54 protein-coding genes, 2 tRNA genes, 2 rRNA genes and 1 riboswitch (1 of these 59 running past the window's edge) are annotated in these 57,671 nt (G+C 46.7%); of the genes, 17 read left to right on the top strand and 41 right to left on the bottom strand.

All coding sequences use genetic code 11. The features are described from left to right. Positions 1-556, bottom strand: partial view of a DNA helicase Rep gene (rep, locus tag VIC_RS02530; RefSeq protein WP_006957602.1) — the beginning only. It extends 1,463 nt beyond the left edge of the window; only the first 556 of its 2,019 coding nucleotides appear in the window; its start codon is at positions 554-556; its stop codon lies off the left edge, out of view. Between the two features lie 200 nt (positions 557-756). Here rep and VIC_RS02525 point away from each other — a divergent pair, with 200 nt between their 5' ends. From VIC_RS02525 to ubiK, 4 genes are all read left to right on the top strand, one after another. Beyond that, positions 757-1,338, top strand: a complete 582-nt coding sequence (locus tag VIC_RS02525; protein ID WP_029236302.1) for a TetR/AcrR family transcriptional regulator — start codon at positions 757-759, stop codon at positions 1,336-1,338. 18 nt (positions 1,339-1,356) lie between these two features. Next, the gene (locus VIC_RS02520) at positions 1,357-2,463 is read left to right on the top strand and encodes an efflux RND transporter periplasmic adaptor subunit (protein WP_006957597.1); all 1,107 of its coding nucleotides are present in this window, start codon (positions 1,357-1,359) and stop codon (positions 2,461-2,463) included. A gap of 11 nt (positions 2,464-2,474) precedes the next feature. After that, complete coding sequence (locus VIC_RS02515; RefSeq protein WP_006957595.1) at positions 2,475-5,597, top strand: multidrug efflux RND transporter permease subunit; 3,123 nt, start codon at positions 2,475-2,477, stop codon at positions 5,595-5,597. 148 nt (positions 5,598-5,745) lie between these two features. Then, positions 5,746-5,997, top strand: a complete 252-nt coding sequence (gene ubiK, locus VIC_RS02510; protein WP_006957593.1) for a ubiquinone biosynthesis accessory factor UbiK — start codon at positions 5,746-5,748, stop codon at positions 5,995-5,997. A gap of 329 nt (positions 5,998-6,326) precedes the next feature. Here ubiK and ilvC read toward each other — a convergent pair whose 3' ends face one another. Beyond that, positions 6,327-7,811: a ketol-acid reductoisomerase gene (ilvC, locus tag VIC_RS02505; RefSeq protein WP_006957592.1), complete on the bottom strand. Its 1,485-nt coding sequence runs from the start codon at positions 7,809-7,811 to the stop codon at positions 6,327-6,329. Positions 7,812-7,956: 145 nt separating this feature from the next. On the opposite strand from ilvC, the gene ilvY reads away from it, so the two are divergent. Further along, positions 7,957-8,847, top strand: coding sequence for an HTH-type transcriptional activator IlvY (ilvY, locus tag VIC_RS02500; protein WP_006957590.1), 891 nt, complete (start codon positions 7,957-7,959; stop codon positions 8,845-8,847). A gap of 66 nt (positions 8,848-8,913) precedes the next feature. On the opposite strand, the gene hemN is transcribed toward ilvY, so the two are convergent. The 5 genes from hemN to VIC_RS02475 form a co-directional block, all read right to left on the bottom strand. After that, a complete protein-coding gene (hemN, locus tag VIC_RS02495) occupies positions 8,914-10,302 on the bottom strand; it encodes an oxygen-independent coproporphyrinogen III oxidase (RefSeq protein WP_006957588.1) in 1,389 nt (462 codons plus the stop codon). 185 nt (positions 10,303-10,487) lie between these two features. Continuing rightward, positions 10,488-10,976 carry a DUF2489 domain-containing protein gene (locus VIC_RS02490; RefSeq protein ID WP_006957586.1) on the bottom strand — a complete coding sequence of 163 codons (489 nt, stop codon included), beginning with the start codon at positions 10,974-10,976 and terminating at the stop codon, positions 10,488-10,490. An 8-nt stretch (positions 10,977-10,984) separates the two neighbouring features. Next, positions 10,985-11,542, bottom strand: coding sequence for a Der GTPase-activating protein YihI (gene yihI / locus VIC_RS02485; protein WP_006957584.1), 558 nt, complete (start codon positions 11,540-11,542; stop codon positions 10,985-10,987). Continuing rightward, entirely contained in the window at positions 11,542-12,180 is a 639-nt protein-coding gene (locus VIC_RS02480) for a class I SAM-dependent methyltransferase (protein ID WP_006957582.1), read from the bottom strand. The genes yihI and VIC_RS02480 overlap by 1 nt, the downstream gene beginning before the upstream one ends. A 787-nt stretch (positions 12,181-12,967) precedes the next feature. Beyond that, the gene (locus VIC_RS02475; RefSeq protein WP_006957580.1) at positions 12,968-13,585 is read right to left on the bottom strand and encodes a c-type cytochrome; all 618 of its coding nucleotides are present in this window, start codon (positions 13,583-13,585) and stop codon (positions 12,968-12,970) included. Between the two features lie 148 nt (positions 13,586-13,733). Here VIC_RS02475 and yihA point away from each other — a divergent pair, with 148 nt between their 5' ends. Then, a complete protein-coding gene (yihA, locus tag VIC_RS02470; RefSeq protein WP_006957578.1) occupies positions 13,734-14,396 on the top strand; it encodes a ribosome biogenesis GTP-binding protein YihA/YsxC in 663 nt (220 codons plus the stop codon). Between the two features lie 521 nt (positions 14,397-14,917). Here yihA and VIC_RS27305 read toward each other — a convergent pair. The 5 genes from VIC_RS27305 to hemB all read right to left on the bottom strand — a co-directional run bounded on the left by VIC_RS27305 (position 14,918) and on the right by hemB (position 20,740). Next, a complete protein-coding gene (locus VIC_RS27305; protein ID WP_438356636.1) occupies positions 14,918-14,965 on the bottom strand; it encodes a small protein SpfP in 48 nt (15 codons plus the stop codon). A gap of 193 nt (positions 14,966-15,158) precedes the next feature. Then, positions 15,159-17,954, bottom strand: a complete 2,796-nt coding sequence (polA, locus tag VIC_RS02465; protein ID WP_006957576.1) for a DNA polymerase I — start codon at positions 17,952-17,954, stop codon at positions 15,159-15,161. 619 nt (positions 17,955-18,573) lie between these two features. Continuing rightward, a complete protein-coding gene (locus VIC_RS02460; protein WP_006957574.1) occupies positions 18,574-19,008 on the bottom strand; it encodes a GNAT family N-acetyltransferase in 435 nt (144 codons plus the stop codon). Positions 19,009-19,080: 72 nt separating this feature from the next. Further along, positions 19,081-19,527, bottom strand: coding sequence for an IS200/IS605 family transposase (gene tnpA / locus VIC_RS02455; RefSeq protein ID WP_039951144.1), 447 nt, complete (start codon positions 19,525-19,527; stop codon positions 19,081-19,083). Between the two features lie 166 nt (positions 19,528-19,693). Further along, positions 19,694-20,740, bottom strand: a complete 1,047-nt coding sequence (gene hemB / locus VIC_RS02450; protein ID WP_006957572.1) for a porphobilinogen synthase — start codon at positions 20,738-20,740, stop codon at positions 19,694-19,696. Between the two features lie 148 nt (positions 20,741-20,888). On the opposite strand from hemB, the gene VIC_RS02445 reads away from it, so the two are divergent. Continuing rightward, positions 20,889-21,650, top strand: a complete 762-nt coding sequence (locus VIC_RS02445; protein WP_029236301.1) for a TatD family hydrolase — start codon at positions 20,889-20,891, stop codon at positions 21,648-21,650. A gap of 53 nt (positions 21,651-21,703) precedes the next feature. Here the strand turns inward: VIC_RS02445 and tatC are convergent, their stop codons facing one another. The 7 genes from tatC to rmuC all read right to left on the bottom strand — a co-directional run bounded on the left by tatC (position 21,704) and on the right by rmuC (position 27,877). Continuing rightward, positions 21,704-22,456: a twin-arginine translocase subunit TatC gene (tatC, locus tag VIC_RS02440; protein WP_006957567.1), complete on the bottom strand. Its 753-nt coding sequence runs from the start codon at positions 22,454-22,456 to the stop codon at positions 21,704-21,706. A 61-nt stretch (positions 22,457-22,517) separates the two neighbouring features. Beyond that, complete coding sequence (gene tatB, locus VIC_RS02435) at positions 22,518-22,946, bottom strand: Sec-independent protein translocase protein TatB (RefSeq protein WP_006957565.1); 429 nt, start codon at positions 22,944-22,946, stop codon at positions 22,518-22,520. Positions 22,947-22,949: 3 nt separating this feature from the next. Continuing rightward, positions 22,950-23,186, bottom strand: a complete 237-nt coding sequence (gene tatA, locus VIC_RS02430) for a Sec-independent protein translocase subunit TatA (protein ID WP_006957564.1) — start codon at positions 23,184-23,186, stop codon at positions 22,950-22,952. A 49-nt stretch (positions 23,187-23,235) separates the two neighbouring features. Continuing rightward, positions 23,236-24,870, bottom strand: a complete 1,635-nt coding sequence (gene ubiB / locus VIC_RS02425) for a ubiquinone biosynthesis regulatory protein kinase UbiB (RefSeq protein WP_006957562.1) — start codon at positions 24,868-24,870, stop codon at positions 23,236-23,238. Continuing rightward, the gene (locus tag VIC_RS02420) at positions 24,867-25,472 is read right to left on the bottom strand and encodes a ubiquinone biosynthesis accessory factor UbiJ (RefSeq protein WP_006957560.1); all 606 of its coding nucleotides are present in this window, start codon (positions 25,470-25,472) and stop codon (positions 24,867-24,869) included. The genes ubiB and VIC_RS02420 overlap by 4 nt, the downstream gene beginning before the upstream one ends. Positions 25,473-25,487: 15 nt before the next feature. Further along, a complete protein-coding gene (ubiE, locus tag VIC_RS02415) occupies positions 25,488-26,270 on the bottom strand; it encodes a bifunctional demethylmenaquinone methyltransferase/2-methoxy-6-polyprenyl-1,4-benzoquinol methylase UbiE (protein WP_006957559.1) in 783 nt (260 codons plus the stop codon). A gap of 56 nt (positions 26,271-26,326) precedes the next feature. Continuing rightward, on the bottom strand, positions 26,327-27,877 hold the full coding sequence (gene rmuC, locus VIC_RS02410; RefSeq protein ID WP_006957558.1) for a DNA recombination protein RmuC: 1,551 nt from the start codon (positions 27,875-27,877) through the stop codon (positions 26,327-26,329). Positions 27,878-28,044: 167 nt separating this feature from the next. Between rmuC and VIC_RS02405 the strand changes: the two genes are divergently transcribed. Then, positions 28,045-28,950 carry a DMT family transporter gene (locus VIC_RS02405; RefSeq protein WP_006957557.1) on the top strand — a complete coding sequence of 302 codons (906 nt, stop codon included), beginning with the start codon at positions 28,045-28,047 and terminating at the stop codon, positions 28,948-28,950. Between the two features lie 5 nt (positions 28,951-28,955). Here VIC_RS02405 and VIC_RS02400 read toward each other — a convergent pair whose 3' ends face one another. Then, positions 28,956-29,780, bottom strand: a complete 825-nt coding sequence (locus VIC_RS02400) for an HDOD domain-containing protein (protein ID WP_006957556.1) — start codon at positions 29,778-29,780, stop codon at positions 28,956-28,958. Positions 29,781-29,867: 87 nt separating this feature from the next. Continuing rightward, on the bottom strand, positions 29,868-30,692 hold the full coding sequence (locus VIC_RS02395) for an AraC family transcriptional regulator (RefSeq protein ID WP_006957555.1): 825 nt from the start codon (positions 30,690-30,692) through the stop codon (positions 29,868-29,870). A 110-nt stretch (positions 30,693-30,802) separates the two neighbouring features. Between VIC_RS02395 and VIC_RS02390 the strand changes: the two genes are divergently transcribed. From VIC_RS02390 to VIC_RS02375, 4 genes are all read left to right on the top strand, one after another. Continuing rightward, the gene (locus VIC_RS02390; protein ID WP_006957554.1) at positions 30,803-31,279 is read left to right on the top strand and encodes a YHS domain-containing (seleno)protein; all 477 of its coding nucleotides are present in this window, start codon (positions 30,803-30,805) and stop codon (positions 31,277-31,279) included. A gap of 225 nt (positions 31,280-31,504) precedes the next feature. After that, positions 31,505-32,272 (top strand): winged helix-turn-helix domain-containing protein, encoded by a 768-nt coding sequence (locus VIC_RS02385; RefSeq protein WP_006957553.1) that lies wholly within the window; start codon positions 31,505-31,507, stop codon positions 32,270-32,272. Further along, positions 32,269-32,730 carry a hypothetical protein gene (locus tag VIC_RS02380; RefSeq protein WP_006957552.1) on the top strand — a complete coding sequence of 154 codons (462 nt, stop codon included), beginning with the start codon at positions 32,269-32,271 and terminating at the stop codon, positions 32,728-32,730. Before VIC_RS02385 ends, VIC_RS02380 begins: the two co-directional genes overlap by 4 nt. 335 nt (positions 32,731-33,065) lie before the next feature. After that, positions 33,066-34,547: an aerolysin family beta-barrel pore-forming toxin gene (locus tag VIC_RS02375; RefSeq protein ID WP_006957551.1), complete on the top strand. Its 1,482-nt coding sequence runs from the start codon at positions 33,066-33,068 to the stop codon at positions 34,545-34,547. 67 nt (positions 34,548-34,614) lie between these two features. Here the strand turns inward: VIC_RS02375 and VIC_RS02370 are convergent, their stop codons facing one another. The 3 genes from VIC_RS02370 to ftnA all read right to left on the bottom strand — a co-directional run bounded on the left by VIC_RS02370 (position 34,615) and on the right by ftnA (position 36,841). Further along, positions 34,615-35,808 (bottom strand): BaiN/RdsA family NAD(P)/FAD-dependent oxidoreductase, encoded by a 1,194-nt coding sequence (locus VIC_RS02370; RefSeq protein ID WP_006957550.1) that lies wholly within the window; start codon positions 35,806-35,808, stop codon positions 34,615-34,617. A 107-nt stretch (positions 35,809-35,915) separates the two neighbouring features. Next, the gene (gene uspB / locus VIC_RS02365) at positions 35,916-36,239 is read right to left on the bottom strand and encodes a universal stress protein UspB (protein ID WP_006957549.1); all 324 of its coding nucleotides are present in this window, start codon (positions 36,237-36,239) and stop codon (positions 35,916-35,918) included. 74 nt (positions 36,240-36,313) lie between these two features. Next, complete coding sequence (gene ftnA / locus VIC_RS02360) at positions 36,314-36,841, bottom strand: non-heme ferritin (RefSeq protein WP_006957548.1); 528 nt, start codon at positions 36,839-36,841, stop codon at positions 36,314-36,316. 154 nt (positions 36,842-36,995) lie between these two features. Between ftnA and uspA the strand changes: the two genes are divergently transcribed. Beyond that, a complete protein-coding gene (gene uspA / locus VIC_RS02355) occupies positions 36,996-37,421 on the top strand; it encodes a universal stress protein UspA (protein ID WP_006957547.1) in 426 nt (141 codons plus the stop codon). Between the two features lie 56 nt (positions 37,422-37,477). After that, positions 37,478-38,359, top strand: coding sequence for a carboxylate/amino acid/amine transporter (locus VIC_RS02350; protein ID WP_006957546.1), 882 nt, complete (start codon positions 37,478-37,480; stop codon positions 38,357-38,359). Between the two features lie 36 nt (positions 38,360-38,395). Here the strand turns inward: VIC_RS02350 and VIC_RS02345 are convergent, their stop codons facing one another. The 3 genes from VIC_RS02345 to VIC_RS02335 form a co-directional block, all read right to left on the bottom strand. Continuing rightward, positions 38,396-38,959 carry a hypothetical protein gene (locus VIC_RS02345; RefSeq protein ID WP_006957545.1) on the bottom strand — a complete coding sequence of 188 codons (564 nt, stop codon included), beginning with the start codon at positions 38,957-38,959 and terminating at the stop codon, positions 38,396-38,398. A 101-nt stretch (positions 38,960-39,060) separates the two neighbouring features. Beyond that, positions 39,061-39,840 (bottom strand): class I SAM-dependent methyltransferase, encoded by a 780-nt coding sequence (locus VIC_RS02340; RefSeq protein WP_006957544.1) that lies wholly within the window; start codon positions 39,838-39,840, stop codon positions 39,061-39,063. A 54-nt stretch (positions 39,841-39,894) separates the two neighbouring features. Continuing rightward, complete coding sequence (locus VIC_RS02335) at positions 39,895-43,041, bottom strand: EAL domain-containing protein (RefSeq protein WP_006957543.1); 3,147 nt, start codon at positions 43,039-43,041, stop codon at positions 39,895-39,897. Positions 43,042-43,135: 94 nt separating this feature from the next. Between VIC_RS02335 and asnC the strand changes: the two genes are divergently transcribed. Next, complete coding sequence (asnC, locus tag VIC_RS02330; protein ID WP_006957542.1) at positions 43,136-43,600, top strand: transcriptional regulator AsnC; 465 nt, start codon at positions 43,136-43,138, stop codon at positions 43,598-43,600. Positions 43,601-43,643: 43 nt separating this feature from the next. Here asnC and tsrA read toward each other — a convergent pair whose 3' ends face one another. Together tsrA and VIC_RS02320 are read right to left on the bottom strand one after the other, a co-directional pair. Beyond that, positions 43,644-43,928, bottom strand: a complete 285-nt coding sequence (gene tsrA / locus VIC_RS02325; RefSeq protein ID WP_006957541.1) for an H-NS-like global regulator TsrA — start codon at positions 43,926-43,928, stop codon at positions 43,644-43,646. 85 nt (positions 43,929-44,013) lie between these two features. Beyond that, the gene (locus VIC_RS02320; protein WP_006957540.1) at positions 44,014-45,207 is read right to left on the bottom strand and encodes a multidrug effflux MFS transporter; all 1,194 of its coding nucleotides are present in this window, start codon (positions 45,205-45,207) and stop codon (positions 44,014-44,016) included. A gap of 109 nt (positions 45,208-45,316) precedes the next feature. Between VIC_RS02320 and VIC_RS02315 the strand changes: the two genes are divergently transcribed. Together VIC_RS02315 and VIC_RS02310 are read left to right on the top strand one after the other, a co-directional pair. Next, entirely contained in the window at positions 45,317-46,258 is a 942-nt protein-coding gene (locus VIC_RS02315; RefSeq protein ID WP_006957539.1) for a LysR family transcriptional regulator, read from the top strand. 89 nt (positions 46,259-46,347) lie between these two features. Then, complete coding sequence (locus VIC_RS02310; protein ID WP_006957538.1) at positions 46,348-48,138, top strand: aminopeptidase P family protein; 1,791 nt, start codon at positions 46,348-46,350, stop codon at positions 48,136-48,138. 69 nt (positions 48,139-48,207) lie between these two features. Here the strand turns inward: VIC_RS02310 and thiH are convergent, their stop codons facing one another. The 12 genes from thiH to VIC_RS02250 all read right to left on the bottom strand — a co-directional run. Further along, positions 48,208-49,320 carry a 2-iminoacetate synthase ThiH gene (gene thiH, locus VIC_RS02305; protein ID WP_006957537.1) on the bottom strand — a complete coding sequence of 371 codons (1,113 nt, stop codon included), beginning with the start codon at positions 49,318-49,320 and terminating at the stop codon, positions 48,208-48,210. An 18-nt stretch (positions 49,321-49,338) separates the two neighbouring features. After that, positions 49,339-50,106: a thiazole synthase gene (locus VIC_RS02300; protein WP_006957536.1), complete on the bottom strand. Its 768-nt coding sequence runs from the start codon at positions 50,104-50,106 to the stop codon at positions 49,339-49,341. A gap of 5 nt (positions 50,107-50,111) precedes the next feature. Further along, entirely contained in the window at positions 50,112-50,321 is a 210-nt protein-coding gene (gene thiS, locus VIC_RS02295; RefSeq protein WP_006957535.1) for a sulfur carrier protein ThiS, read from the bottom strand. A gap of 31 nt (positions 50,322-50,352) precedes the next feature. Next, complete coding sequence (locus VIC_RS02290) at positions 50,353-51,108, bottom strand: HesA/MoeB/ThiF family protein (protein WP_006957534.1); 756 nt, start codon at positions 51,106-51,108, stop codon at positions 50,353-50,355. Continuing rightward, on the bottom strand, positions 51,102-52,373 hold the full coding sequence (locus VIC_RS02285) for a thiamine phosphate synthase (RefSeq protein ID WP_006957533.1): 1,272 nt from the start codon (positions 52,371-52,373) through the stop codon (positions 51,102-51,104). The genes VIC_RS02290 and VIC_RS02285 overlap by 7 nt, the downstream gene beginning before the upstream one ends. Beyond that, positions 52,373-54,313 carry a phosphomethylpyrimidine synthase ThiC gene (gene thiC / locus VIC_RS02280; RefSeq protein WP_006957532.1) on the bottom strand — a complete coding sequence of 647 codons (1,941 nt, stop codon included), beginning with the start codon at positions 54,311-54,313 and terminating at the stop codon, positions 52,373-52,375. Before thiC ends, VIC_RS02285 begins: the two co-directional genes overlap by 1 nt. Positions 54,314-54,484: 171 nt before the next feature. Beyond that, positions 54,485-54,583: riboswitch (TPP riboswitch) on the bottom strand. A 68-nt stretch (positions 54,584-54,651) separates the two neighbouring features. Beyond that, a complete protein-coding gene (gene crcB / locus VIC_RS02275; RefSeq protein ID WP_006957531.1) occupies positions 54,652-55,035 on the bottom strand; it encodes a fluoride efflux transporter CrcB in 384 nt (127 codons plus the stop codon). 110 nt (positions 55,036-55,145) lie between these two features. Next, positions 55,146-56,528, bottom strand: a complete 1,383-nt coding sequence (locus VIC_RS02270) for a multicopper oxidase family protein (RefSeq protein ID WP_006957530.1) — start codon at positions 56,526-56,528, stop codon at positions 55,146-55,148. Positions 56,529-56,890: 362 nt separating this feature from the next. Continuing rightward, a tRNA-Trp gene (locus VIC_RS02265) sits at positions 56,891-56,967 on the bottom strand. Positions 56,968-57,027: 60 nt separating this feature from the next. Then, positions 57,028-57,104, bottom strand: a tRNA-Asp gene (locus VIC_RS02260). Between the two features lie 31 nt (positions 57,105-57,135). Next, positions 57,136-57,251 (bottom strand): 5S ribosomal RNA (rrf, locus tag VIC_RS02255). A gap of 92 nt (positions 57,252-57,343) precedes the next feature. Beyond that, positions 57,344-57,671: ribosomal RNA gene (locus tag VIC_RS02250) — 23S ribosomal RNA — on the bottom strand; the annotation flags it as partial.

The following is a 57,671-nucleotide window of genomic DNA, read 5'->3' as shown; positions in this document are numbered from 1 at the left end:
AGTCATCAAAGTCGAGCGCATTGTAGGCTTTCATCTGTTTCTGATACATATCGAAACAGAAGGCAAACAGTTGCTGCTGTTCCCCTTGAGCATATGCTTTCGCCTGCTCCGGAGTCAGCATGTCATTTTTCCAGTTGGAAATGGTACTGAGTAGCTGGCGTAGTAAATCCTTATCGCCATCGAGCTGTTTCTCAGTCAGCTCTTTCAATAGTGCAAGCTGGTCTTGGTCGTCAAACAGAGAAAAACCTGACTTTAACCCCAACGCCTTGTATTCACGTTTAATAATGTTGAGACCTAAGGTGTGGAACGTCGATACCATCAAGCCTTTCGATTCGTTCTTACCTAACGTCTGGCCGACACGCTCTTTCATTTCACGTGCTGCTTTGTTGGTGAATGTTACCGCAGCAATATTGCGAGCTTTGTAACCGCACTGCTGAACCAAATACGCAATCTTATTGGTAATAACACGTGTTTTACCCGATCCCGCCCCCGCCAAGACCAGACATGGTCCCGATACGTACTTTACGGCTTCATCTTGATTGGGGTTCAGCTTCATAGGAGTCTCTGAGGTCAAAATCTTTGGCGCCTATAATAATGGTGCAATAGTTCGATTGCTATGTTTAATCGTAGTGCACCAATTCCAGCTAAAATGATCTCATTGACTGTAAATTTACATAATTAACGAAATGTTTTATTGCACTAGTGTGCAGTTATTGGGCTATAATGAATGAACGTTCATTCATTGATAGTGAGACTATGTCTAGTAACACGGCAATAGATAAACACGAGCAGATCCTCACAGCTGCCGAAAAGCTGATTGCAGAGTCGGGTTTTCAAGGCCTGTCGATGCAAAAGCTAGCTAAAGAAGCTGGGGTGGCTGCAGGTACTATCTATCGTTATTTCTCAGATAAAGAGCATCTCCTGGATGAAGTGCGTTTAAATGTCGCCGAACGGATTGCAACTGCAGTCCAAGCTGGCGTCAATGACGATATGCCCTTGAAAACACGCTATCGCACTATGTGGTTAAACATCTGGAACCTTGCAGGTTCCAATATGGAAACCCTGAGTAATCGCGTTCAATATGAATCTCTTCCCTGTGCAAATAAGCGAAAAACTCGGGAACTTGAGCGACAAATGTTTGCCCAAGTGGATCGGTTGTTTAATCAAGGAAAAGAGCAAGGGATTTTTAAACCTCTCGACAATGAGATTCTTTCAGGGCTGAGCTTTGAAGCCAGTGTTGCACTGGCCCGAAAACATGCTTTGGGATACTACCAGCTGGATGAAGCAGCCTTAGAAGCCGCAATCGAAGCTAGCTGGGATGCAATAATTCAACACTAACTTGGAGTTCTGATCAGAATGAAAAAGTGGACTTTCTTTATGTTGCTTATCGCAATACTGCTATTTGGTAGCGTGATAGGCTTCAATCTATTCAAGCAACAGAAGATAGCCGAATATTTGGCTAATCGCCCAGAGCCTGAGTTTCCGGTGACCGTAACGGAAGTGAAGCCTGTTGATTGGGTACCTGTGATCGAAGCGATCGGTTTCATCGAACCGAACCAAGGTGTCACAGTTGCCAATGAAACAGCGGGTGTGATTGATAAAATTACTTTCGACTCAGGTACTGCCGTTGAAGAAGGTCAGCCTCTTGTTCTACTTGACTCTGAAGTGGAAAAAGCAGACCTGAAGAGCTCTCAGGCGAAGCTGCCGGCAGCTCAGGCTAAATATAAGCGTTACCAAGGCCTGTACAAAAAAGGGTCTGTATCGAAAGAAGCGTTTGATGACGCCGAAGCAAGCTACTTCTCGCTTAAAGCGGATATCGAAAGCTTAAAAGCGACCATCGACCGCCGTGAAATCAAAGCTCCTTTCGCAGGCGTAGTTGGTATTCGTAATGTTTACCTAGGTCAATACTTGCAAGCAGGTACGGACATTGTTCGCCTAGAAGATACTAGTGTTATGCGCTTGCGCTTCACTGTGCCTCAGACTGACATCTCACGCATCAAGCTAGGTCAGCAAGTTGATATCTTCGTTGACGCTTACCCTGAAACACCATTTGAAGGCTCAATCACCGCGATTGAACCAGCAGTTAACATCCAAAGTGGTCTGATTCAGGTTCAAGCTGATATTCCAAACAGCGATGGCAAGCTACGTAGCGGTATGTTTGCTCGTGCCAATATCATTCTGCCAACGCTAGACAATCAGGTGACTCTGCCACAAACCGCTATAACCTTCACGCTCTACGGTGACAATGTTTACATCATCTCTGAAGAGAATGGTGAAAAGCGTGTTAAGCAGCACGTGGTTAAAGTTGGTGAACGCGTGAAAGACATTGCTCACATCCTAGATGGCGTTAAACCTGGTGATGTTGTAGTGACATCTGGTCAAGTTCGTCTGAGCAATGACGCGAAAGTTCGTGTAGTAGAAAGCGATGCAACTACTCCACCAGCTGAAACACCAATGCTGTAATTGGAGGCCTCATGCGCTTTACTGATGTTTTTATTAAACGTCCAGTTTTAGCGGTATCGATCAGCTTTTTGATCGCCCTGCTTGGTTTGCAAGCGGTGTTCAAGATGCAGGTTCGAGAATACCCTGAAATGACAAACACGGTAGTAACGGTAACCACCAGTTACTACGGCGCCAGTGCCGACCTTATCCAGGGCTTTATTACCCAACCTCTGGAACAGGCTGTGGCTCAGGCCGACAATATCGATTACATGACATCATCGTCGGTACTCGGTACATCGACCATTACCGTTAACATGAAGTTGAACACTGACCCGAATGCAGCCCTGTCTGATATTCTGGCTAAGACCAACTCAGTTCGATCTCAGCTTCCAAAAGAAGCCGAAGACCCAACCGTGACCATGTCAACGGGTTCTACAACCGCGGTTCTCTACATCGGCTTTACCAGTGATGAACTTTCATCAAGCCAGATCACAGACTACCTAGAGCGTGTAATCAACCCGCAGCTGTTCACTGTTAATGGTGTCTCTAAGGTTGACCTCTACGGTGGTATGAAATACGCACTGCGTATTTGGCTAGACCCTGCCAAAATGGCAGCACTGGGCAAAACCGCTACTGATGTCATGAACGTGCTAAATGCCAACAACTACCAGTCAGCGGCTGGTCAGGCTGTGGGCGAATTCGTTCTGTATAACGGTAGCGCTGATACTCAGGTATCTAACGTCGAAGAGCTGAAGAACCTTGTTGTAAGCTCTGATGAAGGTGATGTCACTCGTCTGAGCGATATCGCGAAAGTGACGCTTGAGAAGAGCCACGATGTTTACCGTGCAAGTGCCAATGGTAAAGAAGCGGTTGTAGTTGCGATCAACGCGGCGCCAAGTGCGAACCCAATCAACATCGCAGCCGATGTCCTTGACCTGTTACCTCAGCTAGAGCGTAACCTGCCAAGTAACATCGACATGAACGTGATGTATGACTCGACCATCGCCATCAATGAGTCGATCAACGAGGTTATTAAGACCATCGCTGAAGCGGCATTGATTGTACTGATCGTAATTACGCTGTTCCTCGGTTCTTTCCGTGCGGTTATGATTCCTATCGTTACCATTCCGCTATCTCTGATTGGTGTGGCAATGGTGATGCAGGCAATGGGCTTCTCATGGAACCTGATGACGCTACTGGCGATGGTATTGGCCATCGGTCTGGTGGTGGATGATGCGATCGTTGTTCTTGAGAACGTCGACCGACACATCAAACTGGGAGAATCACCTTTCCGTGCTGCAATTATCGGTACACGTGAAATCGCGGTTCCGGTTATCGCTATGACCCTGACACTGGGTGCGGTATACGCGCCGATTGCCTTGATGGGTGGTATCACGGGCTCGTTATTTAAAGAGTTTGCCCTCACCCTCGCAGGTTCGGTATTCGTATCCGGTATCGTCGCTCTGACACTGTCGCCTATGATGTGTTCGAAAATGCTTAAGGCAAATGAAACGCCAAGTAAGTTCGAACAGAAGGTACATAGTGTATTGGATGGCATGACCAACCGTTACGAGCGAATGCTGGGTGCGGTCATGAAACACCGCCCTGTGGTGATTGGTTTCGCTATCATAGTGTTTGCCAGCTTGCCGATGCTGTTCAAGTTCATCCCAAGTGAACTGGCGCCGTCAGAAGATAAAGGCGTGGTCATGCTGATGGGTACGGCTCCATCGAATGCCAACCTCGACTTCATGCAAAACACCATGAACGACGTGAACCGAATTCTGTCTGACCAGCCAGAAGTAGCGTACGCACAGGTGTTTACTGGTGTACCTAACTCGAACCAGGCATTTGGTATCGCATCTATGGTGCCTTGGAGTGAGCGTGAAGCGAGCCAGTCTGAAGTTGCTAACCGCGTGACAGGTTTAGTCGGTCACGTACCAGGCATGGCGGTAACGGCATTCCAGATGCCAGAACTACCAGGTGCAGGTTCAGGCCTTCCGGTTCAATTCGTGATTACCACACCAAACGCGTTCGAAAGCTTGTTCACTATCGCGACCGATATTCTTGGCGAAGTGAAGTCTAACCCGATGTTTGTTTATTCTGAGCTGGACCTGAACTACGACTCAGCGACAATGAAGATCAATATCGATAAGGACAAAGCGGGCGCGTATGGCGTAACAATGCAGGACATTGGTACCACGCTGAGCACTATGATGTCTGATGGCTACGTGAACCGAATTGACCTCAATGGTCGTTCGTACGAAGTGATCCCTCAGGTCGAGCGTAAATGGCGTCTTAACCCTGAATCGATGAACAACTACTACGTGCGTGCTGCAGACAACCGCGCGGTTCCACTAGGTAGCCTGATCACTATTGATGTTGTCGCTGAGCCACGCTCACTGCCGCACTTCAACCAGCTGAATTCAGCCACCATTGGTGCTGTAAATGCACCAGGCACAGCCATGGGTGATGCTGTAAACTGGCTCGAAAGTATTGCGACTGAGAAACTGCCAAACGGTTACAACCATGATTACATGGGTGAAGCTCGTCAGTATGTGACAGAAGGTAGCGCACTGTACGCCACATTTGGTCTGGCACTGGCGATCATCTTCTTGGTTCTGGCGATTCAGTTTGAATCTCTCAAAGATCCAATTGTTATCATGGTTTCCGTACCGCTGGCGATCTGTGGTGCTTTGATAGCTTTGGCATGGGGCGCAGCCTCAATGAACATCTACTCGCAGGTCGGTCTGATCACCTTGGTTGGTCTGATTACCAAGCACGGTATCTTGATCTGTGAAGTTGCCAAAGAAGAGCAGTTACATAACAAACTTGGTAAGACAGAAGCGGTCATGGAAGCGGCGAAAGTTCGTCTACGTCCTATCCTAATGACGACTGCGGCGATGATTGCAGGTCTGATCCCACTGATGTACGCAACGGGCGCAGGTGCCGCTCAGCGTTTCAGTATCGGTATCGTTATCGTTGCTGGTCTGGCGATTGGTACTCTGTTTACCCTGTTCGTACTGCCGGTTATCTACAGCTACCTAGCTGAGAAACACAAGCCACTACCAGTGTTTGTTGAAGACAAAGACTTGGAAAAGCTGGCCCGTGTTGACGAAGCAAAAGCGGCGCAACGTCAGTTATCTGACAACAGCTAAACTCAACGTTTGCCAAAAGGCCACTTCGGTGGCCTTTTTTATTGGTTACGATCTGCCACTAGCCACTTCGAATTTTTACTATCGAAGTAGCGACTTTCCGGTACCAATTACATAGAATACAAACAATAGAGACAGGAGTTTTCGTCACATGTTTGACCCAAAGAAACTAGAGCAAATTGCTAAACAGATACATGATTCAATGCCAGCACCAGTTAAAGAGCTTGGCGCAGACGTTGATCAGAAAGTTCGCCAAGTCATCCAAGGCCAGCTGAATAAGCTGGATGTCGTTAGCCGTGAAGAGTTTGATGTGCAGACTCAAGTACTGCTACGTACTCGCCAAAAGCTGACCGAAATGGAGCAGAAGCTGGCTGAGCTGGAAGAGAAGCTGGCAGACAAATAAACGCTTTATACAAGCGATAAGATTCAAGGGTTGGCGCACTGCGTCAGCCCTTTTCTTTTGCTGGCTCAATAACCACAGCAGACGCTAAGCTATACCTTCGGCTATTCCCAAACACAAAAAAGGCTTGGTCAACGGCGACCAAGCCTTTTCATTTAGATGTTGTGCTTTCTTTTGTATTTATTACTCCAGTCTGTCTGGAGTTTTTACTAATCTATTATATAGATTAGTGAATTACGTGAAATTAGGGCTTCATTTTTAGGAGAAGGCGCAAAATTTACGATAGCAAAATGAGCACCTTCGACACCAAAATGGAACCTTAAGACAAGTAATTAGCCGCCTACTGCGATACGCTTCATATCTGTCATGTAGCCACGTAGCTCTTCACCAATGTACTCTACTGGGTGGTTACGGATAGTTTCGTTCACAGCGATTAGCGTCGCGTTGTCAACTTGGTTAGATTCTTCACCTAGGCCTTTACCGATAACGTCAGTACCAATTGAAGGCATGAACTTCTCACGCAGTAGCGGAGTTGCTACGTTAGCGAATAGGTAGTTACCGTATTCAGCTGTATCAGAGATAACAACGTTCATTTCGTACAGACGCTTACGTGCTACTGTGTTTGCGATTAGTGGTAGCTCGTGTAGTGACTCGTAGTACGCAGACTCATCAATGATGCCTGATGCCGTCATTGCTTCAAATGCTAGCTCAACACCTGCGCGAACCATTGCAACCATTAGGATACCGTTGTCGAAGTACTCTTGCTCTGAGATCTCAACATCACCTGCTGGGTAGTTTTCAAATGCTGTTTCACCTGTCTCTGCACGCCAGCCTAGTAGGTTCGCATCGTCGTTTGCCCAGTCAGCCATCATGGTGCTAGAGAAGTGGCCTGTGATTACGTCATCCATGTGCTTGTTGTACAGTGGACGCATCAGCTCTTTCAGCTCTTCAGAAAGCTCGAACGCTTTGATTTTCGCCGGGTTTGATAGGCGATCCATCATGTGTGTGATGCCACCAAACTTCAGTGCTTCCGTGATGGTTTCCCAACCGTACTGAATCAGTTTACCTGCGTAGCTTGGGTCAATACCTTCGGCAACCATCTTCTCGTAAGAAACGATTGAACCTGCTTGTAGCATGCCACATAGGATAGTTTGCTCACCCACTAGGTCAGATTTCACTTCAGCAACGAATGAAGACTCTAGACAACCCGCGCGGTGACCACCAGTACCAGCAGCCCAAGCTTTCGCGATATCCCAACCTTCACCTTTTGGATCGTTCTCTGGGTGAACCGCGATTAGTGTAGGAACACCGAAGCCACGCTTGTACTCTTCACGTACTTCTGTACCTGGACACTTAGGTGCAACCATCACGACTGTTAGGTCTTTACGAATCTGCATACCTTCTTCAACAATGTTGAAGCCGTGTGAGTAACCTAGTGCTGCGCCTTCTTTCATTAGAGGCATTACCGTCTCAACCACGTTCGTGTGCTGCTTGTCTGGCGTTAGGTTAACCACTAGGTCTGCTTGAGGAATAAGCGTCTCGTAGCTACCTACTTCAAAACCATTTTCTTTTGCGTTTTTGAACGACTGACGCTGCTCATCAATCGCTGCCTGACGCAGTGCGTACGCCACATCAAGACCTGAATCACGCATGTTCAGACCTTGGTTAAGACCTTGTGCACCACAACCAACGATAACCACTTTCTTACCTTTTAGGTAATCCGCTTCTGTAGCGAATTCACTGCGGTCCATAAAGCGACAACGGCCAAGCTGATCTAGCTGCTCACGTAGGTTTAATGTATTGAAATAGTTAGCCATGTTAGGGCTCTCCTTTGAGAATTTATCCGTTTGGGTCGGTGTTTCATTACCGAATGCCTCGATACTAAATCAGACATCGGGTTGCTTAAAGTGATATATTCACAATTAGTTATTGCAAAAAATGCAACAAGGAAGCACTTATTTCATGAACATTAAAAGTCTGCAATTGTTCATTCACCTGTGTGATAGCAAAAGCTTCGCAAAAACAGCTTCTGCCATGCACATCAGCCCTTCTGCACTCAGCCGTCAGGTACAAAAGTTGGAAGCAGAAACCGGGCAAGAGTTGTTCGTACGGGATAACCGCAGCGTTGAGCTGACCCCAGCGGCAAAAAAACTTTTGCCAGTGGCTTTAAAGATTCTTGGAGAATGGCAGAACTTCAATGCGCAGCTTCAAGGGCACGAAGAAGAGTTAAAAGGTGAGATTCGCCTGTTTTGCTCGGTGACTGCCAGCTACAGCCACCTGCCTGAGCTGTTGTCAGAGTTTCGCCTTCAGCATCCGTTTATCGAGTTTAAGCTGTCTACTGGCGATCCGGCTCAAGCAATAAACAAAGTCCTTAATGATGAAGTGGATGTCGCAATCTCTGCTCAACCAGAAGCACTACCCGCCAAGCTCAAATTTGAAACCATTAGTGAAATTCCTCTTTCAGTAATCGCCCCTGTCGGCGTGAGCAACTTTGCAGAAGCACTGCAAAAGGACAAACCTGACTGGTCTTCCATTCCTTTCATCGTGCCCGAATCAGGTACCGCGCGAGACCGCGCCAATACTTGGTTTAAGGCGATGAGAATCAAACCAAACATCTATGCGCAAGTTTCAGGGCATGAGGCTATTGTCAGTATGGTTGCACTTGGTTGTGGTGTTGGGATTGCACCAGATGTGGTGATCAACAACAGCCCTGTCAAAGAGAAGATTCAACGGCTCAAAGTAGCGTCGATTAAACCCTTTAAGCTCGGAGTATGCTGCAAGCGTTCGCAACTGGATAATCCGCTGGTTAAAGCTTTATGGGAAGTCGCACAGGACGCTTACATCGCGCCCTAACTGGTTACCCGCAGAAACAATAAAGCCACCGTTCTCGGTGGCTTTATTGTTCATGGCCGGCTGCGATTAAATCACTCGCGAGAATTGCTGCTGACGCGCCTTCGCTCGGAGGTACTTATCAAAACACATACAGATATTGCGAATCAGTAGACGACCGCGCAATGTCACTCGGATCTCTTTGTTGTCGACTTCCACTAGCTCATCATCAATAAAGGTTTGCAGCAGCTCGAGATCTTCTTTGAAGTAGTGATTAAACTCGACATCAAACTCCGTCTCGACTGATACTTTATCAAGTTTGAAGTTACAGATTAGCTGCTTGATGACTTCACGGCGCAGAAGGTCATCACCATCTAAGGCGACCCCTTTCCACAATGCATGGCGCTGCTCATTAACCTGAGCATAGTACTTTTTCAGTTCTTTCTGATTCTGTGCGTACGCATCGCCAATCATAGAGATAGCGGAAACACCAAAGCCAACCAAGTCACATTCACCTTGTGTGGTATAGCCTTGGAAATTGCGGTGCAGGATGCCATTGCGCTGAGCCACGGCCAATTCATCATCCGGCTGAGCAAAGTGGTCCATACCGATAAACTGATAACCAGCATTGGTCAGCGTCGCGATCGTATCCTGAAGGATCGCCATTTTTTCTTCGGCTTGCGGCAGGTCTTCGTCTTTAATCTTACGCTGTGCAGCAAACAGTTGCGGCATGTGAGCATAGTTAAAGATAGATAGTCGACCCGGTTGCATCTCAAGCACCTGAGCCAGCGTTTCAGCGAAACGTGCTTGAGTTTGTTTCGGTAGCCCGTAAATCAGGTCAAGATTGGTCGAACGGAAACCAAGCTTTTTCGCACGTTCAACCATAGCAAAAATGAACTCTTCGTCCTGTTCACGATTGACTAGCTTCTGCACTTCTTTATTGAAGTCCTGAACGCCAATACTTAAACGGTTAAAACCCTCTTCTCGCAAGTGATCAAGCATATCTAGCTCAATCTCACGCGGATCGACTTCAATACTGATTTCCGATTCAGCTTCAAAGCTAAATTCAGCACGCAGAATGTTCATCAAACGGCTGATTTGGGCTTTGGTCAGAAATGTGGGTGTACCACCACCAAAATGCAACTGAGTCACCTTGCGCCCTTGCAGTAAAGACGCTCGCGTCAGGATTTCCTGCTCCAGAACATCGAGATACTCATCGGCTTTATGTGCGTGACGGGTGATGACCTTATTACAGCCACAGTAGTAGCAAAGCTTGTGGCAGAACGGAATATGGATGTAGAGCGACAGCGGACGCTCCGGGTATTCCGTACAAGCCATGTCGTAGTCGGCAATGGTAAACGCTTCGTGAAATTCCAACGCGGTAGGGTAAGACGTATAACGCGGACCAGAATAGTTGTACTTATCGAGAATGGCTTGATCCCATACTATTTGTTGGCTTGCGACGACTTGCTGAGACATGGTGTTCTTCCGTTAGTGCTATATTGCGTATCCGGTGTGATTAACCGTTATATTTTTGCGGGCTATTTTGCCACACGCTGAGGCTGGTCGCCGGGTGGCATAGCGCTTTTTGAGTAACAATAGTCAGAATTGATAACTCGATCACTCCCCATAAGTGTAAGTGATCGAGTGACTAAAGTATCAATCTAGATCATCTGAATGTTGATCTGGTTGTTTAAAGGTTGAACTTTTTTCTGCAGCAGTTTGAGCTCTTCGACAATCGCATCCTGAAGGCGCGACTCGGCTTTGTGGCGTTCCAGATTTTGCTTCATGCGCTCTTTCTTCGCCATTTGTTGGCGATCTTCACCGCGAGGCATATCTTTTACAATGTGGAAAAGCTCGGCGGTCGCCGGGAATTCCTTATCAAAATCAACACGGTCTTCACCCTGAACGTAGTCCATGATGTTGTAGACACGAATACTGATTTCCGATAAATCACACTGGCCCTGAATACCGGCCATACACAATATATGGACGTTTTCAAAGATGTTGGCGTTACGCTTTTCGATGGCAAGCTTCTTATGCTGTTCCTGCAATTCCTTTTGCTTCTTCAACTGGAGCAGAAGGTAACCTGCATAGGACGCTAAGCCGAGAACAATGACTCCACCAGCAATGGCTAACAAGGTTACGTTCATGAATCGCTTTACCCTTTAAACTGGTCCAAATCCAGATCTTCAAACTGCGACAGCAGTTCATCTTCTGATGAGGCTTTCTTACTCACCTTTTTCGCCACAGGAGCGCTTGGCTCTTCAACGACTTCTGGCTCTTCTTCCTCTTCATAGAGGCCAAGTTGCTTCATCAGAATTTCAATACGCGCTAATTTCTCATCGACGTATTTCTGTAGACCTGCGCCTAGGCTTTCACCATTATCAAGGCGATCAAGCAAGACATTCAGCTGAGCATCATTTTCCAGCATCTCTAGCTCTTGTTCTGCGTTGACTCGACGTTCTGCTTTGGTTGGCTTCTTCACCGCTTCAACCACAAGAGGAATTTTCTTCTTGCTTCCTAAACGTGGGTCGCGCTTTTGTCCCGCTGTCTGCTGTTTATTTTGCTTCGCTTCAGAGTTACGACCGCCCGTCTTTAGACCTTTGCGTTTTTTCTCTTTCTTGCGCAGACGCCCTTCAACGTCTGATTCTGTGCGATTACGAACGACGATAACGTCGCCATTACCGCCCGATCTTACTTTCTTACTACGGCTCATTACTGGGCTTTCCTCAGTAAAATTACATCATTACCAATAAATTCAAGCTTGAGCTGATCCCGCTCTGCCAAGTACCTAAACGTATTGCGGCTAAAAAAGACCACATGCGTTGGGTCATTTTTATAGTGCCATTTGGCAAACGCTTCGACATCAATGACCATCTTGGTCATCAGACCAATCCAGCCACCTGGCTTAACTAAATTCAACCATTGCTGCCATATCTGATCCGGATGATACAAGTGCTCGATCACCTCAGTGGCAGTCATAAAGTCATACGTACAATCTAGCACCTCAGTATTAGGGTGATAATAGAGGTCGTACAACGACATGTTGTGTCCCTGCTCCTGCAACATCAAAGAGAGTGTTGGCCCGGGGCCACAACCAAAATCTATTCCTGTTGAGCCTGGCTCAATACGTTCCAATATGGGGTCTGCAACCCGCGATAAAAAGGTACGATAGCCAGCATCATTTGGATCGTTCTCATGCAGATCGTAGTGGGCTTTTTCAGCCTTTGCATCCAATCTTTGCTCTGGATTAACAAACACCAGCTCACATTGCGCACATTGAAGATACTCGCGACGCTTATCTTCGAAGTAATGCAGTGATTCCGGGTTATGGCAAAGTGGACAGTGGTGCATGATGACATCCTCAAACAGGGATGCGAAACATACCAGAAAGTGGCAAGAGAGTGGAGCACTATTGTGCAAATAATCATCGATTCAGTGAAATATTCCCTCTCCGACCAATAATCTTATCGATGGAATAAAGGAACCGTGCTGGCAGAAGATGGAGGTCGGTGGATTTCAGATATAAAAAAAGCGATAGATAATTCTATCGCTTTCTAAAAATGCCTTTCGGCGAAACTGTGTTGCACGGATTATCGTGCATCAAATTTCCATTTGTTTTTGGCGCTTTCCCTGCAAAAGGTGTTGTTTTTCACCGTCCTGGTGAATTTTGGCTTTCCGTTTACATCCAGTATCTGGGCTAGTCCTTAGCCTGATCCTTTTCGCTGTCTAAACCATTAGACGAGTCGACCATCCCTATCCAGTAAGCTTCCTGCTTACCTAAATTCCTTTGAGACCTCCAAGCATCCATCGCCTGCATCCTTGGAGACCATCATGGTCTAAATTCCGTATCAGCGCCCTGCCGATGAGTACACTTTAACGATTGACCAATTTTGAACAATCCACCTGAAGAAAAAAATCGGCTTTTTTTTACCCACCAAACTTCTTTTATTACTTTTCAAATAGTTACAAAAAACACAAAGAAATGAGCACAAGCGAAGATAGCCGATCTCTTACAAAAGCTCGGGAAAGATGGAGCCACACAAGCAAAAAGGTGATGTGACCTGTGTCATACGAAAAAGCCCAGACTTTCGTCTGGGCTCATTCAATACAACATTGCTCGGGCAGTATTTAATAGGGCTTAGTGTAGGCCGCCAACATATTTAGACAAAGTATCGATGTCTTCGTCTGTCAGTTTCTTTGCGATATCTTGCATCATGCCGTTCATGTCGTTAGCACGAGAGCCATCGCGGAATTTAACTAGCTGAGCTTTAATGTAGTCAGCGTGCTGACCAGAAATTTTAGGGAAACCTGAAAGCTCAGTGCCGTTACCACGAGGACCATGACAAGCAATACATGCTGTCAGACCACGTGAAGCATCACCCGCCGTATAAAGAGTTTTGCCTTGTTCCACTACATTTTCAGGCGTAGTGTTGTGCGAAATTGGTAGTGATGCATAGTAAGCTGCAAGATCTTTCATATCCTGCTCAGACAGTGGCATTGCCATACCGCCCATTACTGGATCAACACGACCCTGCTTACCACCACTGGTCATACCCAGCTTGAGGTCTTTCAGCTGCTTCTCAATATATTTAGCATGCTGACCTGCTAGCTTAGGGTACATTGCGAGTTGACTGTTGCCATCAGCACCGTGGCAGGCAACACAAGTTTGGGATTTTGCTTTACCAGCTTCAATACTGCCTTGGGCCCATACAGAGCAGCTGGCTAAAAGACTCAAGATTAGCGCTAATTTCTTCATGACATTCCATTATAATTATCAAGCTTCCAGTACCACTCAGAGTTGCCACTCATGGTACAATAGGCGACCTTATGCCGAGCACGGTTATTTTACACAATTTCACAAAAAAGTAATCAATCGACTACACAAAGTCGAGATGGAGTTAACAGTGAGCGTAAAAATTCATTATCAAAACACCCATTTCATCACCAGTGCACCTGATATTCGTCACATGCCTGAAGATGAAGGTATCGAAGTTGCGTTCGCAGGACGCTCCAACGCGGGCAAATCGAGTTCTCTTAACCGACTGACGAATCAGAGAAGTTTAGCAAAAACCAGTAAAACACCAGGTCGAACTCAGTTAATCAACCTGTTTAAAGTGACCGATGGCTGCCACATCGTCGATTTGCCGGGATATGGCTTTGCTCAAGTACCGCTGGAAATGAAAAAGAAGTGGCAAAAATCACTCGGTGAATACCTACAAAAGCGTCAAAGTCTCAAAGGTTTAGTCGTATTGATGGACATTCGCCACCCAATGAAGGACCTCGATCAGCAGCTAATCTTCTGGGCAGTTGACAGCGGCATCCCTGTACAGGTCCTACTGACCAAAGCAGATAAACTGAAAAGTGGCGCGCGCAAAGCTCAGGTGCTTAAGATCAAGAAGGATTCTGCTGGGTTCGGTGGTGACGTGAGTGTTGCCGCGTTTTCTTCTCTGAAAGGCATTGGCGTTGACGTACTGCGTAATAAACTTGATGAGTGGTTTGCCCCTGCTATCGCAGCGCAGCTGACTGACGAGATTATCGAAGATCAGCAAAGCGACGATCAAGAATAAGCACAGAACAAAATCGAAATCAGCCTCACTCATGTGGGGCTTTTTTGTGTCTGAAGAGTAACATTGAAAAAGAAAAGGCTTAGAAATAAAAATCCCCACCATCCTGGTGGGGCAACGGGAGAGAAATAGGAGGTAGTTATTATTATGCGAATAGGATTGTTCAAAGCCGCAAACAATGCAACGTCTGATTTTTCCTCTTCCACTTCCCTCTCCAACAACCCCTTCTACCGATAAAACGCTAAAAAATATGAAAAAATTCATTATTAACACCCAACAAGGCGCGCGAGTTCGGGTTTGGTTTTCTGTTTAAAAAAATAAAAGTGTGACTGAAGTTTTCTTACAAAATTGGTCTGAGTTACCAAATGCTGTGAATAGTGAATATTAGGAACAAGTGATGTGGTAGTGAGAAGCCGTTAAAGCTGTATTATCTATGAGAATGGCAATAAAGATTTGAAATGTATTGAAATTTTCTTTAGCACAATAAAAAACGCCCCAGTCAAATACTGACTGGGGCGGCTGAATCAGCCTAATCCAATAACGTGAAACAAAAGGTCTGAAAGATAGAACATCTTACCTCTGTACCCTACGCCGTTTAATGTACAACAATTGGTCAGAAATGAAAACTCTTTTTGTAATTTTTTTTCATTAAAATTTTATTAAACTACAATACTCACTTTTGAATGGTTGCTTTTTTAGGAACAAAAAAAAGCCAGCGATTGGGCGCTGGCTCATATTATTCAATCAATTTTGGCTATTTTTTGTCTAGTGCGCCTGATCCCAGTTGTCACCATGACCCGCTTCCGCAATCAAAGGTACATCCAGCTGAGCGGCGGATTCCATCAATTCTTGTACTTTACTTTCAATTTCGGCTAATGCTGACTCCTGAACTTCGAAGACCAGTTCATCGTGCACCTGCATCAGCAATTTCACTCGACCCTGGCCTTGGCTCTCAATCCATTCATCCACCAATAGCATGGCTTTCTTGATGATGTCCGCTGCTGTGCCCTGCATTGGAGCGTTGATCGCAGCACGTTCTGCCGCTTTACGACGCATGCCGTTGCGTGATTTTATTTCTGGCAGATGCAGACGACGGCCAAAGATGGTTTCGACATAACCTTGTTCAGCTGCGGCACTACGTGTGTCTTCCATGTATTGCATCACACCTGGGTAGCGCTCAAAGTAGGTATCCATGTATTGCTGTGCTTCGCCACGTGGAATACCCAACTGTTTTGCCAGACCAAAAGCACTCATACCATAAATAAGGCCAAAGTTGACCGCTTTCGCACGACGACGCTGTTCAGCTGACACCTGCTCGATGTCCACACCAATGATTTCAGCCGCTGTCGCTGCATGAATGTCTTTTCCTTGCTGGAAGGCATCTAGTAGCGCTTTGTCTCCTGAAAGGTGCGCCATAATACGCAATTCAATCTGGGAGTAATCGACCGCCATGATCTTGTAACCATGTGGTGCAATAAACGCCTGGCGAATACGTCTACCTTCATCATTACGGATTGGGATATTCTGCAGGTTAGGATCGGTCGAAGATAGACGGCCAGTCGCGGTTACAGCCTGATGATAAGACGTATGGACACGGCCTGTTTCAGGATTAATCATTTTCGGCAGCTTATCAGTATAAGTTGATTTGAGCTTCGCTAAGCCACGATATTCGAGGATCAATTTTGGCAACGGGTAATCCAGCGCCAACTCCTGCAGAACCTCTTCATTAGTTGAAGGCGTACCCGATGGCGTTTTCTTCACAACCGGCAGACCCATTTTCTCAAACAGAATCGCTTGCAGCTGCTTTGGCGAATTCATGTTGAACTCTTGCTCCGCGATTTCAAACGCTTGCTGCTCCAACTCATCAAGGCGCAACGCAATTTCCTGCGACTGAGCGGCCAGCTTCATGTCATCAATCAACACGCCTGTGCGTTCAATACGTGATAAAACGGGAACCAGCGGCACTTCGACCTCTTCATAGATGGTCTTCAGCTTTTCATCCTGCTCAATGTTGGCGAGCAAGCGATTGTGTAAACGGAGGGTCACATCAGCATCTTCTGCGGCGTATGGTGAAGCTTGTTCCAGTTCAATCTGATTGAACGTCAGCTGCTTCTTGCCTTTACCCGCAATCTGCTCAAAAGAAATGCAGCTGTGCTGAAGGAATCGCAGTGCCAGGCTGTCCATATCATGCTTGCCACCCACGCTGTTGTAAACGTATGACGCGAGCATGGTGTCATGCTTAATGCCTTTCATCTCAATGCCGTAGCGAGCCAATACCGACGCATCGTATTTTAGATTCTGCCCCACTTTCGCCTGAGCATCATCTTCAAGAATCGGCTTCAATTGCTCTAGTACCCAATCGCGATCAAGCTGCTCTGGCGCATCAAGATAATCATGCGCCACAGGCACGTATGCAGCGACGCCTTCTTCTGTCGCAAACGACACACCAACCAGATTCGCCACCATGTAATCGAGGCTGTCGGTTTCGGTATCAAACGCGAAGACATCCGCCGCTTTGAGTTTATCTAACCAAGTATTGAATGCCTGTTGGTCAAGAATGGTTTCGTACTGGCTGCGATCAATCGTCACTGCAGAGGTATCGATCTCGCTGGCTGTGGCAGAGGCTCCAGCCCCCGACGCTGCGCCGGACTTTTCATCTGCCACGACAACACCCGTACCACCTTCCAGTAATTCATTGAGCCAAGATTTGAAGACTAGCTGGCCATACAGTTTGATCAGCTCATCGGTATTCGGTTCAGCCTTGAGCAGTGAGTCTGGCGTTTCTTCCAGCTCAACATCCAACTTAATCGTGGCAAGCTCGTAAGAAAGAAACGCTTCTTCTTTGTTATCGACCAGCTTTTTCGCCATGGTCTTCGATCCACGGAACCCAAGTGATGCAATATCATCAAGATTGTCGTACAGCTTTTCCAAACTGCCGATACCCTGCAGTAGTGCAGTTGCGGTCTTATCACCGACACCCGGTACACCTGGGATGTTATCGACTTTGTCGCCCATCAAAGCGAGATAATCGATAATCAGCTCTGGTGGGATACCAAATTTTTCAATCACGCCTTCTCGATCCATCACCACATTGGTCATGGTGTTGATCAGAGTCACGTTGTCATCCACCAACTGCGCCATATCTTTATCGCCGGTACTGATCAATACTGGCATCCCCGCTTGTGAAGCCTGATACGCGAGCGTACCAATCACATCATCCGCTTCCACACCCGGAACACAGATCAGAGGCAAACCCATTGCGCGAATCACATTGTGCAGAGGTTCAATCTGACAACGGAGATCATCAGGCATCGGAGGACGGTTGGCTTTGTATTCCGGATACATCTCATCACGGAAGGTTTTTCCCTTAGCATCAAAGACCACTGCGATACGCTCAGAGGCAAACTGACGCATCATACTGCGTAGCATGTTTACAACACCATAAACAGCGTTCGTCGGGATATCACCGTTGCTCATAGTGCCCGGATAAGCATGAAATGCGCGGTAAAGATAAGAAGAACCGTCAATCAAAATCAACGGGTTGTCAGGAATACGAGCCATAGTCTTTAAGCATCCAAAGAAAAAAGATCTGCCTAGAATGCCATGACTCTGACAGTGGATCCATTTTAACTCTGCATGCACTACTCACACATTTGGCGAATAATCTTTCACACCACAGCCTCAACTGTGGATAACTCTGTTTATATTATTTATCCACTAACGCTTTGCATCGTCACAAAACTGTAATCAAACAATTTAAGATACTGAAAAATATAACAAATGAATTAGATCGATCGTAAATAGATCGATCTTAAAACGATCCTCAACTGTGGAAAAGACTACTGGTGTCCTTTTATCCAACCACAGATTTCAGGCATAAAAAAAGCGACATCGTATCGATGTCGCCTAGCAAAAAGGGGTCAAAGCGTATTCAATTGAATCGTTAGCTTTGCCATAAAGCTATAAATTACACTGGAAGCAATGTGAGCAATGTCGTGTCAAAAAGAACTAGTGCAAGTTCAATTAAGTTCAGTGTCATCACCGTCTCCAAGTTGAATCTGGTAACTCGACGTCCTTGTGAACTTCTCTTATTCCCTAAGACGAGATAAATAATAATTATTCTCATTTATCCCGTCAACCCCTAAATGAGAAAAAATCTCATTTAATTTTTATGACAGTGCTACAACTGCTTCACGAAATGAATTCTTGATTCGACTAGGGGATCTTTTACTTCAAACTTTTCAATTAGATAACCATTCCTCAGCAAGAGTCTTAACATGGAAGGAAATTGATTACGGGATTTCACCTTAAGTTGAGAATAAGCGTGTTTTTTGACCCAGATCTCCTGATAATCGAGTAACTTCTGTGCCACCCCTTTATTTCTAGCTAGTGGTGATACCCCACCGAACCAGCTATAAAATGTGTTTTCGTCGATTTCATATCCAATTTTAAACCCAAGTAGCTGGCCATTTTCTTCAGCCACCTGAATGAGGTGTCGCTTACCGTCTAATCGTTCGGACAAGCTTTCTACGCTTTCTTTGTGTATGAACTCTTTGATAGTCGCGACGATTTCAACACACTCTTCTAGTGTTCCAAGTCGATACTCAATACTCATCGGCTCTCCTTAAGTAAAAATCCACCTGCATAGCAGGTGGCTTTGGTTGGCCCCCTATAAGGGGGCTCACTGCTATTTATCTAACCCTAGAAGCATTTGTCGCTCCTCTTCTTCTTTCCCCACACGATCTTGGTGCCTGACATATCTACGTATAATTTCCTCGTTCATCCCTACCGAATCAACAAAGTAACCTCGTTGCCAGAACTTATTACCCCAGAGCTTTTTCTTTCTCAAATACGGAAATTTGTTAAACAACCTAATCGCTGTACGACCTTTAACAAACCCCATGTAATTTGAGATACTCATGCTCGGCGGAAGCCTCACGACTAAATGGACATGATCAATTTGGACGTTAAGCTCGACAACCTTGCATTTCTTCATATTGCTGTAAACGTAGATACTTCGATACAGCTCTTTGCCTAAATTTCCTTTCAGAATCTTTAGTCGATATTTAGGTGTCCAAACAATATGATATTGGCACCGATGATAAACGTGTGAAGCGGATTCATATCTGCTCATGTTCGTTATTTCCTTCATTTGTTGGTTGCAAACGAGGACATCTTGAACATGAGCGTTCTTCGGGCAAAGCCCAAAAGAACGATCACCACCTTCTAAAGAAGGTGGTTTAGGGCCAGAAAACAACAAAGGCTGGCAAAAGCCAGCCTTTTAATATTTGTAAACTGAGTTATTCAGCGTCTTTTAGAAACTGAGCAGGCTGAGCATTTTCTTCTGCCAACCACTCAGCGACATCTTTAGCAAAGTAAGTCAGGATACCGTCTGCACCTGCACGCTTAAAGCAAAGCAGTGATTCCATCACAGTCTCACGCTCTTTAAGCCAACCGTTTTGGAATGCCGCCTTGTGCATCGCGTATTCACCCGAGACTTGATAAGCAAACGTCGGGACTTGCAGTTCCGATTTAACACGGCGCACCACGTCAAGATATGGCATACCCGGCTTGACCATCACCATGTCCGCGCCTTCGTTGACATCCATTGCGACCTCATGCACTGCTTCATCACTGTTGGCCGGATCCATCTGGTAGTTTTTCTTGTTACCACCTTTAAGGTTACCCGCTGAGCCGACTGCATCACGGAAAGGCCCATAGTAATAAGACGCGTATTTAGCAGAGTAAGCCATGATCTGAGTATTGATGTGGCCTGCTTCTTCCAGCGCTTCACGAATCGCGCCAATACGACCATCCATCATGTCTGACGGTGCAACAACATCAGCGCCCGCTTCTGCATGAGACAAAGCCTGTTTGACCAAAACTTCTGTCGTCGCGTCATTCAGGACGTAACCTTCTTCATCGATGATGCCGTCTTGGCCGTGCGTTGTGAATGGGTCAAGTGCCACATCAGTAATTACGCCAATTTCTGGCACATGCTCTTTCAAAGAACGGACCGCACGCTGAACCAAACCCTCTGGGTTGTACGCTTCAGCCGCACACAAGCTTTTTGCGTCCTGATTCACCACAGGGAACAATGCAATCGCCGGCACACCGAGTCTGGCTAAGTATTGTGCTTCTTCCAACATAAGGTCGATAGACAGGCGCTCAATCCCAGGCATAGAGTCAACGGTTTCGCGGCGGTCTTTTCCCATCAAAATAAACATTGGGTAAATCAGATCACTTGCCGTTAGTTGATTTTCAGCCATTAGGCGACGACTAAAGTCATGTTTACGTATACGACGCATGCGACGGCCAGGGAACTGACCTTGAATGGAAACTGACACTCTGTTCTCCTTGTGTGGTGAAAGTGCTTGATTTGCATGATATCACTCTTGAGTAATGACGCTAGCAGCAAGCGATAAAAATGCAAAAAATGACCAAATGCTCACACTGCCGTATACTCTGGCCAATCCAGCTTTACAGAGACAAACCATGATCGATACTCACGCCCATATTTATGCCAGCGAATTTGATAATGACCGCGACCAGGTGGTAGAGAGAGCCTTGGCTCAGGGGATAGACAAAATCCTGCTGCCAAACATCGATCTGGATTCAATTGAGCCGATGCTAAAAACTGAGGCGGCCTATCCGCAGGTATGTCGTTCTATGATGGGGCTTCACCCATGTTATGTCGATGGCAATGTTGAACAGACACTGCAGGTGATTCGCCATTGGTTTGAGAAACACAACTTCATTGCTGTGGGCGAAATCGGCATCGATCTCTACTGGGATAAAACCTATAAAGCCGAGCAGGAAATGGCGTTTGTCAGCCAGCTCAACTGGGCTAAAGAGATGAAGCTACCTGTCGTCATCCACACCCGTGACTCCATTGAAGAAACGCTGCAGCTACTTGAACAGGAACAAGATGGCTCGTTGTCTGGCGTATTCCACTGTTTTGGCGGCAGTGTTGAAGAAGCAAAAGCGATCAATGGATTAGGTTTTCACCTCGGTCTGGGAGGTGTGTCGACATTTAAAAATGGCGGGATGGACAAAGTCATTCCGTCTCTGGATATGGACTATGTCATTCTTGAAACGGACTGCCCTTACCTAGCTCCAGTACCACACCGTGGCAAACGCAATGAACCTGCATACACATCTTTGGTTGCACAGCGAGTCGCTGATTTACGTGACATCAGTGTCGACCAAGTCGATGCCATCACCACGTCCAACGCAACTAAGCTATTCCAACTGTAATACAAAAAAGGCTTGCCACTTGGCAAGCCTTTCTCTTATGTCAGGACCTAATATCAGACCTCTTCTTGTTCTTCTTCATCGTCACTCTTGCGCACATAGAAGCGCGCAAAGAACAAGCCGACCTCAAACAATAAGCACATTGGGATTGCCAGCAAGGTCTGCGAAATCATATCCGGCGGCGTCAGCATCATGCCAACGATAAACGCACCAACGATAATGTATGGGCGCTTTTCACTTAAGCTTTTCGGATCCGTCGCCCCCGTCCAGCACAGCAATATGATTGCCACCGGCACTTCAAACGCAATACCAAAGGCTAAGAACAACGCCAGCACAAAGTCGAGGTAGCTGGAAATATCCGTGGCGAACTCTACGCCGCCCAGTGATATCGCCGTAAAGAAGCCAAATACCAGTGGGAATACCACGAAATACGCGAAAGCCACGCCACAATAGAACAATAGCGAACTGGAAAACATCAATGGCATGATCAGACGTCGTTCATGCTTGTACAGACCGGGAGCAACAAACGCCCAAACCTGATAAAGAATGTACGGCACAGCCACAAAAATTGACGCGATTAACGTCAGCTTTAGCGGAGTGAAAAATGGCGATGCAACATCAGTCGCAATCATTGTCGCCCCTTCAGGCAGGCGTTCAACGAGAGGCGACGAGACAAACTCATAGATGTCATTCGCGAAATAGATCAGGCCAACAAACACCACCAGTACAGCGACAATCGCACGTAGCAGGCGATTACGTAGTTCCAGCAGATGGCTGATCAAAGGTTGTGTCTGCTCAACAGAAGACATGAAAACCTCTACTCTAAAAGATCGAAAAGGAGCTGCTCACAGCAGCTCCCCTAATGCGAGACTATTCGGCTTTTTTATCTGCCTGAGGTACCGGCTGGGCATCCAGTGACTCGACCGCATCTGCGGAGTGATTAGCTTCTGCAACGGACGGTTTGTCCACTTCAGCTTCAACGTTGGTAGACGCTGAATCGCTTTTACTCGCATATGGGCGTTGCACATCTTGCGCGGCTTGCTTGAGTTCTTCAACAGAAGACTTCAGCTCTGGCGACAGATCTTCCATCCCCATTTTCTCAGCTTTGCGCAAGTTTTCTTGCAGTTCCTGAACCTTTAGTTCATGTGAAAGCTCATCTTTCACACTATTTGCCATGTTTTTCGCCGCCCCAACAAATCGTGACACGCTGCGAATCGCATGAGGCAAACGCTCAGGACCAAGAACCACCAGCCCGACGACAGATATTAATACCAGTTCCCAGAAACCGATATCAAACACGTGTTACGCCTGCTCTTTATCTTTCTTTGTTTCAGCAGAAGCATCTGTCTTCTGCTGCTCAATGTTTTTTGGCTCAAAGTCCGCGTCTTTTTTCGCCGGCTCTTCGTCGTTCATGGCTTTCTTGAAGCCCTTCACTGCGCCACCTAGATCACCACCGATACCACGTAGTTTCTTAGTACCGAATAGAAGAATAACAATGACAGCAATAATCAGAAGTTGCCAAATACTAATACCACCCATTTTCTATACCTCGGGTTTTACTAAACAAATCATTTCAATAGCTTAACGTCTATTGACGATAAGCTCGCCAACTGAGCAGCCAAAATGTGACACCACCGATAGCGCTTGCCATGGATAGCTGCTCATACGCACTGTTGACCAATATTGCCGAGCATACGACTAATGTGGCCCCAATACCAAATAAAAATTTCCCCGTTGCCTGCTGACGTTTCGTAGTGCGGTAGCCTTGATAGAGCTGATCCATACGCTGATTCATCATCTTGCCCTGACGTAAACTGTCATACAGTAGCTCTGGCAATTCAGGCAGCTTCTCGGCCCAAAACGGCGCGCGATCCTTGACCGCATTAATCACTGCCTGCGGCCCTACTTGATTCATCATCCACTCTTCAAGGAATGGCTTTGCAGTTTCCCATAAATCAAGCTGTGGGTAGAGCTGACGCCCCAAGCCTTCCACATACAATAGGGTTTTCTGCAGCAGCACCAGCTGTGGCTGTACTTCCATATTGAAGCGGCGTGCGGTGTTAAATAGGTTCAGTAACACATGTCCGAACGAGATCTCACACAGCGGCTTAGCAAAAATCGGTTCACACACAATGCGAATGGCGAATTCAAACTCATCAACGTTCGTTTCACGTGGAACCCAACCTGATTCAACGTGTAACTCAGCCACACGGCGATAATCACGGTTAAAGAAGGCGAGGAAGTTTTCCGCCAGATAGCGTTTGTCTTCACTATTCAACGTTCCAACGATGCCACAGTCCAAACCAATCCACTGTGGATTGTCCGGATGCTCAGGGTTAACAAAAACGTTGCCCGGATGCATATCGGCATGGAAAAAGCTGTCGCGGAACACCTGAGTGAAAAAGACACTCACACCGCGCTCGGCCAATAGCTTCATATTGGTGCCATTGGCCTTCAAGCCTTCTATGTCAGAAACTTGGATGCCGTATATTCGCTCAGAAACCATTACAGTTTCATTACTAAAGTCCGTAATTACTTCAGGAACATACAATTCATCGCTGCCTTCAAAGTTTCTTCTCAGCTGAATCGCATTTGCCGCTTCTCGTCGTAAGTCCAACTCATCGAGGAGCGTTTTTTCATACTCACGCACCACTTCAACCGGTTTCAAACGACGTGCTTCAGGAAGTGCTTTGGCGACTATACGCGCCATTCGGTACATCAGTTTTAGATCTGCATCAATGACCGGACGAATATCTGGCCGGATAACCTTTAATACCACTTCTTGGTTAGTCGATTTGAGCTTGGCGGTATGGACTTGAGCGATCGATGCGGAGGCCAGTGGTTTGATATCAAAGTCGGTAAACCAATTTTCCAAAGGGCCACCTAACACCAGCTCAATCTGCTCTTTGGCTAGCTGACCATCAAAGGGAGAAACTTGGTCTTGAAGCAGCGCCAACGGATCGGCAATGTGCGCAGGGAAGAGATCACGTCGGGTCGACATCATCTGGCCAAACTTGATCCATACCGGACCAAGCTCCTGCAGAGCAAGGCGCAACCTTTCACCTAACTCTTTGTCAGCGTGTTGGTTTTTAATCCAAAATAGCGCTTTACGAGCAAGCAGAGGGGCTTTGGTTAACTGGTGATTAGGCAGTAGTTCATCGAGCCCGTATTCGAGCTGAACTTTGATTATACGATAGAGTCGTTTCAGTTCAGCCGGAGTCATGCGCGCTCCAGCAGCTGATTCAACTTAGCTTCAATGCGAGCAGCCTGACTTCTGACATCGTCAACCTGATCGCAGAAATGGGCAATTTCTAATGGCGCTGGCGCCAGTTTCCACTCTTCGGTAATGACCTGAGCAAGGTGGTTTTGATGCTTGTCCGCTTTTGCTTTAACAAACTGTCCTAAATTGGACACGCCTTGAACTAAGCTATGCGCCACCACATCCCCCGTGACGCGCGACAACCACTCTTCAATGTCAGGTTTGCAATCCGTCATGAGCTGAGAGAATTTCTGCGCCAGTTGAATATCGCCTTCCAGTATCACTTTGTCTTGCTTGATCAGCTTGGTGATATTGGATTGCTCACGCAGCTCTGGCAGCACCGATAGGTTTAATGATAGGTAGCAGTCTGGTTGACCTTCGTAATTCGCCAGAACATCAATTTGCTGGCTGAAAACAAAAGTCAGTGTCTTATTGAGCTCTTTGAGGTGAACTTGAATCACCTGGCCTTTAAGACGGGCAAGACGACGCCCCAGCTCTGGGTCGTCGTTAATAAGTGTATTGAGTGTTGATTCAATCGCAGCAGTAACAAGAGGTTCAAATGGCATAGCGATCCTTTAACCTCAGAATTTGTAGCCACGGTGCAGCGCAACGATGCCGCCGGTCAGGTTGTAGTAGCTGGCTTTCTCAAATCCAGCATTTTCCATCATCCCTTTCAAGGTTTCCTGATCCGGGTGCATACGAATAGACTCTGCCAGATAACGGTAGCTCTCAGAATCATTTGCTACCAGCTCACCCATTTTCGGCAATAGGTGGAATGAGTACGCATCGTAGATTTTTGACAAAGGCTCAAGCACAGGCTTAGAGAATTCGAGCACAAGAAGACGACCGCCAGGCTTCAAAACACGGAACATTGAGCGCAGGGCTTTGTCTTTGTCTGTCACGTTACGTAGACAGAAGCTGATGGTAATAGCATCAAAGTAATCATCTGGGAACGGCAGCTCTTCAGCGTTTGCCTGAACATAATGCACGTTGCCTACAATGCCGTTGTCACGCAGTTTGTCGCGGCCAACATTCAGCATTGAGTTGTTGATGTCAGCCAGAACCACATGGCCTTTTTCACCGACAATGCGAGAGAATTTCGCCGTCAGATCGCCCGTACCACCACCGAGGTCCAGCACACGCTGACCCGGACGCACACCACTGCAATCGATCGTGAATCGTTTCCAAAGACGATGCACACCACCCGACATAAAGTCGTTCATGATGTCGTATTTGGCCGCTACAGAGTGGAATACCTCTGCTACCTTGGCGACTTTCTCTTCTTTGGCGACTGTGGTGAAACCAAAATGCGTGGTTTCATTTGATTCTAAAGCTGTATTCGACTGCACGCTTGTATCCGTCATGATGATTCCTCTTCAAGCAACGCTATGAATAAATACGACCTGAGCGCTGCGGGCGATTAGTTTACTTTATCCTCAGCCGGATGTCTTTCAGCGATAGAATCATTTTCACTCATCGAGTTATTTTCTGTGAGCCCATCATATTGAGCCAGTTCTGTCAGGCTCGACGAGATTGGCTTTTTCACCTCAACACCAAGCTGCTTAAAGCTTTCCGCCTGACGAATCACGTTACCTCGACCAGTAGCGAGCTTGTTCATCGCGCCTTGATAATTCTGGTTCGCTTTATCCAGCGCACCGCCTAGGCTTTCCATGTCATCGACAAACAAACGCAACTTGTCGTACAGCTTACTGGCTCGCTCCGCAATGATTTGCGCATTTTGATTCTGTCGTTCGTTGCGCCACAAGTTATCGATCGTACGCAATGCCACCAGCAAGGTCGTCGGGCTGACCAGAATAATGTTTTGCTCCATCGCATCCTTGACCAGATCTGGGTCGGCCTGAATCGCAACCTGAAACGCTGGCTCAACTGGGATAAACATCAGCACGTAATCAAGGCTCTGAATGCCTTTAAGCTGATGATAGTCTTTCTGTGACAAACCTTTAATATGGCTTCTGACCGATAGTAAGTGGTCACTTAGTGCTTGTTCTTGATCTAACTCTGATTCGGCATTGAAGTAACGCTCATAGGCGACCAGCGTCATTTTAGAGTCGACCACCACCTGCTTATCTTGCGGCAAGTGGACAATCACATCCGGCTGATAGCGCTTACCTGCTTCATTCTGTAGGCTCACCTGAGTCTGGTACTCGTGCCCTTCACGCAATCCGGACTCCGCCAACACGCGCGCAAGGACGACCTCTCCCCAGTTGCCTTGCTGCTTGTTGTCACCTTTTAGTGCCTGAGTCAGGTTGACCGCTTCGCGCGTCATCTGTTCATTGAGGCGTTGCAGGTTCTTCAGCTCATGCACTAAGGTGTGTCGCTCTTTCGCTTCAACCGTAAAACTGTCATTGACCTGTTTCTTAAACCCTTCCAACTGTTCTTTCAGTGGCGATAGCAACCCTTCCAGACTTTGGCGGTTTTGTTGGTCGACTTTGGCGGTCTTAGCCTCAAATAGCTGATTGGCCAGATGTTCGAATTGCTGCTTGAGACGAGACTCCGCCTGTTCCAACAATTGCAATTTATCGTGGTTGGCTTTGTTCTCTTCTTGATGGCGAGCTTCTTGCTCTCTGAGCTGGGCTTCAAGCTGAGCTTTCTGATCGCGGCTTTGAGTCAGCTCCTCAGCGTATTGTTGTCTTTCTTGCTTAACCGCCTCGAAGTAACGCAATTTTTCTAGAACCGCCATCAATTTACCGTGGGACTGTTTGAGCTCATACGCGGCTTTATCTCGCTCGCTATCTAGCTCATCCAGTTCCTGTTGTGCTTGCTCTAGCTCTTTCTGTAACTGGCCGATTTTCGTTGTTGCCAGTTGCTGATTGGATTCAAGTTGTTGTTTTAAAAGCTGTTGATCAAAGCGTGTTTTCTGCCTGATCCACCAGCCCACTCCGACTCCGCTGATCGCCGCACTGCTAATAGCGCTGATAAGTAGGGCTTGGTTGTCCAGAATCCATTGCATAATAAAGGGTTAACTCTTATTTCAGGTACTGATTCAATGGTATTTTACCACTGGATAAATGTCCAGTTTGTCGGCTAGATATCGAACAGCTAGACTAAGCGCTCTCTAATCTGCCCTACCGCCAATCGCCAACGAATTTAACTTGTTGGTTTTAATAAAGGAACATCATGAACGAGCGTCGTGCTTTAGGTTTTGGTCTGTCTGCCGTCCTATTGTGGTCTACTGTAGCCACCGCCTTTAAATTAACTCTTGCCGAACTGACCCCGATTCAAATGCTGACCGTTGCCAGCCTGGTCTCAGCGCTGGCTCTGACCGCTGTATGTGCCATTCAGGGCAAACTGTCTTCGCTGGCTAGTACCTTCTTCGCGAATCCTTGGTATTACTTATTGCTTGGATTGATCAATCCACTGGCGTACTACGTCATCTTATTCAAAGCCTATGACTTACTTCCCGCCTCACAAGCGCAAGCGATCAACTATAGCTGGGCGATTACTTTGACTCTGATGGCTGCAGTCTTCCTCGGCCAGAAAATCCGCAAGCAGGACTGGATAGCCTGCACGCTGAGTTACTTTGGTGTAATTGTAATTGCTACTAAAGGTGATGTACTGGGCCTGAGTTTCGAGAGCCCGTTAGGGGTGGGACTGGCTCTGCTATCAACTCTGCTTTGGGCCAGCTACTGGATACTCAATACTAAAAACAAAGCCGACCCTATCGTCGGCGTGTTACTCGGTTTTTTGGTTGCAATACCATTTGCAATTGGCCTGAGCCTCTACGAAGGTGTCAGCTGGAACGGTATTTCTCTGCAAGGTTGGCTCGCGGTCAGTTACGTTGGTTTGTTCGAAATGGGCGTGACCTTTGTCCTGTGGCTTAGCGCCCTCAAACTGACGCAAAACACCGCGCGTATCAGCAACCTGATATTCGCGTCACCGTTTATTTCTCTGGCGTTGCTGGCGACCATCATTGGTGAAGAAATACATTCCACAACCTTGATCGGCTTAGTGTTGATCATTGCTGGACTGGTGATCCAGCAGATCAAATTTGGCAAAAAAGATCTCACGCAATCCGTGAGTTAACATTTTTAAAACAACTCGTAAGCCATCTCACTGCCTTGACCTCGCACCTGGTCGATTTGCTCAGCGAGATCTGGGGAGACACTTAACGCAACTGCTGCTTTATGTTGGCTGAGATAACTTTGCTTATCGTCCAGACTCAACATTGAATCCCACTGATGGTCTATATCACGAGCGAGGAACATCAGACATGCCAACTTTTTCGATTCAACCGCTTTCGCAGGATGATTGACGTTGGCAATCGCATCCACCAGCTGAGCAGGGAACTTCCACGTCTCAGCCAGTGCCGCGCCTAACTGCTGGGCATCAGTACCTAACACTTCGCGCTGTACATCGACAGGATTTTCGCCATTTTCCACCCGACGGCTGATTTCTAATGCCTGTTCTGGCTCTAAAGAGTGAATCATCAGCTCACCAATGTTGTGCAGAATACCGGCAATAAAAGCTTCATTAGGGTCAACTTTGACGTCTTTAGCAACTGTACTGGCAATGGTTGCCACTTCAAAAGTACTTGCCCAGTAATCTTTGATATTGAGGGTTTCCAGTTTAGGAAATGTTGAGGCGAGAATAGAAGAAGAAATCAAATTGCGAATCGCGCCAACACCAATTCGCACAATCGCGTCATTAATGTTGGAAACCCCTTTAACACCGCCGAATTGCGCTGAGTTTGCCATCCTTAACACACGTGCTAACAACACCTGATCCATGGCCATTTTCTTTGCCAGCTCACCAAAATCGATTTGTTCCCTGTTAACCATCTCCAGCAATTCCTGAAGTACGCTTTCGATTCTGGGTAATTCATTAATTCTTGAGATCAGCACTTGATAGCTCATATACCACTCCTTCAGCAAGTTCTGTCCATTTAATATAGGACAGAAATTGAGCAAAAGATCGATAACGCTTGTGCTAAGAGTTTGTGATCAACACTGTTTGTCCCGTAACCACTGGCGTGGCGACATTCCGGAAATATTATGAAAGGCGCGCGAAAACCCCGAATAACTACTGTAACCCACTTCATCCGCGACCCAGTTCAACGGTTTACGCTGCAACAATAACGATTGTGCGACTGAGATGCGCCATTTCTGCACATAATCTCCGGGCGTTTCTCCAACCACCGCTTTAAACGTATCGATGAACTGAGTGCGTGACATTGCCGCCACCGAGGCAAGCTCCACCAAGCTGAAGTGCCTTGCAGGTAACTGGTGCACAACAGAGGCCACAGCGGCGAGCCGAGGGTGGGCCAGCGCCGCAAATAGCCCCTGCTCTATTTTTTTCTCTTCCACCAAATGGCGAAAAATCAGAGCCATCAGAGCATCACTCAATTTGTCCATCAGAAACTGTTGCCCAGCTAAATCGCCGCCAGACTCACAAAATAAGGCATCAATGACAGGTGTCAGGCTTGGCGCAGCGCTAAATGGGATAACAATTACCTCAGGAAGTGCGGACAACAAAGGGTTCATCTGTCCAACGCGATATTCCACATTTGCGCACACCAGCTCCGCTCCGGACTCAACACCTTCAATGACGTGATTGGTCCCATGTGGCAGATAGAGAATAGATGGCTCAACAATATGGCGTGATTCACTGTGTGTTTTATCGAGTGTCAGCTCGCCAGACTGCAAAACGTGTAAATGGCCACTGTTTTGCAGATTTGCATTGAATGAAGACACACCACACAGGTGGCCGGAATAAAACACACCAGTACGTATTGAGCAGTGTTCCATGAGTTGTGAGAGTAAATCCATTTCATCTCCGGACTTTTCGCATAGTTTTTTGGCTTTTAGTCCCTCTATAGACCGGACAAGTCGACTAAATTCTTTCAGGCAAGGTAATCAAAACAGACAAGGAGCTTGCTATGTCACGCATCAAATCCACTGGTCAAAAACTCACTCTTCTGGCTGCAATGCTCGGTACCAGCTTTTCATTGATGGCAGCCGATATTGATATGAGCGTCGACCAAAACGACTTAGCGATCAAGGGATATGACCCTGTCGCTTACTTTACTGACAAAGGCGCTGTCCAAGGCAACTCACAGTTTACGGCAACGTATAAGAATGCCATTTATCACTTTGCCAACAGCGAAAATCGCGATCAGTTTCGTGCAGACCCTCAGGCATACGCGCCTCAATACGGTGGCTATTGCGCCTTTGGGGTTGCCATGGGTAAAAAGTTTGAGACTGATCCACAAGCTTGGAAGATAGAAGACGGCAAGTTGTACCTAAATTTAGATAAGACCGTGCAAAAGCGTTGGTTGGAAGACACTCAAGGCTTTATTCAGGATGCCAACGGCAATTGGCCAACAATTAAAACCGTTGCGGCAGATCAACTGTAACACGGCTGCGCCTCAATTCAGGGGCGCATCTTTTCCTTCCTGCCCAGCCAAAGGATTCCCACTTTCAATCGCTTGGCTCTCATTACATCAACATCGACTGTCGATTCAATGAGACAGAGCCAATAATTGATTAAAAAATATTCATGCGGTTGCATTGTCATAATAGTATATTGATCCTCTCAATAAGATTTGAGATGACAACAATAACTATAAAAAGCTGGCTGTATGATTATATTTCACTCTGTTCAGAATAAGCTTTCTAACACACAACGCGTCATTAAGATTGGTTACCGTGAAGCACAGGTTCTTGACCTGCTGCTCAAGCACTCCCCTGAAGTCGTCAAAAAGCATGACATCGTTCAGCACGCTTGGGGCAGTGAATATATTGGCGAAACGTCACTCGCGAAAAGCATCAGTACGCTGAGGCAGGCACTACTTAAATTGGGGGCCAAGGAGTCCCCGATAGTGACTGTACCTAAAGTCGGATATCGACTGGTCAGCCACAGTATTGAATATGCGCCCGCTGAACCGCCACCACAAATAGACAAATCCAACCCAGCGCCTAACCTCCCTACTTCGGCTGCATCATCGAGCCAGCGTGTTACATCCAACTTGTCTTTAAAGGAGTGCAAATCACCGCTGTGTTATGTCGCCGCGATTGCACTGTTATTTGCTTCCAGCATCCTGGCATTAAGTAAGGTGCATGGTTGGCGCTGGGAAGACATTCCGAGCGATCAACATCTGGCAAGACACACGGTTGGGCAACTTCAAGTCTTCACGGAATCGGAAACTCGCCTGAGTTTACCGCTACGCCAGTTGCTCTCACAGAATCAGTGCGATTGCGTGGTATACATAGAAAAAAACGAACGCTTTTCTGAGCTGTCGTGGCTAGACAGGCAGCGTCGCCAGTCGATTAATGTCTTTTATGCACCGGGACAGTTAAAACAAGTCTCGGCTCAGGTAGAACGTTTTATTCAGGAGGGACAACAATGATCCCATACCTCACCTTAGTAATCGCCACAGTTATCTTTTCTATTGTCCTCAACCTGCCTTGGTCGAATCGTATTGAGGATAACCGTTACCAGCACAGCGAAATCCATATCCAACCCGACAACCAAATTTTTCGCTCTGATGGACTGACTCGGATTGAAAACAACGAAGTCGTTCACCTTGCTTCACTTCAGGATGACAAAATGGAGCAACCGATAGTGATTCGTTTTCAGGGCCAAGCGGAATCATTCAGCCAGTTCGGCTTTTCGCTCTCTGGAATCATTAACTTACTCTCAGTACAGAAGTTAAGGCCTGTGATGAATGACGCGACCATTTCGCCATATCTACTGCTCAATGATGATCCTTACACGCTGGATATCGATATCCTCTATTCTGCCAACTGCTTTGTGATAGTCCGCGATAGACAGACCGGCCGAGCTCAACTGCTCGCCAAACGCTAAGCCTATCACTAGATTCTCACCTAACATTTGTTCTTTCCCTTCGCACGGGCTTCGCCTGTGCAAGTACCTCTGCTTTTCCGCTATCTAAACGCACCACAATTTTTCTAAATCTCATCGAAGCAAGATCACAAGCTGTAAACAGTCCATGTTTGCGTTGCATGAAATAAATAGTCAAAACAATACAAAACACTGAATTTTAAAGGAAATAAAATTCAACTATTTTCAGTACTGTAAATTATATGACTATGGAAAGGTAAACCTGTTGCTTTTGACAAGCAGCCAACAATGACAACACAACATCATAAAACTAAGAAAAATCACGAAAGGAAACGTCTATGTCTACGGTGAAAAAACATGTGTTATCAGCAGCTGTTCTTTCCGTTCTGTCTGCAGGCGCGCAAGCTAAGATTTATCCTGACCAGTTAGTGCTTGATCAACTGGGTGAAGATGTCTGCCGTTCTGGCTACCGCCCGATTGACCGCTTCGAAGCATCCGAACAGAAGGACTATATTGTTTCTCGCATGGGTCAGTGGCAAATCGCTGGCTTAAAAGACAATTGGGTGATCATGGGACCTGGCTACCATGGTCAAATTAAGCAGGATAATCCCAATGGCAGTACTTGGTGTTACCCTGACGATGCATTGTCTGAAATTCCAAACTACTCCTCAAAATCCATTCCAGAAGGTGACGAGCTGGATATTCAGTATGAACTGGTAACAAACCACTCTAATTTCGTGCGTCCGTTGAGCTACCTCGCCCATTACCTCGGTTATGCTTGGGTTGGTGGCAACCATAGCCAATATGTCGGCGAGGATATTGATGTCAGACGTGAAGGCAACGGTTGGGTGATTCAAGGCAATAATGACGGTTCATGCGATGGCTATCGCTGCGATGAGAAAACCAAAATCACTGTCGATAACTTTGCCTATACCCTTAACGATAGCGATTTCTGGCACGGTACTGTGACCGAATCGGATCGCCAGCTGGTGAAAACCGTAACGGCGGTTGCTCGCAACAACAGTGACATCCCACAGCAAGTGGTAGTGGACCTAAAAGTGGATGAATCAACCAACTGGTCAAAAACCAACAGCTATGGCTTTGCTCAGAAGGTATCGACAGAAAACACCTTTAAGTGGCCTTTGGTCGGCGACACTAAGCTGACGATTACGCTCGAAGCCAATCAGAGCTTCGCCAGCACGAATGGCGGATCCACCAGCGAGCAGGTGACGCTTCAGGCAAGGCCTACGGTGCCCGCTCACTCTGAAATCCCGATTCGTGTCGAGCTTTACCGTTCCAGCATCTCTTATCCATATCGCTTTGGCGCAGATATCAGCTACGACGTCGAATTTAATGGCTTCCTGCGCTGGGGTGGCAACGCTTGGCATTCTCACCCAGACAACCGCCCTTACAAAGCACACACCTTTACAATGGGACGCGGTAGTGAAAACTCAGCAGATATCCGTTATCAATGGGATCACCGCTATATTCCAGGTGAAGTCAAATGGTGGGATTGGAGCTGGGCGATCAATGAAAATGGTTTAGGTAACATGCAGTACGCAACAGGAGCAAGCCTACGTCCGTTTTACTCTCATGTTTCCGGCGATTTCTACGCGGAATCGCAATTTGCTGGCACGATCGAAATCGGTCAAGCCACACCAATTGGCAACGCTGCACAAAGCAGCCGCGTCAAACGCTCTGCGGAAGCTCTGGTTAGTGAACATATCGGTGATATAGAAGTCACAACCAACTTTGACGCACAAGAACTTGAGGCACTTGGCTTTGGTGATGCTCAGCTGACCATCACACCAGCCAAATAACTTTGCCTGTAGCCCGAAACGCAAAACGGAAGAGCTCCCCACTCTTCCGTTTTTTTCTTGATAAGACTTATACCCACTGGCCGGCAACAAACCCTGAGCTCCAGCACCACTGGAAGTTGTACCCTCCAAGCCAACCCGTCACGTCCATCACTTCACCAATGAAATACAGTCCTTTGACGTCCTTGCACTCCATCGTTTTTGAAGACAGGTGATCGGTATCAACGCCACCTAACGTTACTTCCGCAGTGCGGTACCCTTCCGTTCCGTTAGGCGCTATGGTCCAATTTTCTAGTTGCTGAGCAATCTGCTTCAGCTGATTCATACCAAACTGCTTGAGTGGTAGATCGGTCAACACTTTACGCTCAATCAGCACTTCTACTAAGCGCTTCGGTAAGACTTTGGCTAGGGTGTTTTTCAGGCTTTGGTTGGGGTGCTTTTCCAAAGAACGGGTCAGCAAGGTATCAATGTCAGCTTCCGGTACCAGATTCACGGTCACTGCCTCGCCGGGCTTCCAGTAGGACGAAACCTGCAGGACAGAAGGGCCAGATAACCCTCGGTGAGTAAACAACAGGGCTTCTTTGAAGGTTGTATTGTTTTGCGTGGTGATTTCGACAGGAATCGCGATACCGGACAGCTCAGCGAAATCCTCTTTATCTTCTTTGTGTAAGGTAAATGGCACCAAGCCCGCCGTCGTCGGCAACACGGGCAAACCAAATTGTTCTGCGACTTTGTAGCCAAAGGGTGTGGCACCCAGCTTTGGCATCGACAATCCACCAGTCGCCACCACCAAGGAGTGGCATTCAATCACATTGGTATTAGCGTGCAGCTCAAAGCCCGTGTCGGTTTTTTCGATATGGTGAATGTCCTGACGATAACGTTGCTCAACCGTCGGCAAATCACACTCTGCCAACAACATTTTGACGATGTCTTTCGAGTCGCAATCACCAACACAAAACAGCTGACCATGATCGCGCTCTTCAAACTGGATTTCATGTTTGTAGATCATCGAGATAAAGTCCCAGTTGGTGTACTGGGCCAGTGCCGATTTTACGAAATGCGGATTACTGCACAGGTAGTTTTTGGCTGAGACATCGTAGTTAGTGAAATTACAACGCCCACCACCCGAAATAAGAATCTTGCGGCCCGGTTTTTTAGCGTGATCCAGCACAAGCACTTTTCGCCCACGCTTACCCGCTTCTGCAGCACACATTAATCCTGCCGCACCTGCACCGATGACGACCACATCAAACTTTTCCGCCATGACCTTTTCTCAACCAAAATCCAATAAAAAAGGATGTGCATTTAGCACATCCTTAGCCAGTTTCGGCGCTATTCTAACCACAAATGGAACGCTTGCCAAATCACCTGTTATAAGATGAATGCCGCAAGTAAAGTTACCCCGAGTAGTGACGTAGATAGAATAAAGAGTTCTCTGACCCGTTCGCATTTGCCGGTAAACACTTCATCATGGTGATGGTGGTACTCTTTGCTCTTCAGATAATGAAACAGACGCACTTGTTTAGTGACATTACCATGAGTGGTAAAGAAGCCGTTTCCATCGACTTGCTGATAGAGCAGCGGGTGCGCTTCACGCATGATGTAGATGAGAGAACGCAGTGCAGTCAAGTATCTGGCCATGTTCACCAGAGTTACCAACATAAGCGTGAATAGAATGGTATCAGCATTGATCATCTTTTCCTCCCTACACCTTCTACCTGAAGCCCAGAAGAAAAAGACGATCTGCTTAGAGAGTCTTTCGCTGAAGTTTATTCAGCAGGGGCATCCATGATAGAAGATGAACCTTCTTTCGCTAGAGCCGCTAGGTCTTTGTCAATAAAGAACAGCGCCTTGCCGTCTTCACCAACCAACTCTAGCTTGTCTAAAATCCCTTTAAACAACTTCTCTTCCTCGTGCTGCTCAGCGACGTACCACTGCAAGAAGTTGAAAGTAGAGTAATCTTGGGATGTAAACGCTACGTGAGCCAGCGTGTTGATTTTCTGAGTAATCATCTGCTCATGCTCGTAGGTTTCACGGAAAACATCGCCTAGGCTGCCAAACTCATGTTTTGGTGCATCGATCGCACCCAGAATTGGCATCGCGCCAGTCTCGCTCACATAAGTGAATAGTCGCTGCATATGCTCCATTTCTTCTACGGCGTGTGTACGTAAAAACTCAGCAGCACCTTCGAAACCATTGTCTTCACACCAAGCACTCATTTGTAAGTATAGATTGGATGAGAAAAATTCGAGATTAATTTGCTCATTCAATTGATCAACCATTGCCTGTGAAAGCATTTATCACTCCTAATTAACTCGATGAACTTCAATGAACTATATCATTAGCCAACCATAACACTTTGACGAATGAATGTGGATCTGAGATCACTGCGGCAAAAATATTCTAACCTTAATGCTAACCTGTAATTAGACACCTAAAGGAGATAGCACTATGAGTTATCAGCATATTTTGGTTGCCGTTGACCTATCTGAAGACAGTAAGGTTTTGGTCGACAAAGCGGTGGCTCTCGCCAAACCTCTTCAGGCCGATGTCTCTTTCATTCACATCGATGTCAATTACGCCGAACTGTATACCGGGCTGATTGATATCAATCTGGCCGAGACTCAACACCAGGCGATTGAAGCCTCACAACAGCAACTACAGAGCTTTGCAGAGCATGCAAATTATCCGATCAAACATACGCTCGTAGGTAGCGGTGATTTGGGTAATGAGCTGTGCGATACCATCAAAGAGTTCAATATCGATATGGTGGTCTGTGGTCACCATCAGGATTTCTGGAGCAAACTGCTGTCTTCCACCCGACAGCTGATCAATTGCTCTCCGGTCGACATGTTGGTCGTGCCACTTAAAGACTGATCACGGCAGAGTTTTCGTATAGACTGCAGAACAGTTGTTGATAATGAGTATTAATTATGGGTTATCTATCTGCAGTCACCCTATTGTGGGCGTTCTCGTTTAGCCTGATTGGCGTTTACCTCGCTGGTCAGGTCGATTCTTGGTTCTCTGTGCTGATGCGCGTTGCGCTCGCCAGTTTGGTGTTTATTCCATTCCTTAAATTCAAAGGGATCGATAAATCGCTAATCATTAAGCTGATGACCGTAGGCGGTTTCCAGCTTGGTTTAATGTATTGCTTCTACTACCAGTCTTTTCTTTTACTCTCTGTACCGGAAGTTCTACTGTTCACCGTATTCACACCTATCTACGTCACCTTGATTTACGATTTACTCAAAGGTCGATTCTCACCTTGGTACCTAGTAACTGCCGCTATAGCGGTGGCGGGCGCAGCCTTTATTAAATTTGCAGGTATCAATGAGAACTTCCTGATCGGTTTCCTTGTTGTGCAAGGTGCTAACGTATGTTTTGCCATCGGTCAGGTGGGTTACAAATACCTGATGGAGAAGCAACCGGTTGATTTACCCCAGCATACAATCTTTGGTTATTTCTACTTAGGTGCTCTGTGTGTTGCCTTAGTGGCGTTTGCGTTGATGGGCAATATCGATAAGATGCCAACCACCAGCACGCAATGGGGCATTCTGATTTATCTAGGTCTGATCGCTTCAGGTTTCGGCTACTTTGCCTGGAACAAAGGGGCGACCATGGTGAACGCTGGCGCGCTAGCGGTGATGAACAACGCGCTGGTTCCTGCTGGGCTTATCGTCAACATAGTGATTTGGAATCGAGACGTTGACCTAACCCGCCTAGCGATTGGCGGTGCGATCATCATGCTGTCGTTGTGGATTAACGAAACCTGGGTCAAACGTAAAGTCGCCCAAGGTTATCAAGCCGCAAGCTAACAAAAAAACGCTCTCCAGTTGGAGAGCGTTTTTTTATCAATGCATATTGGGTGTCGATGCCGGTTCGAACATTTCTGGTGGCAGGTTCAAGGCAGGGTTTTGACTGAGACGTGCCTTAATTTTAGCCTCGTGCTTTTGCAGTTTGTGTTGCTTCTTAGCCAGCTTCAATAGCTTCTTCTGCTGCTTGTAATGTTTCTTAAGTGCTTTCTTAGCCTTCTTAATCGCTTTCTTATCGGACAAGTCCAACGTCAGCTCGTCAGCAGTGGTTTTGGCTTCTGTAGGCACCTTAGGCTGTGCTTTCTCTTTAACCCGCTCCACCACGCGGCGCACTGCTTGAGACTTCTCTTCAGAAAGACGAGGCACTTGAGTCTCTTGAGGTGGTAAAGCTTCCGCTAACAAACCACAGGCACGTTGTTGCTCTATAGGTTTGTTCTGGCACTGCTGAGGAGGAATGGCGGCAGGTTTGCACAAAGAGGTTTTCTCTGCTGAAGAGCGAGCACAAGAACGACAGACAAACTTAGGTGCGACCACCAAACGATGGATTTCATTTAATCCATCGGCAATTTGCTTGCGATTCATCTTACAAAGTCGTTTAGCCATGCTACCACTCCAGCTAAGAATACGAATAATTCTTAGTATGATATACCTGCATGGTGACGATTAAGCAAGCACTAAATAACGCTGTAAAACGCAATTGAGTGCTAAGTCATTGATGCATTCACATAAACGTCAAAACGATTTTTTTTCGTCTCAATAGCCATCGCGGGCTTTTGCCCATCCAGCCATTCGGCATAGTCAGGTCTCTTAACCACCACCCTTTTGCTCGCAAGGGCTAACGCAGGTTCTAACAGCTTATCAGCATCCAGATCAGCCCCGACCAGAGACTGAAACACTCGCATTTCTTTTTTGACTAATGCGCTCTTCTTTTTGCCTTCTGGGTGCGGGTACATAGGGTCTAAGTAAACCACATCAGGCTTAGTAAACTCCGCGTCGCTGGCGAGAGATTCTAGGGCGTTATGGCTAGAAGCATGCAGCAGAGACATCCGCTCGCTGACCCAGTCTCCGATTTCTGGGTCCTGCTTCGCACGTTCAAGGCCATCATCTAACAGCGCAGCCACAACAGGGTGACGTTCCACCATCTGCACTTTACACCCAAGTGAGGCTAGTACAAACGCATCACGCCCCAACCCCGCCGTACCGTCGAGCACAGTGGGAGTCACGCCTTTGTTCAAACCAGCGGCTTTTGCAATCGCCTGCCCTTTTCCGCCACCAAATTTGCGCCTGTGAGCCACTGCACCACCCGCTAGGTCGACGAAGATAGCGCCCAACTTAGGCTCATCGACTTTACGCAGCTCTAAGCGTTCCGCAGTCAGAACCAAAGCAAAAGCGCTTTGTTCATCGTGTGAGAGCCCCCAGCGTTGAGCCAACTGATTCAGTTGCTCATTTCGGTTCGGATCTTCACTAATGAGTTGTAGCTGCACGATAGGCTCCATAGGGGTGGTCAAATTTCTCGGGCGCCAGTGTAATGGATTTTGCTATCCGACACTACGCTTGTCAGTCAGCAGCTCATCGACCAGCTCTTCAAGTGGTTTGGGTTTGCCAATCACATAACCTTGGGCGTAATCCACACCCAGCTCCACCAGAAGATCAATGATGCGGGTATTCTCAACGAATTCGGCAACGGTTTGTTTGCCCATCTGCTTAGCTAAATCATTGATCGAACGCACCATTAGGTGGTCGACTTCATTAACGTCGATATCGCGAACAAACAAGCCATCGATTTTCACGATGTCTACTGGCAGTTTCTTCAGGTAACCAAACGAAGAGAGGCCTGAACCAAAGTCATCCAATGCAATTTTGCAGCCCAACCGCTTAAACTGAGAGAACAGCTCTATCGCTTGATTCATGTTACTCATCGCGGCTGTTTCAGTAATTTCAAGACAGATTTTTTCACACGGTACAGGGCTGTGCTGAAGCGTATCCAGTAGGAAAGCAATAAACTCCTTATTACCCATCGAGTGGCCGGAGAGGTTAATCGAACACATACCAAGATTCGCCAACGCCTCAGGATTGGCAGCCAGCCAATCTAGGGTTTGAGTCACCACCTGCTTATCCAGCAACTGTGCGATATTGTAGCGTTCTGACGCTGGCATAAAGATACCCGGAGAAATGTATTCCCCTTCGGCATTGCGAATACGGATGAGGATCTCGAAATGCATCGGCGCATCGTCTTGGCTCAAAGCCAGAATCTGCTGGGCAAACAATTCAATCCGATCATTCGCCAACGCATTGTGCACTAAGCTGACACATTCCATTTCCTGCTCACGTCGTTGCAGATCAGCATCATCCTGACAGTAAAGGTTGTAGCGGTTACGCCCTTCCTCTTTGGCGGCATGACAAGCCGTATCCGCCTGAGCATGAACCATTTGTGGAGAGTCAGCGGTATGGTCAATCAAACGGATACCAATCGAGCACGTCATATTGAGACGGATGTCATCCCAGACAAAAGGTTGCTCACTGAGTGTCATGACAATCGTATTGGCAACGTTTTTAGCATCACGCTCAGTGCAGTCTTTGAGTAGTACTGCAAACTCATCACCACCCATACGCGCCAAAATAGCGTTATAAGGCAGCACCTCTTCCAGCATGCTGGCACAGAACTGGATAGCGGTATCTCCTGCCTCATGGCCCGCAGTATCATTGAGCACTTTAAGCTGGTCGAGGTCCAAGTACAGCATAGCGTGAGTCCGGGTGTAGCTTTCTACTTCCAGTAACGATTTTGCCAGCTCCATTTCAAAATGATTTCGGTTAAACGTTCCTGTCAGCAAATCGTGACGAGCCTGATATTCCAACTGCTCTGCCAGCTTCTTAGTCTCGGTAATATCCTCACCAACAATCAGCAAATGCCCAGACTCAACCAACGGGCGAATGTTCTCGCGAACCCAGACTGCTCTTCCGTCCGCGTGACGATATTCAATTTCACGTCGCCACACGCCGCGCATCGCTTGCTTAGGTTGCAACAGAACTTGCCTTGGGGTGACTGCATCTTGATGAAAATAGAATTCACCCAACGAGTGGCCCAGTACTTGGTTCGAGGTATAGCCGAGCAGCTGTTCAGCAAAGTGATTAACCTGCTGAATACAGTTGTGGTCATCTAAGGTGATCATCATTACAGGTTGCTGGTCGTAGTAATGGCTTAGATTCGCTTCCCTTTGGTACAGCCGCGCTTCGGTAATTTTCCTTGAGGTAATATCTCGTGCTTCGAGCAGAAAATCAGCCCCCTGCCCAGTCTTAGGTAAAGGCTTAAGCGAGATTTCCAGTACAATTGAACCTTGTTCTGAGTGCCAGATTTCGGCTTCAAACTGAGTGTTTTGCTCTGATTTATCGGTGTTAAAGTAGCTTTTCAACTGCTGGGCTGCTTGATCTTCCCAATGCTGATGCTGCCAGATAGGCCGATCAACACTGAAGTCCTGATGGTAAAACAATTCCTGGAGCTTACTGTTGCTTGAAACAGTCCGTCCCTGAGCGTCTAGCAAGCCGATAAAGTGATAGCTCTGATCAAAGACCATTTCGATTAATGTCTGGCTTTCCTTGGCTAGGGTCTCGCTTTTTTTCATTCGGCTCAGGTAGTAAACCAAAACCACAATGATGACGGATAAGAGCACGACCAGACTGGCAACCGCTCGAAGTTCCTTTTGAAACCGCACTGTGAAAGGTTGAGGCTTGTTAAATAAAGTGGATATTGCTTCGCCTTCAATGCCTAATCCCCATCTCACTACTGCCTGATAATCAAGTTTAATTTCCGGAATGCCCGCCTCCACTTTAGGTAGAGTTTTCGAGGTGGAATTCAGCACTTTCAATAATTGCTGGGCGGCTTGCTGGCCTTGTGTTCTGCCACTCAAAATTACCCCGCCAACCGCTCCATGACCTAGTCCTAGATCATGTACCATATAAATCGGCGATTTAGACTCTTGATTGAGCTGCTCCCATTCATCTTCTGTCGCAACGCGCCCGTTCTTGTCTCGGTAATAAACCCAAAACAAAACAGCACTGGATTTGTCTAATGAAGAAGTAAATTCGATCAGTTGTTGGTACGTTTCCGGAACCAATTGTTCAACCATAGTTTGATACTCGGTATTGAGCGTCAGAAATTGCTCGACCTGGCGCCTGACAGCCTCACCTGTCACCGAGTGATCGCTTAAAATGTATATTGTCTCCACCTCTGGTTGAACACGTTCAATGAGCGTGACATTACTGTAGATATCAATATCTTCTACCACGCCTGTCGCTCTGAGCTGAGAATGCATCTGCGGGTTGTAGTTATTGATACCGCCAAATATCACTGGTGTCTCACCAATTTCCGGCGCTAAACGCTGCATCAGGTTAAGTGCATTATTGTCACTGACAACAATGGCAGAGAAGGTTTCCTGAGATAATTTGGTTTGGTAGAGCTTGTAGAGTTGCTCTAGGTAGGCAGGGTTCTGTAGTCGCTTTGAATCAAGGTACACCACTCGTGTCGTGATGCTTTCTCCACGTAAAATATCTTCCAGACCATATTGGAAGGCGTCGGTCCAGAAAAAGCCCGGATGGTAGGAGTGAACAATCAATACATCTTTATCTTTAGCGTGTGCATGAGAAAGGCTTGTTAAAAATACAGCTAGAAGAATCAGACAAAAGCGCACTAAAATAGCTCTCAGATAAAGTTAGCGATTAGTTTAATAGTATCACTGTTGTTGATATTTTGAACTAAAGACATAGCGTTAAGTAGAGATGAAGATGCAAGCTCACAACACCAAGCTCGACGACCTCGACCGTGCCATTTTAAAAACTCTGATGGAAGATGCCCGAACGCCTTATGCTGAAATGGCTAAGCAGTTTGAAGTCAGCCCGGCCACGATTCATGTGCGAATTGAAAAGATGAAAGCCGCGGACATTATTCAGGGAACAGAAGTGATCGTCGATACTAAAAAGCTGGGCTATGACGTGTGCTGCTTTATCGGTATTAACCTCAATGCCGCGCGTGACTATCACTCCGCTCTAGAAAAGCTCAACGCATTAGAAGAAGTGGTTGAGGCCTATTACACCACAGGTGCATACAATATTTTCGTTAAGCTGATGTGCCGCTCGATTGAAGAACTACAGTTTGTGCTAATTGATAAGCTTCAGGCGATTGATGAAGTGCAATCGACTGAGACTCTTATCTCCTTACAAAACCCAATCAATCGAAACGTTAATCCGTAATAAATTATCCAATAAAAAGGCCCGCATGATGTGGGCCTTTCTATTATTTTGATTCCAGGTACTTCTTAAGCTCTTCAGCTGAGATGCCCTGCTCGGCAATGGTTTTAGCAATCGAGGCAATTTCTTCCCCTTTGCGATCTTCAACGACTTGCTGAAACTGGTAAACGATGTCACGCAACATATGAAGTGGGACTTGTTTCGCCGCACTACGAATGCGCTCACCACTTTGGTTACCCAGCTCGTTTAATAGTTTTCCAAACATAACTTTTTCCGGAGCATCTTCCAGTTGCTCCAGTACACGAGCCATTTCGTAAGTTGTCATCGACATCGAGGTTTAGCATCCACAATAGTTATTAGAAGTGAAGGTCAAATATACAATGTTTTTTTAGTCGTTCAAAGCAATTAGACAAAACTTACGCAATTGCCGCATGCCATTTTTTACCAGCTTTACTCATCAGTACAAAAATACCCGGTACGATGATAAACATTTGCACAGCGATCATCACCTGAGGCTCCATACCTAAACGCTGCACTGTACCTACGACCAGCCCTGAGCCGCTCATCTGGAAAAGACCCAATAACGCCGCAGCCGTGCCCGCTTTGTCACCAAACGGAGCCAATGCCTTACCAGCAGCTGCACCTAGCACCCATGCGAAACCGACTGAAGACAAAAAGATTGGCAACATGAAGGCCAGTGCCGATTGCTGCTGTGCCATCACCAACATCACAACGCCACCTAGGCCAAGGGTCATGATTCCTACAACTAGTGTTTTATGCGTACCATACTTATCCATAAATTTAGGCGCGGTCATACAAGCCGCAATGTTAATCACGGCGTTGATACCAAACCACAGAGTAAACTCGTTCATGCTCAGACCCAGGTTCTCCATCAACACCACTGGCGCTGATGTTACGTAAGCAAGAATCACGGCCATCGCGAGCATACACAGCGAAGCATGAAAGATGAACGAAGGTGTTTTGAGCACCGTCATATAACGACTAGGACGAAAAACTGGTTCTTTGCTCGGTGCAGGATTGGTTTCTTTCATTCCGATGAACATCGCAACCAAAGCCACCATGGCAAAGCCTGCCATAAACGAGAAGTTTGAGCGCCAACCGAATTGCTGTGTAAGCCAGCTGCCCAAGATAGGCGCCAGTGCAGGAATAAAGCAAATTGCACCATTCAGATAGCTGATCATCTTGCCACTTTTCTGCGGCCCAAAAATATCGCGAACTGTTGCAAAGGCTGCTACCGATGTCGCGCACGCACCTAAGCCTTGCAGCAGCCTAGCAGCTAGCATCCATTCAATGTTTTGAGCACCCCACGCCAATAAGGCACTCAATGCGTAGATACTAATACCACCCAATGCAACAGTTCGACGTCCTACTTTGTCTGCCAATGGACCGGCAAATAGTTGACCGACACCCATAGCGAACAAAAACCATGTAATCGTATCTTGTGCAAGTGCGTGTTCCACGTGAAACGCCTGAGAAATCTGAGGTAAAGCAGGCAGATAGATATCAATTGCCAAGGGGCTGAATAGCACCAACAAGGTGAGCAACACCATTTGCATTTTACCGTGATTTTGTTGATAAGCAGTTTGCACGAAGAAGACTCCCGCCAAGAATTGATGAAATTGTTTGCAGTGTAAGCTAGTCTAGATATGACATCCAATGACACTTTATCATTAAAGATATTCCCCTAAGGAATTTCATGTGCATATAGAAAAACTCGCCCGTCTCGACCTCAATCTTTTAGTTTGCCTCAAAGTGCTTGCTGAAGAACTTAATGTTACTCGCGCCGCACATCGATTGTGTTTAAGCCAGTCGGCGGTCAGTAAAAGCCTCGCCAAGTTACGCATACAGTTTGAAGACCCGCTGTTTATTCGCCACGCTCATGGGCTAAAACCGACACCGAAAACACTGTTCCTAAAACCCAAACTGGATAGCCTAATTAACCATTTGGAACAAATCACTCAGCCCGAGCAATTCGCACCAGACTCGAGTGATCACAAGTTCCAAATTGCCGCTGTAGAAAGTGTTTATCCGTTAATCCTGCCCCATTTCTTGCCGGAGATTTTTAAGCGGGCCCCGGGCGTCACCATCAGCACACATTCGTGGGCAGACCAAACCTTTAAGCAGATTCAACGTGGCGAAATTGACCTTGGTATCACGGGGAAGGACATTGATATCAATGATGCTAAATTGACTATGTTACCGCCCAACGACATCTGTGAGCAGGAAATCTATCGCGACAATCAAATGTGCCTGTTACGCCACAACCACCCGATTCTCTCGGGTAGCTGGAATCTTGATACTTATCTTGAGCAAAGGCATGTTCAGGTTCGCTGTGATGGTAATGATCGCTGGTTATTGGATTACAGGCTGGCTGACATAGGTAAAGAGCGTGATATTGCCATCACAGTACCAGACTTTAATAGCGCAGCCAGCCTCTGTTCCTATACCGATTTCATCTTCACAGCGCCTAGTCATTTCGTGAAATTATCGTCCAAACAACTAGGCCTCACCGTATTGCCTCTACCACTGGAATTCCCTCCGATGGCCTACACCTTGTTCTGGCATAGAGACAGAGAAAATGATCCTGCGTTGTCTTGGTTACGTCGAATAATTAAAGACAAAACCACAGCATTGAGATGATTTGCAGGCTGACGGTAAAAGGAGTAGCTTATTGCCACATCGTCCGCTTTTTAGAAAGGACGCGTGAATAAATGATAAAGGATTAATAGATGCTTACCAATACTGAACAACGTTTGGCGGCCATTCGTGAATGGCTGGTTCAGCACAATATTGATGCGTTGCTCATCCCACATGAAGATGAGTACTTAGGCGAATATGTGCCCGCTCATAACGAACGCTTGCACTGGTTGACGGGCTTTACTGGTTCTGCGGGTGCAGCAGTAATTACACAAGACAAAGCAGCGATGTTTGTCGATGGCCGCTACACCGTTCAGGTGACTAAAGAAGTGCCAGCCGATCTATTCGAGTATCGTCACTTGATCGAAGAACCTGCTTTGGATTGGTTGAGAGGCCAGCTTTCTCAGGGCCAAACGGTCGCGATAGACCCAAGAATGCACAATTCCGCTTGGCTAACGATGGCACAATCAAAGCTTTCAGGTTCACTGGAACTAAAAGTACTTGCTAGTAACCCTATCGACGAACTATGGCATGACCGCCCTGCTCCCGTCGTTTCAGACGTACGTCTGATGGCGACAGAAGCCGTGGGGCAATCATGCGAGTCTAAGCGAAAAGAGATTGCCCAGTTAGTTGCTCAGGCAGGCGCCGATAGTGCGGTAATAACCGCTTTGGATTCCGTCTGTTGGCTACTTAACATGCGCGGTTTAGATGTATCTCGTCTTCCTGTTTTGTTATCACATGTCATTCTCCATGCCGATTCAACTTTGGAATATTTCCTAGACCCTACTCGCTTACCTGAAGGTTTCGCTCAGCACGTAGGTGAAGGCGTAAGTGTGCATCACCCAGAAGCCCTACAAACGCGCCTCGAAGCTTTGTCAGGAAAAAGTGTCTTAGTCGATCCAACAACAAGCAACGCATGGTTTAAGTTAGTACTTCAGAACAGTGGTGCTAGCGTTGTAAGTGCTGCCGATCCATGTCTTATGCCAAAAGCAGCGAAAAACGCTGTTGAAATTGCTGGTATGAAAGCATGTCATATTCGTGATGGCGTAGCGATGAGTCAGTTTTTGTGTTGGCTAGATGATGAAGTAGCAAATGAAAGACTGCATGATGAAGCTACTTTGTCAGACAAGCTGGAATCATTCCGCAGGCAAGATCCAACCTTGATGGATCTTAGCTTTGATACTATTTCCGCAGCAGGCGGTAACGCAGCCATGTGTCACTATAATCATGAGAATCAACCTGAGCCTGGTAAGCTAGAACTCAATACACTTTATCTAGTCGACTCTGGCGGTCAGTATCTCGATGGCACTACCGATATCACCCGAACTATTGCTATCGGTCAACCAAGCGACGAAATGATTAAGCAGTTCACGCTTGCACTGAAAGGCCATATTGGTGTTGCTCGCGCCCGTTTCCCGAAAGGTACACGTGGTTATCAGATTGATACACTAGCGCGCCAACATTTGTGGGCCGAGGGATTTGATTATGACCACGGCACTGGCCACGGTGTTGGCCACTTCCTAAACGTCCATGAAGGCCCCGCCAGTATATCGAAACGACAGATCGATGTTCCTTTAGTAGAAGGCATGGTGCTTTCAAACGAGCCGGGCTATTACCGCGCTGATGCTTTTGGTATTCGTATCGAAAACCTTGAGCTGGTCGTAGAAACAAAAACTAATGGTGACTTCCCAGTCCTTTGCTTCGAGTCCCTGACTCGTTGTCCTATTGATACTAGAAACATCAATGTCGACATGTTGACTAAGCCAGAGTTGAATTGGGTAAATGAATATCACCAGAAAGTTTGGAACGATATCAGCCCATTAGTAGAAGGCGATGTCAAAGCCTGGTTGGAAACAGCCACTCAGCCAATAGCGCATAGCTGATCGCTATTTTTCTAGAAATAAAAAAGCTCTCCTATGGAGAGCTTTCTTTGATGTTTCACGTGAAACATATCAGCCTGAGTATGCTGAATGCCAGTCTTTCCAAACCGGGTCAAACCCTTTTGCTCGAATCATCGCCTCTACCGAGCTCGCACTTCTTTCATCACTTATCTCAAACTGTTCTAATTCAGCTTCATCATTTGCATAACCACCGGGTTGAGTCTTCGACGCGGCAGACATTGATGTCACACCAAGGGGTAATACATTGTCTCTAAATTCAGGTGACTCGCGAGTAGACAACGAAAGTTCCACTTCAGGGTTTAGTAAGCGAAACGCACAAATCAACTGGACTAGTTGCTTGTCTGTCATCACCGACTTAGGTTGAAGCGCTCCCTCACAAGGTCTTAGACGAGGGAAAGAGATCGAGTAACGTGTTTGCCAATAGGTACGTTCAAGATAATCGAGATGGGTTGCAACATAAAAGCAGTCAGTCCTCCACTCTTCTAGCCCTATAAGTGCACCAATTCCAATCTTATCAATACCTGCTTTTGCTAATCGATCCGGTGTTTCTAAGCGATACTCAAAATCCGTTTTGTTGCCACGCAGATGATGTTCCGCATACGTCGAAGGGTGATAAGTTTCCTGATACACCATGACAGCATCGAGACCTAATGTTTTGAGCTCTGCATACTGGTCTTGATCGAGCGGCTGCACTTCCATCGCTAAGTAATTAAATTTTTCTTTAATGATGGGCAACATCTCGCGGAAATATTTCATCCCGACTTTAGTTTCATGCTCACCAGTGACTAGAAGCACGCTATCAAACTTCATGCGTTTAATTGCTTCAACCTCGGCTTCTATTTCATCCTTATTCAATGTTCGGCGTTTAATACGATTCTCCATTGAAAAACCACAATAGGTACAAGCATTCGCACACAGGTTTGATAAGTACAGAGGAATGTACAATGAAAGCGTATTGCCAAATCGCTTTCTAGTTAACGCGTATGATAGCTGCGCCATTTGTTCCAAGTAAGGTTCAGCTGCTGGTGAAAGTAGCGCCTTGAAATCTTCTAGATCTCGTTTGGGTTTCGCTAGCGCTCGCTCAACATCCTTAGCTGTCTTGGCATAAATTGACATCGAAATGTCATCCCAATTCAGCTTTTTGAATTGATCAACGAAAGTCATTCTCAATACCTACTTTAACTACAGTTCATCGAGAAAAGACGTCAACGGACTTGATGCTACCGCGTGAGATACCTGGCCAGCTAAACCGGCCTCATACGCCATTCGCCCAGATTCAACGGCCATTTTAAATGCAGTCGCCATCGCAACCGGGTCGGCAGCTGCTGCAATCGCAGTATTGACCAATACGGCGTCTGCACCCATTTCCATCGCACGCGCAGCATGAGAAGGCGCGCCAATACCAGCATCGACGACAACGGGAACGTTAGCTTGGTCAATAATGATCTCAAGAAAATCATGCGATGCTATGCCCTTATTTGAGCCAATTGGAGCTCCTAAAGGCATTACTGCTGCACATCCCACCTCTTCCAATCGCTTACACAAAACAGGATCTGCATGACAGTAAGGCAGTACCGTAAATCCATCTTTGACCAGTTGCTCTGCTGCCGCTAAAGTTTCTATCGGATCAGGCATTAGATACTTAGGGTCTGGATGAATCTCGAGTTTGAGCCAATTGGTACCCAGAGCCTCTCTTGCTAAATGCGCAGCAAATACTGCGTCTTTGGCATTTTTCGCCCCTGAAGTGTTAGGCAATAAATGCACTCCTGCTTCAATTAAAGGCTGAAGAATGTCATCTTGTTGATCGTATATATCAACACGCTTCAACGCCATGGTGGCCAATTGTGAGCCCGACGCCTTAATCGCCTGTTCCATTAGAAATTTGTTGGCAAACTTTCCAGTGCCCGTAAACAGTCGTGACTTGAATTCTCTGTCTGCAATCTTAAGCATCGTTGTTACCCTCCAGCAATGGCTTGAAAAAGTGAAATCGCATCGCCTTCATTCAGGCAAGTGGTTGGCCAATCACTACGTGGCACAACGGTATTGTTAATAGCAAACACGCATCCGACTTCAGGCAGTGAAAACTGCTGAATGATGTTTTCTAGGCTCGCGCCTGCGCTGATACGCTGAGACTGTTCGTTGATGATTATGTGTATCTCGCTCATTGCTTCACTTCTTGATTATGTAATTTGGTTGTCATTGACTGCACACCGAACACTGCTGGTCGCGCGCAATCGTCATCACTTGCCAGTTAAGTTTTAGTCCGTTGAATAAGTGCAATTGGCCAACAGGAAAATCAAAATGCCCTAATGCCAATTTCTGTAATGTCGCTAATGCTTGATAGTTGCCTAAGGTGCCTACGACAGGACCTAAGATCCCATTTTCACTGCATTTGCTCGGCTGACTTAGCTCATCAAAGGGGTAGAGACAGCGATAACATCCTGACTCTTTGCTCGATGAATAATCGAATACAGCAAATTGTCCTTGCCAACCAATAGCGGCAGCAGAAACAAGCGGCTTACTCTGTTGGTAGCAGACTAAGTTGATCAACTGACGCGTTTGAATATTGTCGGTACAATCCAACACCACATCCGCTAACATCACTTCTAGCGCTAATTGAGATGCTGATAGCCGCTTTCCGATGGTGCGTATTTGCACACCAGAGTTAAGCTGGTTTAACTGTTGGCGCATAGCCTCAGTTTTTGCTTTATCGAGATTGTTCTCGCGATAGACAATTTGACGTTGCAGATTACTAGTATCAACATCATCATCGTCGACCAGCACCATTCGGCCCACTCCAGCTGCAGCTAAATACAGACTCGCTGCACTACCTAATCCACCGCAGCCAATAATCAAAACATGCGATTGAGTAATCTTTTCCTGCCCGCATTCGCCAATTTCCGGCAGTGAAATCTGCCTTTGATAACGTAAGAAATCTCGGTCGCTTAGCATGCCGATACCTCATTCGAAACATCATTACTAATATTTTGCCGCTCATCGGTAGTTAACCGAGTAAAGAATTCAACAGCTTGTTCCAGCAAAGGTGCTTGAGTGATAGCGCTCACCAACGCCAAACTAGTAACGCCACAGTTCCAAACTAGATGCGCATTGGATTGCGTGATACCACCAATCGCAACAGTAGGTACGCCTGTTGAATTTAGATAAGGCATGGTATTGACCAGCTTTTGATAGAGAGCAAGTTTCACTAGCCCTTGAGGGTTGGTTGCGATTTGTTTCGTCTGGGTAGGAAATATGTGCCCCAAAGCGAGATAGCTTGGATTGGTCTGTGCCACTCGAAGCAACTCATAATAACCATGGGTCGATAACCCTAAACGCAAACTGGATTTAGCTAATTCAGCTAAGTTGCTTTCCTCAATATCCTCTTGGCCTAGATGAACACCATAAGCTTGATGCTTAATTGCTAGACGCCAATGATCGTTGATAAAGACCTGAGCGTCATATCTGCGACCAAGTACAACTGCATCTTCAATTTGTTGCTCCAAATCATCTGACAGTGGATCCTTAATTCTTAACTGAACGGTTTTGACACCACTCTCTAAAAGCGTCTTGACCCATTCAACGTTATCAACAACTGGGTACAACCCTAAATCACATTTAGATACGGTGGGAAATGCCAATTGGTTACCTGATTTAATCCAGCCAGCGCTAATCCCTAGTCGGTGATCTTCGAGAACAGGGGATGGAAAATCGATAATGTTCTCTGCCCATGTTTCACGTGAAACATTCGCCATGGCTCGTGCAAGTGTAAGAGCATCTTCAAACGTAAACGCCAAGCTGATTAGGGTGACAACCCATGCAAAGTGACGTTTACGATCAAGCTCTGATTGATTGACTGAACTCGCTAACGCACATATTTGCTCACGACTAGGGTCTAGCCAAATATCTAGAACCTGATTTACATCCAAGACATTAATGTAAACGTGAGATGAAGCTATTATGGGCCTAGATGGCTCGATAGTGATACCAGAGTAATACTCGATAAAGAACGTACGTTCATCGCCCACCACGCCGGACTCAACTAAATCTGTAGCCAGCTTTGTCCATTCTGAGCCATGAGATATATGAACTGTTTGAGCTGGGCTGACGCCCAGCTCAATGTTTTCTATCTCGAAGCCTTTTTCCTTGGCCAGCTGTAAGCATTGCTCAATTTCAGGTTTGACGTCAGCCAACGCTGTAGGAATAAGGATCGTTGCCATTACTCCTCCGTTACAGCCGTAGCAGCGGGATGGTAGAGCTCTGAGCCTGTGTCACGAAACTCCTTCGATTTCTGACGCATTCCTTCAAGTGGATCATCCAACATTTTGACACTGATCGCTTGGTCCGCTGCTACTTGCTCGGTATCTTTGGCGTATTCACGCACTTCTTGTGAGATCTTCATTGAGCAGAATTTTGGACCACACATAGAGCAGAAATGGGCAACCTTACCGGATTCTTGGGGCAGGGTTTCATCATGGAAAGCACGGGCGGTATCAGGATCGAGCGCAAGGTTAAACTGGTCTTCCCAACGGAACTCAAATCGTGCTTTTGACAGTGCATTGTCGCGCACTTGTGCCCCAGGGTGCCCTTTAGCTAAGTCGGCAGCGTGCGCGGCAAGTTTATAGGTAATCAGTCCAGTTTTTACATCTTCTTTATTAGGCAAACCTAAGTGTTCTTTTGGGGTCACATAACACAGCATCGCACACCCGTACCAACCGATCATCGCCGCACCAATACCTGAGGTAATGTGGTCATAGCCAGGAGCAATATCTGTGGTTAGAGGGCCGAGCGTATAGAAAGGGGCTTCATGGCAATGCTCTAGCTGCTCTTCCATGTTCTCTTTAATCATATGCATTGGCACATGCCCTGGGCCTTCAATGATCACCTGAACATCATACTCCCACGCGATCTTTGTAAGTTCTCCAAGGGTGCGTAATTCTGCAAACTGGGCTTCATCATTTGCATCAGCTACAGAGCCAGGACGCAGGCCATCACCAAGCGATAACGCCACATCGTATTTAGCACAGATTTCACAAATCTCGCGGAAGTTGGTATAGAGGAAGCTTTCCTGATGATGAGCAAGACACCATTTAGCAATGATAGAGCCACCGCGTGAGACAATGCCTGTCACACGTTTGGCTGTCATAGGTACATAGCGAAGGAGTAAGCCTGCATGGATGGTAAAGTAATCCACGCCCTGCTCCGCTTGCTCAATTAAGGTGTCACGCATTACCTCCCAATTGAGATTTTCGGCAATGCCGTTCACTTTCTCCAATGCCTGATACATAGGTACTGTACCAATTGGGACAGGGCTATTACGCAGAATCCATTCGCGAGTCTCGTGAATGTTACGACCAGTAGACAGGTCCATCACTGTATCGCCACCCCAACGTGTCGACCAAACCAGCTTTTCAACTTCTTCCTCAATGGATGAGGTCACAGAGGAATTACCAATGTTGGCATTTACCTTCACAAGAAAGTTACGGCCAATGATCATAGGCTCAGATTCTGGGTGATTGATGTTTGAGGGGATAATGGCGCGACCTTCGGCGACTTCTTTTCGCACGAATTCGGCGCTGATTTCATCGGGAAGATTGGCACCAAAACTTTGCCCTGGATGCTGCTGATTAAGAACCTGATCGCGATACTTTGCGCGGCCCATATTTTCGCGTAACGCAATATACTCCATCTCAGGTGTTATAATGCCTTTGCGTGCATAGTGCAGCTGAGTAACACATTGGCCATCTTTCGCACGACGGATGCGTGGCAGATTGCCATATCGAAGCTCATCGAGCGTTTCATCTTCCAGTCTCTGTTTGGTGTACACAGAGCTGACATCATCGAGTACTTCTGTATCGCTGCGCTCTTCTATCCACTCCTCTCTCAGCTTAGGTAAACCGCTGTACAGGTCTATTGTATGAGTAGGGTCGGTATAGACGCCTGAAGTATCATAGACGCGTACTGGCTCATTTGGCTCGAAAACTGGAGAGTCTTTGGTACCCCCAATTAAGCTATCTGCGAGAGATATTTCGCGCATCGGGACACGAATATCGGGGCGTGAACCCTCTACATATACTTTGTGCGAATTTGGGTACGGTTGTACCGAAAGAGAATCAATGAACTGTTTTGCTTCCAGTCTCGCTTGCTTGCGACTCGACATAGCATTTTTCCTTGCTTTGTTATTCTAGATAAAAAGATTTTGGATAAAAATGCTTGGCGGATAGATGCGACAAGAGGAGTCAAAATACAGGTGATGCGACTAGAGTGTTAACTAATGATCACCGAAACAACTTCGACTATTTGATAGATGCACCCAGAGAGAATTCTGGTGTAGGTATCGTCTCTTGTTCCCTTCGCAGGTGTTAGCCTGATCAGGTTCAACGGATCCCGAATTAACGGTCTCAGCCTTATGGCACTCCGACAAGTAAAATCAGTATATAAAAACGGCCTGGTGAAACCAAGCCGAGTTGTCTATTTTTAGAACAATTTTATCAAGTATTAGCTTTTGATCAGAATTTGAAACCCTATCCAAGCCGCCGATATGCTCAAGACAACATTGAGCAGTACATTTAGCCCCATCTTGAAAAATGCACCTTGCTGCATAAGAAGTACATTATCCATTGAAAAGGTTGAGAAGGTAGTCAGCGCGCCAAGGAAGCCTAGGCCGATGATCTGACGCCATGGTTCGGTGGCCAACATTTCATTTTCAAATGCGGCAATCAACAAGCCCATAATAAATGAACCCACAACGTTGACCGTCAGCGTACCATAGGGGAAACCTCGCCCGAGCAATACCACACACAATTCTGAAACCAAGTATCGCGAGCATGCACCAAAAGCACCACCTAATGCGATAAATCCAAGTATAGAAAGTTGTCCCATGGTTCCTCCTGTCAAATTCTGCCGTATTGTATCTGGAATAAGGCTATTTTCGAATCAAAATCGCAACACATTGTCTCAAATTAATTTTGAGATTTAAAAAGTTACAGGAGTCACTTTACTTCGATGTAACCCATTAGTCCGGTTTTCATGTGTTCAATCACGTGGCAGTGATACATCCAGCGTCCTGGGTTATCTGCAACAAACGCCGCTTTGGCTCTACCGTTTTTACCTAGCAGTACGGTATCGGTATGGAACGGTTCTGCAATCTTTTTACCGTCCATTTCTAGAACTGTGAATGTATGACCGTGAATATGAATCGGGTGGTGATATTGGGTAACGTTCTTTAAATCAAATATATAAGTTTTACCGTACTCGAGCGTCGCCAACGGAGCCGGGATATTATCTTTACTCATTCCTTCCCACGCTCGCTTGTTGGTTAGCCAGAATTTAGGCATAGCTTTGCCATCTTTACTCGTTGGAGTAACAGCTCCTTCCCACTCAAAAACAAAGTCAATTTCCTCAGCATTAGCCAAATCAAGCTGCGGCACTGGGTTCAATGGTAATTCGGGCAACGCTTGAGACTCAGGTAAAGAAGATTCGACAACTTCGAATTCACACAGAGGAAATGGGAAACGCCCCTTCATTTGACGAACATAGACACGCTCACCAGCTTGAGGAGCGATAAGACCTATATCAACCCTCATTCCTGGGCCAATTTTATGCTGAGATAGCTTATAGGGCGTTTTAACAGGGTTACCATCGATAGCGATGACCCATGCCTCAGCACCTTCCACTGCAATCGGGTAAGTAATGGTATTGTCGACGTTCGCGATTCGCAACCGTGTGGTCGCTCTGGCCTTCAATTGGTAAATCGGCTCATGCACACCGTTCACACTACTCCACTCCCCTGGAGTACCCATTCGCGCACTCATACGCGGGATCATTAAGTCTTTCCACTGGCCTTGCTTGTCTAGGTGCCAGTGTTTAAGCATCAACTCATGTTCCTCTTCGAAGATAACGGGCTGGCTTTCTTCAACAATGATCAGCCCAACTAACCCCATTCCAAGCTGCTTAACACTGTTCATATGTGGGTGGTACCAGAATGTGCCGGCATCAGGTGGTGTAAATTCATAGCTGAAGGTCTCACCTGGCATGATAGGAGGCTGGCTAAGGAATGGGACGCCATCCATTTCAATCGGAATTCTCAGGCCATGCCAATGGATAGTAGTCGGCTCTGATAGCATATTAGTGAATCTTATGATGACGGGCTCACCCTGACGACAACGAATCGTAGGGGCGGGAATCTGCCCATTGAATCCAAGCACTTGGGTTTCATAGCCAGGCACCAATTCTGCCGTAGCAGGTTCAGCCGTAATATCGTAGATATAACGGCCCTGAGGATCGGTTGAACGATTGACTGAGCAAGCAGGTAAAACACTGAGTGCCGAAATGGCGAGTGAGGATTGCAGGAAGCGACGACGAGAAATTTCCATATTCTGATAACTTTTAGTGATGCATCAGCAAAATGTAACAAACTATTAGTAATAATTCTCAACAAGAGAGCAAGTTTTGGTAAAACCAGTGAATTGGGAATGATAATTTCGAGTTGGCTTAAGAAATATATCCTTCATTGCTACTCAGTCTAAGAAAATACTAGCCTATCCTACCTAAGCAATTAGCTGGAATATAGGGACAGAGGTTCCGCTCTTGCAGCTGGGACTCGCAGTCGATATGAGGTGACCGTTCATATGCTCTAGAAAATAGACGCCACTAACATGTATTGCTTTAGTAATGAGGGAAGTAAGTAAACAGTGAAATTAAAAAGGCTCTAGTCTTTCGACTAGAGCCTTGAAGATGGCAGGGGTGGAGAGATTCGAACTCCCAACACGCGGATTTGGAATCCGCTGCTCTGCCAATTGGAGCTACACCCCTGTAGAATCTTTCAAATTGTAGATTCGAAAAAACCTCGCCATAGCGAGGTTTCTAAATAAGTGGCGGAGCGGACGGGACTCGAACCCGCGACCCCCGGCGTGACAGGCCGGTATTCTAACCAACTGAACTACCGCTCCGCACTGGTTAGACTTAAAGTCTAAATTTAAAGCCTGGCGATGTCCTACTCTCACATGGGGAAGCCCCACACTACCATCGGCGCTATTGCGTTTCACTTCTGAGTTCGGCATGGAATCAGGTGGGTCCACAACGCTATGGTCGCCAAGCAAATTCTTTAATTCGGAAAGCTGTTTTTAAGTTCTGTATTTACACATTCAAAGTTCTTGCTTTGAGTCTATCAAAACCCTTTGGGTGTTGTATGGTTAAGCCTCACGGGCAATTAGTACAGGTTAGCTCAACGCCTCACAACGCTTACACACCCTGCCTATCAACGTTCTAGTCTCGAACAACCCTTTAGGACTCTCAAGGAGTCAGGGAAGACTCATCTCAGGGCTCGCTTCCCGCTTAGATGCTTTCAGCGGTTATCGATTCCGAACTTAGCTACCGGGCAATGCCATTGGCATGACAACCCGAACACCAGAGGTTCGTCCACTCCGGTCCTCTCGTACTAGGAGCAGCCCCCTTCAATCTTCCAACGCCCACGGCAGAGTAGGGACCGAACTGTCTCACGACGTTCTAAACCCAGC

It is taken from the genome of Vibrio coralliilyticus ATCC BAA-450 (assembly GCF_000176135.1).
GTDB classification, from domain to species: Bacteria; Pseudomonadota; Gammaproteobacteria; order Enterobacterales; family Vibrionaceae; genus Vibrio; species Vibrio coralliilyticus.
The sequence above is the reverse complement of the archived record's forward strand: the minus strand, read 5'-3'. Positions and strand labels throughout refer to the sequence as shown.

Coding starts and splice junctions, on each gene's coding strand:
- VIC_RS02525 (WP_029236302.1), top strand. CDS start 757: ATGTCTAGTAACACGGCAATAGATAAACACGAGCAGATCCTCACAGCT.
- VIC_RS02520 (WP_006957597.1), top strand. CDS start 1,357: ATGAAAAAGTGGACTTTCTTTATGTTGCTTATCGCAATACTGCTATTT.
- VIC_RS02515 (WP_006957595.1), top strand. CDS start 2,475: ATGCGCTTTACTGATGTTTTTATTAAACGTCCAGTTTTAGCGGTATCG.
- ubiK (WP_006957593.1), top strand. CDS start 5,746: ATGTTTGACCCAAAGAAACTAGAGCAAATTGCTAAACAGATACATGAT.
- ilvC (WP_006957592.1), bottom strand. CDS start 7,811: ATGGCTAACTATTTCAATACATTAAACCTACGTGAGCAGCTAGATCAG.
- ilvY (WP_006957590.1), top strand. CDS start 7,957: ATGAACATTAAAAGTCTGCAATTGTTCATTCACCTGTGTGATAGCAAA.
- hemN (WP_006957588.1), bottom strand. CDS start 10,302: ATGTCTCAGCAAGTCGTCGCAAGCCAACAAATAGTATGGGATCAAGCC.
- VIC_RS02490 (WP_006957586.1), bottom strand. CDS start 10,976: ATGAACGTAACCTTGTTAGCCATTGCTGGTGGAGTCATTGTTCTCGGC.
- yihI (WP_006957584.1), bottom strand. CDS start 11,542: ATGAGCCGTAGTAAGAAAGTAAGATCGGGCGGTAATGGCGACGTTATC.
- VIC_RS02480 (WP_006957582.1), bottom strand. CDS start 12,180: ATGCACCACTGTCCACTTTGCCATAACCCGGAATCACTGCATTACTTC.
- VIC_RS02475 (WP_006957580.1), bottom strand. CDS start 13,585: ATGAAGAAATTAGCGCTAATCTTGAGTCTTTTAGCCAGCTGCTCTGTA.
- polA (WP_006957576.1), bottom strand. CDS start 17,954: ATGGCTCGTATTCCTGACAACCCGTTGATTTTGATTGACGGTTCTTCT.
- VIC_RS02460 (WP_006957574.1), bottom strand. CDS start 19,008: ATGAGTATTGAGTATCGACTTGGAACACTAGAAGAGTGTGTTGAAATC.
- tnpA (WP_039951144.1), bottom strand. CDS start 19,527: ATGAGCAGATATGAATCCGCTTCACACGTTTATCATCGGTGCCAATAT.
- VIC_RS02445 (WP_029236301.1), top strand. CDS start 20,889: ATGATCGATACTCACGCCCATATTTATGCCAGCGAATTTGATAATGAC.
- tatC (WP_006957567.1), bottom strand. CDS start 22,456: ATGTCTTCTGTTGAGCAGACACAACCTTTGATCAGCCATCTGCTGGAA.
- tatA (WP_006957564.1), bottom strand. CDS start 23,186: ATGGGTGGTATTAGTATTTGGCAACTTCTGATTATTGCTGTCATTGTT.
- ubiB (WP_006957562.1), bottom strand. CDS start 24,870: ATGACTCCGGCTGAACTGAAACGACTCTATCGTATAATCAAAGTTCAG.
- VIC_RS02420 (WP_006957560.1), bottom strand. CDS start 25,472: ATGCCATTTGAACCTCTTGTTACTGCTGCGATTGAATCAACACTCAAT.
- ubiE (WP_006957559.1), bottom strand. CDS start 26,270: ATGACGGATACAAGCGTGCAGTCGAATACAGCTTTAGAATCAAATGAA.
- rmuC (WP_006957558.1), bottom strand. CDS start 27,877: ATGCAATGGATTCTGGACAACCAAGCCCTACTTATCAGCGCTATTAGC.
- VIC_RS02405 (WP_006957557.1), top strand. CDS start 28,045: ATGAACGAGCGTCGTGCTTTAGGTTTTGGTCTGTCTGCCGTCCTATTG.
- VIC_RS02400 (WP_006957556.1), bottom strand. CDS start 29,780: ATGAGCTATCAAGTGCTGATCTCAAGAATTAATGAATTACCCAGAATC.
- VIC_RS02395 (WP_006957555.1), bottom strand. CDS start 30,692: ATGGATTTACTCTCACAACTCATGGAACACTGCTCAATACGTACTGGT.
- VIC_RS02390 (WP_006957554.1), top strand. CDS start 30,803: ATGTCACGCATCAAATCCACTGGTCAAAAACTCACTCTTCTGGCTGCA.
- VIC_RS02385 (WP_006957553.1), top strand. CDS start 31,505: ATGATTATATTTCACTCTGTTCAGAATAAGCTTTCTAACACACAACGC.
- VIC_RS02380 (WP_006957552.1), top strand. CDS start 32,269: ATGATCCCATACCTCACCTTAGTAATCGCCACAGTTATCTTTTCTATT.
- VIC_RS02375 (WP_006957551.1), top strand. CDS start 33,066: ATGTCTACGGTGAAAAAACATGTGTTATCAGCAGCTGTTCTTTCCGTT.
- VIC_RS02370 (WP_006957550.1), bottom strand. CDS start 35,808: ATGGCGGAAAAGTTTGATGTGGTCGTCATCGGTGCAGGTGCGGCAGGA.
- uspB (WP_006957549.1), bottom strand. CDS start 36,239: ATGATCAATGCTGATACCATTCTATTCACGCTTATGTTGGTAACTCTG.
- ftnA (WP_006957548.1), bottom strand. CDS start 36,841: ATGCTTTCACAGGCAATGGTTGATCAATTGAATGAGCAAATTAATCTC.
- uspA (WP_006957547.1), top strand. CDS start 36,996: ATGAGTTATCAGCATATTTTGGTTGCCGTTGACCTATCTGAAGACAGT.
- VIC_RS02350 (WP_006957546.1), top strand. CDS start 37,478: ATGGGTTATCTATCTGCAGTCACCCTATTGTGGGCGTTCTCGTTTAGC.
- VIC_RS02345 (WP_006957545.1), bottom strand. CDS start 38,959: ATGGCTAAACGACTTTGTAAGATGAATCGCAAGCAAATTGCCGATGGA.
- asnC (WP_006957542.1), top strand. CDS start 43,136: ATGCAAGCTCACAACACCAAGCTCGACGACCTCGACCGTGCCATTTTA.
- tsrA (WP_006957541.1), bottom strand. CDS start 43,928: ATGTCGATGACAACTTACGAAATGGCTCGTGTACTGGAGCAACTGGAA.
- VIC_RS02310 (WP_006957538.1), top strand. CDS start 46,348: ATGCTTACCAATACTGAACAACGTTTGGCGGCCATTCGTGAATGGCTG.
- thiH (WP_006957537.1), bottom strand. CDS start 49,320: ATGACTTTCGTTGATCAATTCAAAAAGCTGAATTGGGATGACATTTCG.
- VIC_RS02300 (WP_006957536.1), bottom strand. CDS start 50,106: ATGCTTAAGATTGCAGACAGAGAATTCAAGTCACGACTGTTTACGGGC.
- thiS (WP_006957535.1), bottom strand. CDS start 50,321: ATGAGCGAGATACACATAATCATCAACGAACAGTCTCAGCGTATCAGC.
- VIC_RS02290 (WP_006957534.1), bottom strand. CDS start 51,108: ATGCTAAGCGACCGAGATTTCTTACGTTATCAAAGGCAGATTTCACTG.
- VIC_RS02285 (WP_006957533.1), bottom strand. CDS start 52,373: ATGGCAACGATCCTTATTCCTACAGCGTTGGCTGACGTCAAACCTGAA.
- thiC (WP_006957532.1), bottom strand. CDS start 54,313: ATGTCGAGTCGCAAGCAAGCGAGACTGGAAGCAAAACAGTTCATTGAT.
- crcB (WP_006957531.1), bottom strand. CDS start 55,035: ATGGGACAACTTTCTATACTTGGATTTATCGCATTAGGTGGTGCTTTT.
- VIC_RS02270 (WP_006957530.1), bottom strand. CDS start 56,528: ATGGAAATTTCTCGTCGTCGCTTCCTGCAATCCTCACTCGCCATTTCG.